Annotated in this window: 48 protein-coding genes; 29 read left to right on the forward strand and 19 right to left on the reverse strand. The window is 67.9% G+C overall.

All coding sequences use genetic code 11. The annotated features are described in order from the left end of the window. Positions 1-811: gamma-glutamyltransferase (locus tag VGC77_RS17575; protein ID WP_331172857.1), on the reverse strand; the 811-nt coding region annotated here is incomplete at its 3' end. A 166-nt stretch (positions 812-977) separates the two neighbouring features. Between VGC77_RS17575 and VGC77_RS17580 the strand changes: the two genes are divergently transcribed. The 4 genes from VGC77_RS17580 (at position 978) to VGC77_RS17595 (ending at position 5,387) form a co-directional block, all read left to right on the forward strand. After that, positions 978-1,676, forward strand: a complete 699-nt coding sequence (locus tag VGC77_RS17580) for a tetratricopeptide repeat protein (protein WP_331172858.1) — start codon at positions 978-980, stop codon at positions 1,674-1,676. Positions 1,677-1,802: 126 nt separating this feature from the next. Beyond that, entirely contained in the window at positions 1,803-2,621 is an 819-nt protein-coding gene (locus VGC77_RS17585) for a transglutaminase family protein (RefSeq protein WP_331172859.1), read from the forward strand. 188 nt (positions 2,622-2,809) lie between these two features. Next, positions 2,810-3,409, forward strand: coding sequence for a GNAT family protein (locus VGC77_RS17590; RefSeq protein ID WP_331172860.1), 600 nt, complete (start codon positions 2,810-2,812; stop codon positions 3,407-3,409). A gap of 196 nt (positions 3,410-3,605) precedes the next feature. Next, positions 3,606-5,387, forward strand: a complete 1,782-nt coding sequence (locus tag VGC77_RS17595; protein ID WP_331172861.1) for a DEAD/DEAH box helicase — start codon at positions 3,606-3,608, stop codon at positions 5,385-5,387. 6 nt (positions 5,388-5,393) lie between these two features. Here the strand turns inward: VGC77_RS17595 and VGC77_RS17600 are convergent, their stop codons facing one another. From VGC77_RS17600 to VGC77_RS17610, 3 genes are all read right to left on the reverse strand, one after another. After that, the gene (locus VGC77_RS17600; protein WP_271169080.1) at positions 5,394-5,831 is read right to left on the reverse strand and encodes a hypothetical protein; all 438 of its coding nucleotides are present in this window, start codon (positions 5,829-5,831) and stop codon (positions 5,394-5,396) included. A 47-nt stretch (positions 5,832-5,878) separates the two neighbouring features. Continuing rightward, entirely contained in the window at positions 5,879-7,048 is a 1,170-nt protein-coding gene (gene rlmN / locus VGC77_RS17605) for a 23S rRNA (adenine(2503)-C(2))-methyltransferase RlmN (RefSeq protein WP_331172862.1), read from the reverse strand. Between the two features lie 89 nt (positions 7,049-7,137). Continuing rightward, positions 7,138-7,779, reverse strand: coding sequence for a TetR/AcrR family transcriptional regulator (locus VGC77_RS17610; RefSeq protein WP_331172863.1), 642 nt, complete (start codon positions 7,777-7,779; stop codon positions 7,138-7,140). 367 nt (positions 7,780-8,146) lie between these two features. Here VGC77_RS17610 and VGC77_RS17615 point away from each other — a divergent pair, with 367 nt between their 5' ends. Continuing rightward, positions 8,147-9,439 carry a L,D-transpeptidase gene (locus tag VGC77_RS17615; RefSeq protein ID WP_331172864.1) on the forward strand — a complete coding sequence of 431 codons (1,293 nt, stop codon included), beginning with the start codon at positions 8,147-8,149 and terminating at the stop codon, positions 9,437-9,439. A gap of 158 nt (positions 9,440-9,597) precedes the next feature. On the opposite strand, the gene VGC77_RS17620 is transcribed toward VGC77_RS17615, so the two are convergent. After that, positions 9,598-11,598 (reverse strand): thioredoxin domain-containing protein, encoded by a 2,001-nt coding sequence (locus tag VGC77_RS17620; protein WP_331172865.1) that lies wholly within the window; start codon positions 11,596-11,598, stop codon positions 9,598-9,600. Positions 11,599-11,636: 38 nt separating this feature from the next. Here VGC77_RS17620 and mnmE point away from each other — a divergent pair, with 38 nt between their 5' ends. The 5 genes from mnmE (at position 11,637) to VGC77_RS17645 (ending at position 17,296) form a co-directional block, all read left to right on the forward strand. Then, on the forward strand, positions 11,637-12,962 hold the full coding sequence (mnmE, locus tag VGC77_RS17625) for a tRNA uridine-5-carboxymethylaminomethyl(34) synthesis GTPase MnmE (protein ID WP_331172866.1): 1,326 nt from the start codon (positions 11,637-11,639) through the stop codon (positions 12,960-12,962). A gap of 74 nt (positions 12,963-13,036) precedes the next feature. Next, positions 13,037-14,908, forward strand: a complete 1,872-nt coding sequence (gene mnmG, locus VGC77_RS17630; protein ID WP_331172867.1) for a tRNA uridine-5-carboxymethylaminomethyl(34) synthesis enzyme MnmG — start codon at positions 13,037-13,039, stop codon at positions 14,906-14,908. Then, on the forward strand, positions 14,905-15,543 hold the full coding sequence (gene rsmG / locus VGC77_RS17635; RefSeq protein WP_331172868.1) for a 16S rRNA (guanine(527)-N(7))-methyltransferase RsmG: 639 nt from the start codon (positions 14,905-14,907) through the stop codon (positions 15,541-15,543). The genes mnmG and rsmG overlap by 4 nt, the downstream gene beginning before the upstream one ends. Positions 15,544-15,581: 38 nt before the next feature. Beyond that, positions 15,582-16,403, forward strand: a complete 822-nt coding sequence (locus tag VGC77_RS17640) for a ParA family protein (protein ID WP_331172869.1) — start codon at positions 15,582-15,584, stop codon at positions 16,401-16,403. Positions 16,404-16,426: 23 nt separating this feature from the next. After that, positions 16,427-17,296: a ParB/RepB/Spo0J family partition protein gene (locus VGC77_RS17645; RefSeq protein ID WP_331172870.1), complete on the forward strand. Its 870-nt coding sequence runs from the start codon at positions 16,427-16,429 to the stop codon at positions 17,294-17,296. A 476-nt stretch (positions 17,297-17,772) separates the two neighbouring features. Here the strand turns inward: VGC77_RS17645 and holA are convergent, their stop codons facing one another. Both holA and VGC77_RS17655 read right to left on the reverse strand, forming a co-directional pair. Continuing rightward, positions 17,773-18,804, reverse strand: coding sequence for a DNA polymerase III subunit delta (holA, locus tag VGC77_RS17650; RefSeq protein WP_331172871.1), 1,032 nt, complete (start codon positions 18,802-18,804; stop codon positions 17,773-17,775). 152 nt (positions 18,805-18,956) lie between these two features. Next, the gene (locus tag VGC77_RS17655) at positions 18,957-20,567 is read right to left on the reverse strand and encodes a HisS family protein (RefSeq protein ID WP_331172872.1); all 1,611 of its coding nucleotides are present in this window, start codon (positions 20,565-20,567) and stop codon (positions 18,957-18,959) included. 221 nt (positions 20,568-20,788) lie between these two features. Here VGC77_RS17655 and VGC77_RS17660 point away from each other — a divergent pair, with 221 nt between their 5' ends. The 3 genes from VGC77_RS17660 to VGC77_RS17670 all read left to right on the forward strand — a co-directional run bounded on the left by VGC77_RS17660 (position 20,789) and on the right by VGC77_RS17670 (position 24,674). Beyond that, on the forward strand, positions 20,789-22,132 hold the full coding sequence (locus tag VGC77_RS17660) for an aspartate aminotransferase family protein (protein WP_331172873.1): 1,344 nt from the start codon (positions 20,789-20,791) through the stop codon (positions 22,130-22,132). A 199-nt stretch (positions 22,133-22,331) separates the two neighbouring features. Further along, complete coding sequence (locus tag VGC77_RS17665; protein ID WP_331172874.1) at positions 22,332-23,804, forward strand: EAL domain-containing protein; 1,473 nt, start codon at positions 22,332-22,334, stop codon at positions 23,802-23,804. Positions 23,805-23,819: 15 nt separating this feature from the next. Then, positions 23,820-24,674 (forward strand): TIGR01459 family HAD-type hydrolase, encoded by an 855-nt coding sequence (locus VGC77_RS17670; protein ID WP_331172875.1) that lies wholly within the window; start codon positions 23,820-23,822, stop codon positions 24,672-24,674. Positions 24,675-24,880: 206 nt separating this feature from the next. On the opposite strand, the gene VGC77_RS17675 is transcribed toward VGC77_RS17670, so the two are convergent. Then, the gene (locus VGC77_RS17675) at positions 24,881-25,276 is read right to left on the reverse strand and encodes a response regulator (protein ID WP_011471375.1); all 396 of its coding nucleotides are present in this window, start codon (positions 25,274-25,276) and stop codon (positions 24,881-24,883) included. A 395-nt stretch (positions 25,277-25,671) separates the two neighbouring features. On the opposite strand from VGC77_RS17675, the gene VGC77_RS17680 reads away from it, so the two are divergent. Then, positions 25,672-26,532 (forward strand): 23S rRNA (adenine(2030)-N(6))-methyltransferase RlmJ, encoded by an 861-nt coding sequence (locus tag VGC77_RS17680; protein ID WP_331172876.1) that lies wholly within the window; start codon positions 25,672-25,674, stop codon positions 26,530-26,532. A gap of 268 nt (positions 26,533-26,800) precedes the next feature. Beyond that, entirely contained in the window at positions 26,801-27,013 is a 213-nt protein-coding gene (locus VGC77_RS17685) for a cold-shock protein (RefSeq protein ID WP_331172877.1), read from the forward strand. 307 nt (positions 27,014-27,320) lie between these two features. Here VGC77_RS17685 and VGC77_RS17690 read toward each other — a convergent pair whose 3' ends face one another. After that, positions 27,321-27,944 carry an outer membrane protein gene (locus VGC77_RS17690; protein ID WP_331172878.1) on the reverse strand — a complete coding sequence of 208 codons (624 nt, stop codon included), beginning with the start codon at positions 27,942-27,944 and terminating at the stop codon, positions 27,321-27,323. A 244-nt stretch (positions 27,945-28,188) separates the two neighbouring features. Here VGC77_RS17690 and uvrC point away from each other — a divergent pair, with 244 nt between their 5' ends. The 5 genes from uvrC to prmB all read left to right on the forward strand — a co-directional run bounded on the left by uvrC (position 28,189) and on the right by prmB (position 33,067). Next, positions 28,189-30,306 carry an excinuclease ABC subunit UvrC gene (gene uvrC, locus VGC77_RS17695; RefSeq protein ID WP_331172879.1) on the forward strand — a complete coding sequence of 706 codons (2,118 nt, stop codon included), beginning with the start codon at positions 28,189-28,191 and terminating at the stop codon, positions 30,304-30,306. A gap of 360 nt (positions 30,307-30,666) precedes the next feature. After that, positions 30,667-31,287 (forward strand): CDP-diacylglycerol--glycerol-3-phosphate 3-phosphatidyltransferase, encoded by a 621-nt coding sequence (gene pgsA, locus VGC77_RS17700; protein ID WP_331172880.1) that lies wholly within the window; start codon positions 30,667-30,669, stop codon positions 31,285-31,287. Continuing rightward, entirely contained in the window at positions 31,284-31,535 is a 252-nt protein-coding gene (gene moaD / locus VGC77_RS17705; RefSeq protein WP_331172881.1) for a molybdopterin converting factor subunit 1, read from the forward strand. The genes pgsA and moaD overlap by 4 nt, the downstream gene beginning before the upstream one ends. A gap of 6 nt (positions 31,536-31,541) precedes the next feature. Next, positions 31,542-32,000: a molybdenum cofactor biosynthesis protein MoaE gene (locus tag VGC77_RS17710; protein ID WP_331172882.1), complete on the forward strand. Its 459-nt coding sequence runs from the start codon at positions 31,542-31,544 to the stop codon at positions 31,998-32,000. Continuing rightward, positions 32,000-33,067 (forward strand): 50S ribosomal protein L3 N(5)-glutamine methyltransferase, encoded by a 1,068-nt coding sequence (gene prmB, locus VGC77_RS17715; RefSeq protein ID WP_331172883.1) that lies wholly within the window; start codon positions 32,000-32,002, stop codon positions 33,065-33,067. Before VGC77_RS17710 ends, prmB begins: the two co-directional genes overlap by 1 nt. 207 nt (positions 33,068-33,274) lie before the next feature. Here the strand turns inward: prmB and rsmD are convergent, their stop codons facing one another. Together rsmD and VGC77_RS17725 are read right to left on the reverse strand one after the other, a co-directional pair. After that, entirely contained in the window at positions 33,275-33,856 is a 582-nt protein-coding gene (gene rsmD, locus VGC77_RS17720; protein WP_331172884.1) for a 16S rRNA (guanine(966)-N(2))-methyltransferase RsmD, read from the reverse strand. Between the two features lie 193 nt (positions 33,857-34,049). Then, on the reverse strand, positions 34,050-36,191 hold the full coding sequence (locus tag VGC77_RS17725) for a pseudouridine synthase (RefSeq protein ID WP_331172885.1): 2,142 nt from the start codon (positions 36,189-36,191) through the stop codon (positions 34,050-34,052). A 154-nt stretch (positions 36,192-36,345) separates the two neighbouring features. Here VGC77_RS17725 and VGC77_RS17730 point away from each other — a divergent pair, with 154 nt between their 5' ends. After that, on the forward strand, positions 36,346-36,792 hold the full coding sequence (locus VGC77_RS17730) for a nucleoside deaminase (protein WP_331172886.1): 447 nt from the start codon (positions 36,346-36,348) through the stop codon (positions 36,790-36,792). 200 nt (positions 36,793-36,992) lie between these two features. On the opposite strand, the gene VGC77_RS17735 is transcribed toward VGC77_RS17730, so the two are convergent. After that, complete coding sequence (locus tag VGC77_RS17735; RefSeq protein WP_331172887.1) at positions 36,993-37,466, reverse strand: isoprenylcysteine carboxylmethyltransferase family protein; 474 nt, start codon at positions 37,464-37,466, stop codon at positions 36,993-36,995. 224 nt (positions 37,467-37,690) lie between these two features. Between VGC77_RS17735 and VGC77_RS17740 the strand changes: the two genes are divergently transcribed. Genes VGC77_RS17740 through VGC77_RS17750 form a run of 3 tightly spaced genes read left to right on the forward strand, consistent with a single transcriptional unit; the run spans position 37,691 to position 39,481 of the window. Beyond that, on the forward strand, positions 37,691-38,821 hold the full coding sequence (locus tag VGC77_RS17740) for a CaiB/BaiF CoA-transferase family protein (protein ID WP_331172888.1): 1,131 nt from the start codon (positions 37,691-37,693) through the stop codon (positions 38,819-38,821). Next, positions 38,806-39,075 carry a tautomerase family protein gene (locus tag VGC77_RS17745; protein WP_331172889.1) on the forward strand — a complete coding sequence of 90 codons (270 nt, stop codon included), beginning with the start codon at positions 38,806-38,808 and terminating at the stop codon, positions 39,073-39,075. Before VGC77_RS17740 ends, VGC77_RS17745 begins: the two co-directional genes overlap by 16 nt. 10 nt (positions 39,076-39,085) lie before the next feature. Then, complete coding sequence (locus VGC77_RS17750; protein WP_331172890.1) at positions 39,086-39,481, forward strand: thioesterase family protein; 396 nt, start codon at positions 39,086-39,088, stop codon at positions 39,479-39,481. A 173-nt stretch (positions 39,482-39,654) separates the two neighbouring features. On the opposite strand, the gene VGC77_RS17755 is transcribed toward VGC77_RS17750, so the two are convergent. The 4 genes from VGC77_RS17755 to VGC77_RS17770 all read right to left on the reverse strand — a co-directional run bounded on the left by VGC77_RS17755 (position 39,655) and on the right by VGC77_RS17770 (position 46,817). Further along, entirely contained in the window at positions 39,655-41,718 is a 2,064-nt protein-coding gene (locus VGC77_RS17755) for a hypothetical protein (RefSeq protein ID WP_331172891.1), read from the reverse strand. Positions 41,719-42,004: 286 nt separating this feature from the next. Beyond that, the gene (locus VGC77_RS17760) at positions 42,005-44,878 is read right to left on the reverse strand and encodes a DUF4159 domain-containing protein (RefSeq protein ID WP_331172892.1); all 2,874 of its coding nucleotides are present in this window, start codon (positions 44,876-44,878) and stop codon (positions 42,005-42,007) included. Continuing rightward, the gene (locus tag VGC77_RS17765) at positions 44,875-45,813 is read right to left on the reverse strand and encodes a DUF58 domain-containing protein (protein WP_331172893.1); all 939 of its coding nucleotides are present in this window, start codon (positions 45,811-45,813) and stop codon (positions 44,875-44,877) included. Before VGC77_RS17765 ends, VGC77_RS17760 begins: the two co-directional genes overlap by 4 nt. Further along, complete coding sequence (locus VGC77_RS17770) at positions 45,813-46,817, reverse strand: MoxR family ATPase (protein WP_331172894.1); 1,005 nt, start codon at positions 46,815-46,817, stop codon at positions 45,813-45,815. The genes VGC77_RS17765 and VGC77_RS17770 overlap by 1 nt, the downstream gene beginning before the upstream one ends. Positions 46,818-47,032: 215 nt before the next feature. Here VGC77_RS17770 and VGC77_RS17775 point away from each other — a divergent pair, with 215 nt between their 5' ends. Genes VGC77_RS17775 through VGC77_RS17790 form a run of 4 tightly spaced genes read left to right on the forward strand, consistent with a single transcriptional unit; the run spans position 47,033 to position 49,844 of the window. Further along, on the forward strand, positions 47,033-47,635 hold the full coding sequence (locus VGC77_RS17775; protein WP_331172895.1) for a DUF1285 domain-containing protein: 603 nt from the start codon (positions 47,033-47,035) through the stop codon (positions 47,633-47,635). Between the two features lie 8 nt (positions 47,636-47,643). Next, positions 47,644-48,309, forward strand: coding sequence for a CoA pyrophosphatase (locus VGC77_RS17780; protein ID WP_331172896.1), 666 nt, complete (start codon positions 47,644-47,646; stop codon positions 48,307-48,309). After that, positions 48,306-48,578, forward strand: a complete 273-nt coding sequence (locus tag VGC77_RS17785) for a DUF6111 family protein (RefSeq protein WP_331172897.1) — start codon at positions 48,306-48,308, stop codon at positions 48,576-48,578. The genes VGC77_RS17780 and VGC77_RS17785 overlap by 4 nt, the downstream gene beginning before the upstream one ends. Positions 48,579-48,590: 12 nt before the next feature. Then, positions 48,591-49,844: a CCA tRNA nucleotidyltransferase gene (locus VGC77_RS17790; protein WP_331172898.1), complete on the forward strand. Its 1,254-nt coding sequence runs from the start codon at positions 48,591-48,593 to the stop codon at positions 49,842-49,844. 72 nt (positions 49,845-49,916) lie between these two features. Here VGC77_RS17790 and VGC77_RS17795 read toward each other — a convergent pair whose 3' ends face one another. The 3 genes from VGC77_RS17795 to VGC77_RS17805 all read right to left on the reverse strand — a co-directional run bounded on the left by VGC77_RS17795 (position 49,917) and on the right by VGC77_RS17805 (position 51,539). Further along, entirely contained in the window at positions 49,917-50,177 is a 261-nt protein-coding gene (locus VGC77_RS17795) for a YodC family protein (RefSeq protein ID WP_331172899.1), read from the reverse strand. Positions 50,178-50,439: 262 nt separating this feature from the next. Next, positions 50,440-51,072, reverse strand: coding sequence for a 7-carboxy-7-deazaguanine synthase (gene queE / locus VGC77_RS17800; RefSeq protein WP_331172900.1), 633 nt, complete (start codon positions 51,070-51,072; stop codon positions 50,440-50,442). Next, positions 51,069-51,539, reverse strand: coding sequence for a tRNA (cytidine(34)-2'-O)-methyltransferase (locus VGC77_RS17805; protein WP_331172901.1), 471 nt, complete (start codon positions 51,537-51,539; stop codon positions 51,069-51,071). Before VGC77_RS17805 ends, queE begins: the two co-directional genes overlap by 4 nt. 284 nt (positions 51,540-51,823) lie before the next feature. Between VGC77_RS17805 and petA the strand changes: the two genes are divergently transcribed. Further along, complete coding sequence (gene petA, locus VGC77_RS17810; protein ID WP_331172902.1) at positions 51,824-52,351, forward strand: ubiquinol-cytochrome c reductase iron-sulfur subunit; 528 nt, start codon at positions 51,824-51,826, stop codon at positions 52,349-52,351. The last annotated feature ends 179 nt before the right edge of the window (positions 52,352-52,530 follow it).

Consider the following 52,530-nt stretch of genomic DNA (forward strand, 5'->3'; position numbering starts at 1 on the left):
CTGCGGCCGAGAGCAGGCCTGGATTCCGCGCGCCGCGGACGGCGGCGACGATGTCGTCGGCGATCGGCCCGGCATAGAACGCCGCGGCCCCGCCGTCGCGCAGCGCCTTCAGCGTCTCGGCGTAGGCCGGGTTCTTCAGGCGATCGCCCGCCTTTAGCGGCGCGCCGCCGGGCAGGAAGTAGGCGCCCGCCGCCTGGTCGCGCGAAAGGCGTCCTGCGTCGGCCGCGATCTGGGCGGCGAGCCGCGGCGAGACCTCGAAGCCGTTCTCGCTCAGGTCCAGAGCCGGGCCGAAGAGCTTGGCCCAGGGCAGTTTGCCGAACCGCCAGTGCGCGGCCTCCAGCAGCCGCGGCGTGCCCGGCGTCCCGACCGAACGGCCGCCCAGCACTGCGTCCATGAAGCCGAGCGGCTCGCCATGCTCGTCCTGGAACAGCGCAGGCGTCGCCGCCGCCGGCGCGGTCTCGCGGCCGTCGAATGTCGTCAGCCCCTTTGTCGCGGCGCTCCAGTGCACGAGGAAGGCCCCGCCGCCGAGGCCGGAGGACTGCGGCTCGACAAGCCCGAGCACCAGCTGCGCCGCGATTGCGGCGTCGACCGCGCCGCCGCCCGCCCGCAGCATCTCGGCTGCGGCCTCCGCGGCGTGCGGGTTCGCGGCCGCGACCATCCAGTTCCTGGCGCGGGCGAGAGGCTTCGGCTTGAGGCCGGTCGCGATCTCCGGCGCGAACGCGTCGGAGGACTGGCGCGCCTCCTGCGCGACGGCCCCGAACGCAAACCACGCCACGAACAGCGGTGCGACCAGGCGGATCGATCGTCGCATCGGCCGCTCCGTAAACGTCATGCCTATATTCGCCGGGCGTGACGACAACCTGGTCGCCCGATTAACCCAAAGTTACCCCGGCGTTAACTCGCTTTTAAGGTTAACCGATCATTACGATTAACCAGCGTCGCCCGATTGTTTCTAGCGGGCGCAAGGGCCTCCCCCCATGCCGGTCACCGTCTCCTCGGTCGTCTTCAGGCTCGCCGCCGCGGCGGCGCTCACGGGCCTGCTCGCAGGCTGCAACGCCGATCGCGAGGTCACCGGCTCGATCATGAAGACGAGCGCGACCCGCGAGATCGTGACCCCGGAACAGCGAGAGGCGCGCTGGCGCGAACTCGCAGCGTCCTACGGCGAGGCCTATCAGAAGAACCCGTCCGACGCCGCGGCCGGCTACGGCTACGGCCTGGCGCTTCGGGCGCTCGGGCAGCGGGCGCAGGCGCTTGCCGTGCTCGAAGCCGCCAGCATCAGGAATCCCAAGCAGAAGCAGATCCTTGGCGCCTATGGCCGGGCGCTCGCCGACGTCGGCCGCTACGATGACGCGCTCGCCGTGCTCGAGCGGGCCCACACTCCGGACGCGCCGGACTGGCGCATCCTGAACGCTCAAGGAGCGATCCTCGATCAGCTCGGCCGCAGCGAAGAAGCCCGCGGCTATTACGAAGCGGCCCTCAAGATCGCGCCGGGCGACCCGGCGATCCTGTCCAACCTCGGCCTGTCCTATGCGCTGAACCGCGACCTCGCGAAGGCCGAAGCCACGCTTCGCCTTGCGGCCGCGAGCCCAAGGGCCGACGACAAGGTGCAGGCGAACCTTGCTCTGGTCGAAAGATTGAAGACCGCGCCGCGGGGCAAGGCGAAGATCGCGGGCTGAGGTCCTATTTGCGCGGTTTCCAGGAACCAGCAGCCGCAAAAGCGTATAGGATCAACGGACTTCCGGCCAACATGCGCCGTCGGGGGTGATTTCAGCCCCTGATGCGCATCGCCTGGAAGCGCCAATATGCTGATCCGCTACGGCTATGAGATCGCGCTGCACTGTCAGGCCCCGACGCCGATCGTGTGCCTGCTCTCGGTGCACGACGACCGGATGGCCGACATCCGCGATCCCGAGAAGGTCTTCACCACCCCGATCACACCCACGACGACCTACCGCGACCTGTTCGGCAACCGCTGCCGCCGGCTCGTGGTCCCAGTCGGCGATTTCAAGCTGTGGGGCGACGCCACGATCGAGGACGACGGCCTGCCGGACGTCGCGCTTCCCGACGCCGAGGAATGGCCAGTCGCCGACCTTCCGGACGACACGCTCGTCTACCTCATGGGCAGCCGCTACTGCGAGACCGACCGGCTGAGCCAGGCGGCCTGGGACCTGTTCGGCCATCTGGCGCCCGGCTGGGGCCGCGTCCAGGCGATATGCGACTTCGTCCACGCTCACATCGCCTTCGACTACCAGCAGGCGCGCTCGACCCGCACTGCATTCGACGCCTTCAACGAACGCGTCGGGGTCTGCCGCGACTTCGCGCATCTGGCGGTGGCGCTCTGCCGCTGCCTCAACATCCCCGCCCGCTACGTCAACGGCCACCTGGGCGATATCGGGGTTCCCGTGGTCGACCCGATGGACTTCAGCGCCTGGATCGAAGTTTTCGTCGGAGGCGCATGGCGCACCTTCGATCCCCGCAACAACATTCCCCGGATCGGCAGGATCGTCGTCGCCCGCGGGCGTGACGCCGCCGACGTTCCGCTCATCAACTCTTTCGGCCCCCACACGCTGACGTCGTTCAGGGTGTGGACATACGAGGTCGATCGCGTCCCGGCGGGATGACCCCATCGAGCCTCACGATTGAAACGAGACGTCCATCCCGCGGCTGGCGTCCGGCCAGGTCTTTGGGTAGGCGTTCAAGACCGCGACCGCGAGATGGGACGATACGTGTTGCCGCAGATCAGCATTCAACGCCGCCTCCGCCCCGTGCTCCGGCGCTCCGACTCAATCCCCGGCGGCGGGCTCGTCCGATGACCGGAACGCCGATCGTCCCGGTCACGTTGACCGGCCGCCATGTCGAACTGGCTCCGCTGTCTCAGGAGCATCATCCCGGGCTGTGCGATGCGGTGCGTGACGGCGAGCTCTGGCGGCTCTGGTACACGAGCGCTCCAAAGCCCGAGGACATGGAGCGCGAGATCGCGCGCCGTCTCGCCCTGCAGGCCGACCGCTTGATGCTGCCCTTTACGGTGATCGAACGGCCGAGCGGCCGGATCGTCGGCATGACGACCTACATGAACATCGACGTCGCGGGCCCCCGCGTCGAGATCGGCTCGACGTGGTACGCCCGCAGCGTCCAGCGGACCGGTCTCAACACCGAGGCCAAGCTGCTGCTGCTCGCGCGCGCCTTCGACGACCTCGGCTGCCTGGCCGTCGAGTTCCGCACGCATTTTCTCAACCAGCAGAGCCGGCGCGCGATCGAGCGGCTGGGGGCGCGACTGGACGGAGTGCTGCGAAACCACCAGCGCGCGAAGGACGGCACGATCCGCGACACCTGCGTTTACAGCATCATCCCCTCGGAATGGCCGGCGGTGCGCTCCCATCTGACATGGCTTCTCGAAACGCCGCGCTGACTCGACGGCGGCGCCTCCGGTATTCGAGGGTCAGCCTGGCGCAAGCCTCCATGGCTTCTGCGGGCGAAAGAGCGTATGAGGCACCGCAATTCCTTTTTGGATCGCGGCTGAGCCGGCGCATCGCGCGCCTGCCTATCGCCTTGCGCTCATCGAAAGCAGACCCCCCGTGCTCCTGCCGTCCTCCCCGTCCCCGCTTATGCGCGCTCTGTCCGAGCGCGGCTATGACGACCTGACTCCCGTCCAGAAGCAGGTGCTTGCCCGTGAGGTAGCGGGGCGCGACCTTCTCGTCTCGGCGCAGACCGGGTCCGGCAAGACCGTGGCGTACGGACTGGCGCTGGGCGAAACGCTGCTCGACGCCGCGGGAAGCCTCGGCCAGGCCGCGAAGCCGCTCGCGCTGGTCGTCGCTCCGACGCGGGAGCTCGCGCTTCAGGTCGAGCGCGAACTGGTCTGGCTCTACGCCAAGGCGCAGGGACGCATCGTCGCCTGCGTCGGCGGCATGGACCCCCGCGCCGAGCGGCGCCGTCTCGAACTCGGCGCGCATATCGTCGTCGGCACGCCCGGCCGCCTGCGCGATCATATCGAACGCGGCGCGCTCGACGTCTCCGAGCTGAAGGCCGTCGTTCTCGACGAGGCCGACGAGATGCTCGACCTTGGCTTCCGTGAGGAGCTCGAATTTATCCTCGAGACGACGCCTGTCGGCCGCCGCACCCTCCTGTTCTCCGCGACGCTGCCGGAGGCCATCGTCCAGATCGCGCGGCGCTTCCAGCGCGACGCCGCGCGCGTCGAAGCGGCGGCCCATGCCGGCGGCCACGCCGACATCGAGCATCGCGCCGTTCGCGTTCATCCGCGCGAGATCGGCAACGTCGTCGTAAACCTGCTGCGCCAGGCGGACGCGCCGGCCGCCATCGTGTTCTGCGCCACCCGCGAAGCCGTGCGCCGTCTGCATGCGACGCTTTCCGAGCGCGGCTTCGACGCCGTGCTGATCTCCGGGGAGCTCGGCCAGGCGGAGCGCAACCGCGCGCTTCAGGCGCTGCGCGACGGCCGGGCGCGGGTCTGCGTCGCGACCGACGTCGCCGCGCGCGGCATCGACCTGCCGAACCTCGGCCTCGTGATCCACGCCGATCTACCGCACGATGCGGAGATCCTCCAGCACCGCAGCGGGCGCACCGGGCGCGCCGGACGCAAGGGCGTGAGCGTGTTGCTCGTGCCCGCCTCGCGCCGCCGCAAGGCGGAGACGATGATGGTGGAGGCCGGCGTCGTGCCGGTCTGGAGCGGCCCGCCGACCGCCGACGAGATCCGCGCGCTCGATCAGCAGCGTCTGCTCGGCGATCCGGCGCTCACCGAACCTGCGACGGACGAGGATCTGTCGCTCGCGCGCATCCTGATGGCCATGAGCTCGCAGGAGCAGATCGCCGTGGCGCTCGCCCGCCTGCACCGCGCGCGCCTTCCCGCGGCCGAAGAGGTCGCCGACCCCGGCGACCGCTCGACGTCGTTCCGCGATCGCCCGGAGCCTGGCCACCGCGCCGGGACTTCGACGGCCGAACCGGCCGAGCGTCGCGGACCGTTCGGCGCAAGCGTCTGGTTTCGCCTTGCGGTCGGACGCAAGCAGAACGCCGACCCGAAATGGCTGCTTCCGATGATCTGCCGCCGTGGCGGTATCACGCGCAAGGAGATCGGCGCCATCCGCATCTTCGATGTCGAGAGCAAGGTCGAGATCGCGGCTGACGTCGCCGAGGGTTTCGCAGCTTCCGCGCTCCGGGCCGAGAAGGGCGACGTCGTGATCTCTCGCCTCGACGTCGGCGGCGGCGAGGAGCGCCGCGCCCCGGCCCCGCGCGCCCGGCCGCCTTACGCAAAGCCCGCCTATGCTGCGCCCGCGCAGCCGCGCGAGAAGCGCGAACGACCGCGCCACGATCGCGCCGAGCGTCCCGCCGGCCAGCCGAAGCCGTTCAAGCACGGCGCCAAGGCGCGACGCACCTGAGGATATTCAGGGTTCGATAGGCGGCGCGAGACCCGACGAGCGCCCGGCGATCAGCCAGTGCGTCAGGCCGCCGACGAAACCACAGGCGAGGATCTGGCCGGCGTTGAACATCGGCGCGTCGAACCCGCTTGGCGTCAGAGACCAGGGCAGCACGGCCGTCATGGCGCCGGCGACGGCGTGATAGACCCACGACCGGATCGAGAACATCTCAGCGATCAGGATCGCGACGATGGCCGGCGCGCCCATCAGCGGAGCGAGCAGGAAGCACAGCGTCGCCGTCGTCACCGACATGTCGTAGCCGAGCAGCATCACCTCGTCGGGGAAGCGCGCCACCGCCGCGAGCTCGTCGCTCGACATGAACGCCAGCATCGCAACGCCAGCAAACAACCCGCACACGAAACCGAGCGGGGCGAGCAGGATGCGGGCTACGAGGCGAGGAAGCATGTTTTCAGAACGCCGCCGGCGCCAGTCCGTTCGGCGTCGGGAGGCGCCTATTCCGCGGCGGCAAGCGCCTCGCGCTCCTTCGCGCGCATCCGCTGCGTCTCGGACTTCAGCTGCCCGCAGGCCGCCGAAATGTCACGCCCCCGCGGCGTCCGGACCGGGCTTGCGTAGCCCGCACGGAACACGATCTCGGAGAACCGCTCGATCGTCGCCCAATCGGAGCATTCATGCGGGCTGCCGGGCCAAGGATTGAACGGGATCAGGTTGATCTTGGCGGGCATTCCGCTCAAGAGCCTGACCAGTTCGCGGGCGTCGGCAGGACTGTCGTTGACGCCCTTCAGCATGACGTATTCGAAGGTGATGCGGCGCGCGTTCGAGGCGCCGGGATAGGTCCGGCACGCGTCGAGAAGCTCGGCGATCGGGTACTTCCTGTTGATCGGCACCAGTTCGTTGCGGAGGTCGTCACGGACCGCGTGGAGCGAGATCGCGAGTTGCGCGCCGGTCTCCTCGCCGAGGCGGCGCATCTCGGGCACGACGCCCGATGTCGAAACCGTGATCTTGCGCCGGCCGATTCCGAGGCCTTCGCCGTCGGCGATCACCGCGATCGCATCGCGCACGGCGTCGAGATTGTAGAGCGGTTCGCCCATACCCATGAAGACGATGTTGGTGACGAAACGCCCTCCGTCCCAGTCGCCGAGCCTGTCGCGCGCCACGATCAGTTGCGCGACGATCTCGGCCGCCGTCAGGTTACGCACCAGAACCTGTGTGCCTGTGTGGCAGAACGAGCAGGTGAGGGTGCAGCCGACCTGACTGGAGACGCAGAGGGTGCCGCGGCCTTCCTCGGGGATATAGACAGTCTCGATCTCCGCAGGCCTCGTGCGCGGGCCCTGCGCCGGCATGCGGAGCAGCCATTTGCGGGTGCCGTCGGACGAGATCTGCTCGGAGACGATCTCCGGCCGGCCAAGCGTGAAGGCGTCGGCGAGCAGGATCCGTAAATCCTTGGAGACGCTGGTCATTTCATCAAATGACGTCGCGCCGCGATTGTGGATCCAGTGGTTGAGCTGGCCCGAGCGCATCTTGATCTGACGTTCCGCCACGCCGACGGAGGCAAGCGCCTCGCCCAGCCGCGCGCGCGTCAGGCCGACGAGCGACGGCTTCGCCGCGGCGGGCGCAGGCTGCGGCGGGATGTCGAGGTTTCTGGAGATGTCGAGCAGCGTCATGACGTTCGGATGCGTCGGTCGATCAAGTCCGGGCGGTCGGAAACAGCGGCGTTCCTATCACGGACGGAGAGCGAAGGCGACCACGCGGCTCAAGCGTTTCGGGGACCGTAGGCGGCCATGAAGACATCGACCGCCTTGTTGACCAGGTATTCGATGCGCTCGGCCGGCGGCGCGGGCTCAGCGCCGATCAGCACCGGCATCATCACTGCGCCGTGGGACATGGTGAGGAACTGCTTGGCCGCGACCTCCGGGTCGTCGATGACGAGATCGCCATGCTCGACCTTGAGCTTGAGCCATTCCGTCAGCCGAGCCCAGCCCTGACGCGGGCCGGCCTGGAGGAACAGCTGGCCGATCTCCGGCTGGCGGTCGGCGGCGCCGATCACCATCCGGACCGTCGAGACATGGGATGGCTCAAGCATCGCGTCGACGAAGCTGAGGCCGAGCCGCCGCAGCGCGTCGCGGACATCGTGCTTCTCGGCGTCGAGCTCGAACAGCCGCTCCGCGGTCTGGGCGCACTGGCTCTTCACCAGCGCTGCGAAAAGCTCTTCCTTGCTGTCGAAATAGACGTACAGGGTCCCTTTCGAAACGCCGGCGGCCTTGGCGATCTCGCCCATGCTGGACGCGTCGAAGCCCTGCGCAAGGAAAACCTGGCGAGCGCCGTCGAGGATCTGACGGCGCTTCGCGCTGTCCAAGGCGTCCGCCGCCGGCGCCGTCGCGGTCTCGCTTTCCATCCCGATCCGACGCCGTCCTGTCCGCAGGCCTGTTGACGCCAGCGCGTCCGAGCCTCGCTCAAGAGCGGATTCCGCGCAATCCGAGGGACGGCTAGTCATGGCGCGCTGCGCTCTTTCCTGAGTGAACAATTGACCGAACGGTTCGGTCATATCTAGGCCTTCGCCGCGCAAATGTCGAGAATTGACCGAACGGTTCGGTCATTCGTTATGCAACCTTTAGCGACGCGCCGCAGCGCCGTCCAGTGATCGAGGCTCGCTTGTCGCGCTCGGCACGTCAGGTCGAAGGCATTCGTTTACCTTGTTCGGCCAAGCTGCCGAAGGGCCGCCATTGTGCGGTCGACGTCGCGTTGAGTTCCGGAGTTCCGCCGTGGCGCAGTCCTTGTCTTCAGCAGCCCTCGCGCTGGCGGTCGCGCTCGCGGCGCTCCCGGCCTCCGCCCAGGCCGGCGATCCGATCGGCGCGCTGCTCGGCTCCGAGAATCTGAGAGCGGCGGACGTCACCGGCTCGATCGAAAGCGCGCCGCTCGGACCGCCGAGCCAGCCGGCGCCTCTGGCGCCCCGTCCAGCGGCGCCCCGCAAGCAGCCGCCCGCAGCCAGCGACAGCTATCCTGTCGACCTGCTCATAACGCTCGCGAACGACGCCGTTTTCACGCCCGACCCCTACCCGAAGGGCCAGCGCTCCGATCCCAGGATGATCAAGCTGCAGGTTCTGCTCGACCGCAACAACGCGTCGCCGGGCGTGATCGATGGCCTGTTCGGCGACAACGTCGTCAAGGGCGTGATGGCCGTCGAGGAGATGTTCGGCCACAAGGTCGACGGCCAGATCGACGCCGAACTCTGGGCGGCGCTCGAGAGCAGTTCGGCCGAGCCGGTGCTGACGCCCTACACGATAACCCCCGAGGACGTGGCCGGGCCGTTCATCCCGACAATGCCGCAGGACTACGCCGAGCAGGCCCAGCTCGCCGGACTCTACTATCGCGACGCGGCCGAGATGCTGGCCGAGCGCTTCCATATGGACGAGGCATTCCTCCGCCGGATCAATCCCGATGTGACGTTCGCCGAGGCGGGAGCCGAGATCATGGTGGCGAACCCCGGCAAGCCGCTGAAGGCGCAGGTGACGAGCATCATCGCAGACAAGGGCCGCAAGCAGATCCGCGGCTACGACGCGACCGGCCATCTGGTCGTCGCCTACCCCGCGACGATCGGCAGCGCGGATCTGCCGTCGCCGACAGGAATTCATGCGGTCAAGGCGATCGCGATCAATCCGGACTATTGGTACCGGCCGAAGGTCAACTTCGTGCAGGGAGCCAACACCAGCGCGCTCCGTCTGCCCCCTGGTCCGAACGGCCCGGTGGGCGCGACCTGGGTCGGGCTCGACAAGCCGACCTACGGCATGCACGGCACGCCGGAGCCCTCCAAGATCGACAAGACCAACAGCCACGGCTGCGTGCGCCTGACCAACTGGGACGCTCGCGAGCTCGCGGGCCTCGTGAAGCCCGGCGTGCCGGTCGAGTTCCGCGAGCCGGAAGGGATCGCGCCAGCCGACCCGGCGGACGCCGGCCCCGAGGCGCCGGTGGCGGAGGCGCCCGCGCAGCAGGACATCCTGCAGGAGCCGACCCGGCGCATCCCCCTGATCAGCGAACGCCGCGCCGAAGTGCGGTGATCCTGCCTCGAGCCCGCCGGCCGGATGGGTGGTCGGGTCGTCAAGCCGGAGGTGACGCAGACTGGCCTTACCCTCTCCCCCAGCGGAGAGCAGATCGCAGGCGTCGGGGACCGGCTCGCAAATCGCGCCCGTGCCTCGCGCCTTATTGGCGGTAGGAGCTACGCCCGTCCCATCGCGCGGGCCGTCTCGGCGAGCTTGCCCGGCACCGTCACCGGCGGCGAGCATCGAGACCCGGCGCAGACATAGGCGCCGACCTGTTCGCGCCCGGCCCGCGCAGGGTGCCTTTCGGGGAGCGCGTCGAGCGACGGCGTCCGACGGACCACGCGCTCCGAGGCGGGCAGCGCCAGCGCCTCGGCGTGAAGGGCCTCCGCGAGGTCGCCCTCGCCCACCACCACGATCGAAGCCAGTCGCAGCCGCTCGTCGAGGACGTTGAGAAGCCCCGCATGGCCGACGGGGTTCGCCGCCATCCGTCCCATCAGGGCTGCGATCTCGCCGTCGAGGCGCGTCAGGAAATCCTCGTCCGCGTCGAAGGTCGCGAGCCGGATCGAGGCTGAGAGCAGGAGCGCCGTGCCGCTTGGCAGAGCCTCGTCGAGCAGCGCCTCCGGCCGTGTGACGAGGGGCGGCGCGTCGTCGGCGTCGACAGCGAAGCCGGGCCCGTTCGGATTGCGGTGGTGCGCGAGCGCCGCGTCGATCCACCCCGCCGCAGCGTCTCGGAATGCGGTCTCGCCGGTGACGCCGGCAAGAGCGAGCCCCGCCAACGCCATCGCGCCGTAGTCGGTGGCGAAGCCGGGATAGACCAGCCGCCCGTCCCGCCAGGCATGGCCGAGGCGCTCGCCTTTCGCCATCGTCGAGGCGACGAAATCGAAGGCGGTCCGGGCCATTTCGAGGGCGTCAGAGCGGTTGAGCGCTCCGGCGCTTTCGGAGAGGGCTGCGATCATCAGGCCGTTCCAGTCGGCGAGGATCTTGTCGTCGCGGCCGGGGCGCACCCGCGCCTCGCGGGCGGCGAGCAGCCGGGCGGAGACCGACCGCAGCCGGTCGTCATCGACGACCAGGTCGTCCGGCTCGGTGAGCCGGTTGGGGATCGACACCTCCTCCCAGTTGCCGTGTGGGGTGATGTCGAGCGCAGCCGACGCGAAGGCCGCGTCGTCCTGGCCCAGAACTTTGTCCAGTTCGTCACGCCGCCAGACGTAGAACTTGCCCTCGACCCCCTCGCTGTCGGCGTCGAGGCTCGCGGCGAACGCGCCATTGGTCGTCATCTCGCGTGCGAGCCAGTCGATGATCCCATGCGCCGCGGCGAGCAGGCGCCGGTCGCCGGTCTCGCGGCCCACGCCTGCAAACAGCGTCAGCAGCTGGGCGTTGTCGTAGAGCATCTTTTCGAAGTGCGGGACGAGCCAGCGATCGTCCACCGAGTAGCGCGCGAAGCCGCCGCCGAGATGATCGTGGATGCCGCCGCGCGCCATCCGCCGCAGGGTGAGGACGGCGGGAGCGGCGAGCTCCGCCTCGCCGGTGCGCCTGCCGGCGCGAAGCAGCATGTCGAGCACGCCGGCCTGGGGAAATTTCGGCCCGCCCGGGAAGCCCCCGGACACCGGATCGAACGCCCGCGCGACGCGGCGGGCGACCTCGTCGAGCTCCGCCGGACCGAAGGCCTCCGCCGCCGGTCCCTGCGGCCGCAGGCGCTCCGCGATCGCGGCTGCGTTCGCGACGATGCGGCCCGGCTCGTCGCGGAAGACGCCTGCGATGGTGCGGACGACGTCGGGAAAGCCCGGTCGACCATAGGCCGGAGTTCTGGGGAAATATGTTCCGCCCCAGAACGGCTCGGCGTCGGGGGTGAGGAACATCGTCAAAGGCCAGCCGCCCTGCTGGCCGAGGGCATGAAGCGCGGCCATATAGATCTGGTCGACGTCTGGCCGCTCCTCGCGGTCGACCTTGATCGCGACGACGTGCTCGTTCATGACGGCCGCGACGTCCTCGTCCTCGAAGCTTTCATGCGCCATGACGTGGCACCAGTGACAGGCGGCGTACCCGATCGACAGCAATACCGGGCGGTTGAGCCGCTTCGCCTCGTCGAAGGCCTCCGGCGACCACTCCCACCAGTCGACGGGATTCTGCGCGTGCTGCAGGAGATAGGGGCTGGCCGAAAGGGCGAGGCGATTGGACATGGGTTCGCGAACTGTCCTTTGCGGGTCGGGGGCTCTTTATGAACCAATCTAGCGCGTCCGGCGGCCGTGACACGATCGCCGCGCTCTCGACCGCGCCGGGCCGAGCAGCGATCGCGGTGATCCGCATCTCTGGCCCCCAAGCGGGCGCGACGCTCGATGCTCTGGCGGGCGCGCGGCCGGCGCCGCGGCGCGCCTCGTTCCGGGCGTTGCGCGACCCGCGGACTTCAGAGGTCGTCGACCAGGGCGTCGCCCTCTGGCTGCCGGGTCCTGCGAGCGCGACGGGGGAGGATCTGTGCGAGCTGCAGATACACGGTGGGCGCGCGACTGTCGCGGCGACGCTCGACGCCGTGCTCTCGGTCAAGGGCGTGCGGATGGCGGAGCCCGGCGAGTTCACCCGCCGCGCCTTCCTGTCGGGCCGCATGGACCTCGCCGAGGTGGAGGGCCTCGCCGACCTGCTGGCGGCGGAGACCGAGAGCCAGCGGCGGCAGGCGCTGTTGCAGAGCTCCGGCGCTCTGTCCGCGCGGATCGAAGGCTGGCGGGAGCAACTGATCTCGGCGATGGCGCTGGTCGAGGCCGGCATCGACTTCTCCGACGAGGGCGACGTCACGGAGCACGCGCGAAGCCTTGCGCGCGAGGAACTGGCGACGCTCGCAGCCGACATGAACGCGGCCCTTGCCGACACCAGGGCCGAGCGGTTGCGCGACGGGTTCCGCGTCGCGATCGTCGGGCGGCCGAACGCCGGCAAGTCGTCGCTGCTGAATGCGCTGGCGCGGCGTGAGGCGGCGATCGTCGCCGCCGAGCCCGGAACGACGCGCGACGTCATCGAGGTTCATCTTGATCTCGAAGGGCTGCCTGTCATCCTCGTCGACACGGCGGGGATCCGCCACACCGGCGACGCGGCTGAGCGCGAGGGTGTGCGGCGCGCAGGCCAGCAGGCGGCTGCCGCCGATCTCGTGCTGTGGCTGGAGGATCCCGCGGATAGGGCCGAGCCTGAGATCCGCGGTACGGTCTGGCGGGTGGTGAACAAGATCGACCTCGCGGACCAGCCTTTCGCCGACGCGAATCACAGCATCTCCGCCAGGACCGGCGCGGGCCTGGACGTCCTGATCTCAGCGATCGCCGCCGCGGCGCGGGACGCGCTGTCGTCGAAGGACGTGGGGGCGACGCGCGCGCGGCACCGAGACGCGCTGCGGACCGCCGTCGCGGCGCTCGACCGGTGCCTGTCCGATTGGGACGACCTCGCCGACGAAATCGTCGCCGAACTGCTGCGCCGAGCCGCGGAAGAGCTCGGCCGCATCACGGGCCGCGTCGGCGTCGAGGACGTTCTCGACCGGCTATTCGCCTCATTCTGCATCGGAAAATGAGCGAATAGCCACGCCGCGGACGCTGTTTCACGTGAAACATTGCGCGACCGGCGAAGTGGCCCTAAGCACCCGCTATGAGCAACCTTTCCGCCTTCGATGGAAACTTCGACGTCATCGTCGTCGGCGGGGGCCATGCGGGCTGCGAGGCGGCGGCGGCGGCGGCGCGGATTGGCGCGCGGACGGCGCTGGTCACCCACAGCGCAGCGACCGTCGGGGCGATGTCGTGCAATCCAGCGATCGGCGGGCTCGGCAAGGGCCATCTCGTCCGTGAGATCGACGCGCTCGACGGGCTGATGGGCCGCTGCGCCGACGCGGGCGGCATCCAGTTCCGCGTGCTGAACCGCAGCAAAGGTCCGGCCGTTCGCGGCCCGCGCGCGCAACAGGACCGCGGTCTGTACGCCGCCGCGATCAAGGCCGCGCTGGCCGCTCAGGCGGGGCTGACGATCGTGGAGGGCGAGGTCGACGACCTCTCGGTCGATGGCCGCACGGTCACCGGCGTCGTGCTGGGCGACAGACGCCGCCTCGCCGCCCGCGCCGTCGTGCTGACGACCGGCACCTTCCTGCGCGGACTGATCCATATTGGCGAGCGGACGATCCCCGCCGGCCGCGCCGGCGAGGCGCCGGCGCTCGGCCTGTCAGTCCGGCTCGAGGCGCTTGGCCTTACGCTCGGACGGCTGAAGACCGGCACCCCGCCCAGGCTCGACGGCCGAACCATCGATTTTGCGGAGCTGGAGGAGCAGCCGGGCGACGCCCTCCCCGAGCCTTTCTCGACGCTGACTGACGCCATCACGACTCGACAGGTCTGCTGTCACGTGACCCGCACCACGGCCGAGACGCACGACGTCATCCGACGGAACATCGATCGCTCGCCGATGTATTCTGGCCAGATCGCAAGCCGCGGCCCGCGTTACTGCCCGTCGATCGAGGATAAGGTCGTCCGCTTCGGCGACCGCGACGGCCACCAGATCTTTCTGGAGCCGGAGGGCCTCGACGACCCGACGATCTATCCGAACGGAATCTCGACCTCGCTTCCGGAGGAGGTGCAACGCGCGCTCGTCCGGACAATGCCGGGACTGGATCGCGCCGAAATCCTGCGGCCGGGCTACGCCATCGAATACGATCATGTCGACCCACGGGAGCTCGATCCGACGCTGGAGCTCAAGAAGCTCCGCGGCTTGTTCCTCGCCGGCCAGATCAACGGCACCACCGGCTACGAGGAGGCGGGCGCGCAGGGGCTGCTCGCCGGCCTCAACGCCGCACGGCGGGCGGGCGGCGACGATGCCGTCGTCATTGATCGGGCGGAGGCCTATCTCGGCGTGATGGTCGACGACCTCGTCACGCGCGGCGTCACGGAGCCCTACCGCATGTTCACCTCGCGCGCCGAATACCGGTTGTCGCTGAGGGCCGACAACGCCGATCTCCGACTGACCGAGCGCGGCGACGCGCTGGGCTGCGTCGGCCCGGAGCGCGCCGCCGCGTTCCGGCGCAAAGCCGGCAGCCTGCGGGCCGCCGAGGCGCTCGCTCGTTCGCTTTCAGTCACGCCGACCGAGGCCGAGCGCGCCGGGATCGCCGTAAATCGCGATGGGCGGCGGCGCAGCGCCTTCGACCTTCTCGCCCTTCCCTCGGTCGGGCGCGACGAGGTCGTCCGCCTGTGGCCCGAACTCGCTACGATCGAGCACGCGACCTTCGCGCAGATGGAGATCGAGGCGTCCTATGCGGTCTATCTCGACCGCCAGGAGGCCGACATCCGCCGTCACCGGGCGGAGGAAGACGCAACGCTGCCCCGCGACATCGACTATCGCGCGATCGCAGGTCTTTCGGCCGAACTGTCGGAGAAGCTGTCGCGGGTTTCTCCGCGGACGCTCGGACAGGCAGGCCGGATCGAGGGCATGACGCCCGCCGCGCTCGCCCTGCTTTCGTCGCGCGTGCGCCGGGCTTCGGCGTGACGTCGGACCGCACGGCCGACCGCGCCGCCGCGCGGAAAGTGATCAATGTTTCACGTGAAACATTGGCTCGGCTCGACCAACTCGTCTTCATGCTCGATCGCTGGCAGGCGACGATGAATCTTGTCGCGCCCGCCAGCCTGCCCTTCGTCTGGACCCGCCACGTCGCAGATAGCTTTCAGCTTCTGGCTCTCGCCCCGACAAAACCAGAAGTCTGGGTCGATCTCGGCTCCGGGGCGGGCTTCCCGGGCCTGGTGGTCGCGGCGGCGCTGCCCGGGACGTCCGTGCATCTCGTGGAGAGCAACGTCAAGAAAGCGGCGTTCCTTCGCGAGGCGTCTCGCGCGATGGGCGTTGGCGCCGTCATCCACGCCACTCGCGCCGACGCGGTGGTCGGAAAGGCGATCGAAGCCGCCGACGTCGTCAGCGCCCGCGCGCTGTCCTCGCTGTCGGAACTGCTTGGCCACGCCAGTCCGCTGTTGAAAACCGGCGCCGTCGGCCTGTTCCCAAAGGGTCGCGAGGTCGAGGCCGAATTGACCGCAGCGCAGGAATGCTGGAGATTCAACGCCTCGCTTCATCCGAGTCTGACGGACGCTGAGGCCCGCATCGTGCGGATCGACGGGTTCGACGGCCCACGGTAGGCATGATTTCGCGCGAGGACGCGACGGAGTCGACCGCTATGCTCTCCTCAGCCTTCCCCCCCGGCGCGCCCCGCGTGCTGACGCTCGCCAACCAGAAGGGCGGCGTGGGCAAGACGACCACCGCGATCAACCTCGGAACGGCGCTGGCCGCCATCGGCGAAACCGTGCTGATCGTCGATCTCGATCCGCAGGGGAACGCCTCCACCGGGCTCGGCATCGACCGCAAGGCGCGCAAACTCTCGACCTATGACGTCCTGGTGGGCGACGCCACGCTTCGCGAGGCGGTGCACGAAACCGCCGTGCCGCGCCTCTATGTGGCGCCGTCGACGATGGACCTGCTCGGGGTCGAGTTGGAGATCGCTTCCGAGAAGGATCGCGTGTTCCGGCTGCGCGAGGCGGTCGCTGCGCTCCATCACGCCGGGGGCGAGCCGCGCTTCACCTATGTGCTGGTCGACTGCCCGCCTTCGCTCAACCTGCTCACGATCAACGCGATGGCCGCGGCCCACGCCATCGTGGTGCCGCTGCAGTGCGAGTTCTTCGCTTTGGAAGGCCTCAGCCAGCTGCTCCGCACCGTGGAGCAGGTGCGCACGACGCTCAATCCGAAGCTCGCCATCCACGGCGTCGTGCTGACGATGTTCGACCCGCGCAACAACCTTTCCAGCCAGGTGGTCGCCGACGTCCGCCAGTTCATGGGAGACAAGGTCTATGAGACCATGATTCCCCGAAACGTGCGGGTCTCCGAGGCGCCCTCCTACGGCAAGCCGGTGCTGCTCTATGACTTCAAATGCCAAGGCTCCCAAGCCTATCTGAAGCTCGCCTCGGAGGTCATCCAGCGCGAACGCCTGTTGAGGGCGGCATGAGCGCGACCCGGAAGGAACAGACCATGGATGAGCCGCAGCGCTCGCGACTGGGCCGCGGGCTGGCCGCGCTGATCGGGGACGTCGGCGAGGAATCGTCGGTGATGGAGCGCGCGAGGCCGCAGCGCCGCGCGGCGATCGCCAACCTCCGGCCGAGCAAGACGAACCCGCGCCGCTCGTTCCGCGAGGACGACCTGGAGGAGCTCACCTCCTCGGTGCGCGAGAAGGGCGTGATCCAGCCGATCCTCGTTCGCCGTGTTCCAGGCGAGGGGGAGGCTTACGAGATTATCGCCGGCGAGCGCCGCTGGCGGGCGGCGCAGCGGGCAGGCGTGCACGACGCTCCGATCGTGGTGCTCGACGTCACCGAGCGTGAGGCGCTGGAGATCGCGATCGTCGAGAACGTGCAGCGCGCCGATCTCAACGCCATCGACGAAGCCGCGGGCTACGAGCAACTCGTCGCGCAGTTCTCCTACACGCAGGAGGATCTCTCGCGCGTCATCGGCAAGAGCCGCAGTCATATCGCCAACACGCTGCGCCTGCTGAAGCTTCCGGACGCGGTGAAGAACCACGTCGCGGCGGGGGCGCTCACAGCCGGCCATGCCCGTGCTTTGCTTTCGTTGCCCGACCCCGCCTCCGTCGCCGACAAGGTGGTGGCGCGCGGCCTCTCCGTGCGCGACGTCGAGGCGATGGCGCGCGCGCCCGAAGTGAAGAGTCTCGGCCGACCGCGAAAAGCCCCGGTCGAGAAGGACGCCGACATCCGCGCGCTGGAGACGGAGCTTGGAGAGGCGCTCGGCCTTGAGGTGACGCTGACCCCGCGCGGGACCGGCGGCGATCTCTCGATCCGCTTCGCCTCGCTTGACCAGCTTGAACTGGTGCTGCGCCGACTCAGGGGCTGAGATCAGGCGCGTCATCGGGGCCGCCGTCATTCCGGCTGGAGCGAAGCGGAATGCCGGAATCCGGACGCGTCACCTGAGTTCAGTCCGGCGCGCCGCCCCTGCGTCCGGGTCCCGGCACTTCGGCCGGAACGACGGCTGAGGGCGTGATCGGGCGTCGCGCAAGGCCGTCAAAGGCCTTTCCACATGGTCCGAACCTCCGGAAATGGCGCGAGCCGCGCCGCGGGCTTCAGGAGGCCGCAGGCGCGATTTCCTCTCCGGACGTCCGATCGTCCACACGACCTCGGAAAACGCCGCCGGTGACTCTCTGAACGACTCGCGATTTCACTGGGACCTACAACTTACACGCGAACCTCCCAGCCGTCGGGGTCCGACTTAACCGGACCACCCTTCTCGGACGTTGAGCGCTCCGCTCAAGCATGGGTCCTCCGGTCGAGCCGGAGGACGATGGCGGTGGTTAATTTTGAGCAGCGGCGCGCCTATCGCCCCGCCCGCGCGGCCTCGCTTGCGATCGCGAGCAGCGCACGCTCCGACGCCGCTTCGCCGATCGCGGCGGACTTGCGCGACAGAGCGACGGCGTCGGCGAGGCGCGTCACCGCCTCGATCAGGCGCTGCGATGTCCAGCGCGAGAGCGCGCGCTCGAAAGATTCCTTGCGGCGGAAGTGGATCGCGCCGCCGGCGCTTTCGACCACGGAACGGGCCGACCGTCCGCCGTCGACGTCGCCGCGCATCTTGTGAAGCGCAAGCGCGTGGCGCAGCGCCGCCATCAGCACCACGGAGGTCGGCGTCCCCCCCGTGCGGAGCGAGCGGAGCGCGGCCGCCGTGTCGGCGGCGCGACCGGAAAAGGCGGCGTCGACCGCCTCGTCCATGCCGACCTCGCCCGCATCGGCGATCACCGCGACGATGTCGTCCGGCTCGATCCGGCCCGCGCCCATCGCATAGAGGCAGAGCTTCTTCACCTCCTCGCGCGCAGCCATGCGATCGGCGGAGAGATGGGCCGAGAGCAGCGATCGCGCGTCGGGTGAGATCGTGAGGTTCGCCGCGCGCATCTCCTCGTCGATCAGGCGTTCGCGGCCCGCCGCCTCGTCGGCGTAGCAGGGAAGCGCCGCGGCGTGGGCGTGCTTTTCGCACAGCGCCCGCAACGGGGCGTTCTTCTTGAGGTCGCCGGCCTCGATCACGGTGAGCGATTCCGGCGGCGGTCCCGAGAGCAGCGCCTCGACGGCCGAGACGATCGCCCGGCCACCGACGCGCACCCGGATCGCCCGCTTGCCGCCGAACAGCGCGATGGTTCGGGCCTCGTCCGCCAACCGGCCGGGGTCGCCGGCGAGCTCGTCGCCGTCGAGGCGAATGAGCGCGAAGGGATCGTCGGAATTCTCGACCGCCCGCGCCGCCAGCTTCGCCGCGCGCTCGGCGACGAGGCCGGCGTCCGGCCCATAGAGCAGCACGGCGTAGGCGTCGGCTTGCGGCCGCGAGAGGAAGGCGTCGACGGCTGAAGCTTTGATCGCAACCATGGGGCGGACGGTGCGGGGGCTGGGGGGGCGGCGTCAAGCGGGCGGGGGAGGATCGATGCCGAGGTTGGCAACATGCTCATCGACGTCGTTCCGGCCGAAGGGCCGGAACCCAGACACGCAACGTTCAGCCCAATCCGGCGGAGTCGGCGCGTCTACTCGTGCCGCGACAGGATCGCCCGGACTTCCTCGACCAGACGCTCCTCCGCAACCGTCACCTGCGCCGGGCGGCTTTCCGTCCATTCCGCACGATCGGTGATGGCTGCGGCCGCTGCTGAGCCGGCTATCAGATCCTTCAGCGTAACCTCGCTTTTGTCGCGCTCGTCCGAGCCCTGGATAACGACGCAGGGGCTTTTCCGCCGGTCGGCATATTTCATCTGCGCCTTCATGCCCGACGCGCCGAGATAGACCTCGGCCGAAATTCCGGCTGCGCGCAGCGTCGCGGCCTGCGCCATCGAGCGGCCGATCTGGTCGCGGTCGAGCACCAGCACGACCACGGGACCGAGCGGGCGCGGCGCCTCCGGACCCTGAAGCGCGCGGAGCGCCGCGAGCAGACGGGAGACGCCGATCGAGAAGCCGGTCGCAGGCGTGTTCTCCGCCATGAAGCGGCCGACCAGCCCGTCATAGCGCCCGCCCCCGCCCACCGAACCGAACTGGATCGGCTGACCCTTGTCGTCGCTGACCGTGAAGGTGAGCTCGGCCTCATAGACCGGGCCGGTGTAGTATTCGAGGCCGCGGACGACGGAGGGATCGACCGAAATTTGGTGCTGCGAATATCCGGAACTAGCACATAGGCGGGATATCTCAGCCAATTCGTCGAGCCCCGCATGATAGAGCGCATTGTCTGCCAAGGTCCGCCTCATTCGCTCAACCCGCGACTCGTTATCGTAGTAATCGAACGGCGCGCCAGGATCATCTACAGGCGGAGACCCATGCCCTGTATCAATATTGACTGTAACTCGCGGGCGCTCTCGAACGCGGTCTCGCGCCTCGAACTCTACGGTGATTTTGTCGCCGCCTTGTACGTAGGTGAGCACGACTCCGATCTGTTCGTCGGACAGATTGGCTCCATCAGTGAGATCGCCGCTCTCATCAAGTCTGCCCGGGCCGAGTAGTCTTGCAACCTCGCCCAGGCCAAACTTATCCAGCTTGTCGATCGCCCTTAGCACCGTCAGCCTGCGGCCGGCGTTCTCCTCGCCGCCGAGCCCGATCGACTCCATCACCCCGTCGAGCACCTTGCGGTTGTTGACCTTCACCACATAGGACCCGCGCGGGATGCCCAAGGCTTCCATCGCGTCCGCCGCCATCATGCACATTTCGGCGTCGGCGGCCGGCGAAGCTGAGCCGACCGTGTCGGCGTCGAACTGCATGAACTGGCGGAACCGGCCCGGGCCGGGCTTCTCGTTGCGGTAGACATAGCCGTTGCGGTAGCTGCGGTAGGGCTTCGGAAGCTGGTCGAAATTCTCCGCCACGTAACGCGCCAGCGGTGCGGTGAGGTCGTAGCGCAGCGAGATCCATTGCTCGTCGTCGTCCTGGAACGAGAACACGCCCTCGTTGGGTCGGTCCTGGTCGGGCAGGAACTTGCCGAGCGCGTCGGTGAATTCGAACGCCGGGGTCTCCACCGGCTCGAAGCCGTAGCGCTCATAGACCGCGCGGATGGTCTCGACCATGGCGCGGGTCGCCGCCAGCTCGGCCGGGCCGCGATCGGCCAGGCCGCGCGGCAGCCGGGCGCGCAGTTTCTGGGGTTTTTTGGGTTTTTCAGCCATTTTCGCCTTCACTCTGAGGTCGGGTTGGTAGCAGCCGACCCCGCGCACAGCAAGCTGGGGTTGTCGGATCCGGCGCAAATCCGCCGCCTTCGCAGCGGATATATGCCCCGCTGAAATAGATGGGCTGGCGGCGTTTCCGTGGGCCTGCGAAGCTGATAGCCTGTGCGTCGATCGCCGGCCGGCTTGGCCCGATGCGCCCCGCGCTCCCCATGAGGATCCCTATGCTCGACAAAAGCTCTGCGCCCGCCGTCAACGTGCCGAACGATCTGGCGGCATTCTGGATGCCGTTCACCGCCAATCGCGCGTTCAAGCAGGCGCCGAAAATGATCGTCGGCGCCAAGGACATGCATTATTTCACCAGCGACGGGCGCAAGGTGATCGACGGCGCCTCCGGGATGTGGTGCAGCAACGCCGGCCACGGCCGCAAGGAAATCTCGGCGGCGATCGCCAAGCAGGCCGAGGAGTTGGATTTCTCGCCGCCGTTCCAGTTCGGCCAGCCGAAGGCGTTCGAACTCGCCAGCCGGATCGCGCAGTTGGCGCCCGCGGGGCTTGAGCAGGTGTTCTTCTGCAACTCCGGCTCCGAGGCCGACGACACCGCGCTGAAGATCGCCTTGGCCTATCACCAGATCCGCGGCGAGGGCTCGCGCACCCGATTCATCGGCCGCGAACGCGGCTATCACGGCGTCGGCTTCGGCGGCACCGCGGTCGGCGGCATCGGCGCCAATCGCAAGATGTTCGGCAATCTGATCGCCGGCGTCGACCATTTGCCGGCCACCTATGACCGCGCCAAGCAAGCCTTCAGCATCGGCGAGCCGGACTACGGCGTGCATTTCGCCGAGGCGCTGGAAGATCTGGTGGCGCTGCACGGCGCCAACACCATCGCCGCGGTGATCGTCGAGCCGATGTCGGGCTCCACCGGCGTGCTGCCGGCGCCGAAGGGCTATCTCAAGCGGCTGCGCGAGATCACCCAGAAGCACGGCATCCTCTTGATCTTCGACGAGGTGATCACCGGCTACGGCCGGCTCGGCTACGCCTTCGCCGCGGAACGCTACGGGGTGACGCCGGATCTGCTGGCCTTCGCCAAGGGCGTCACCAACGGCGCGGTGCCGATGGGCGGGGTGCTGGTGCGCGACGCCATCCATGACGCCTTCATGACCGGCCCGGAATATGCCTGCGAACTGTACCACGGCTACACCTATTCGGCGCATCCTCTGGCCTGCGCCGCCGGCCTTGCCACGCTGGATATCTATCGCGACGAAAAGTTGTTCGAGCGCGCGCTGAAGCTCGAGCCGATCTGGGCCGAGGCGGTGATGTCGCTGAAGAACGAGCCCAATGTGGTGGATATCCGCACCGTGGGGCTGACCGCCGGCATTGATCTCGCGCCGCGCGCGGAGGCCGCCGGCACCCGCGGCTATGATGCGCTGAATCGCGGCTTCCACGACCACGATCTGATGATGCGGATCGCCGGCGATACGCTGGCGCTGACCCCGCCTTTGATCGTCAGCGAGGACCAGATCGGCGAAATCGCCGGCAAGGTCGCCAAGGTGATTCGCGCGGTGGCCTGAAGCTCCTGTGATCGGCGGACGAAAGCAGTGGACTCGCCCGCCGAATCACCAATGATGGCGCAACAGTTGCGTCTGCTGCGCATTCCGTAGCTGGGGCCGGTTTCGACCGGGATGCGCGGCTTTATCATTTGGGGCATGATCTGATGGCCAGCGGTAATCCACCTGGCCGGGCCTTGCCTCGGAGAAACGTCCGCGTTCGATGATCCGTATTTCCACGATATTCATCGCCATCTGCATGGTGCTGGTCTCGGCCTCGCTCGGCATGGTGCTGTATTCGATGGCTCGGTTCAGCTTCGGCGAATCGGCGATCGTGGCGGTGACCACGCTGACCTTCCTGGCGCTGTACAATGCGGTGGCGATGCGGCTGCGCGACCGCAGCGACGTTTCCGGCCAGGTCGCGGATCTGTCGCGCGGCATCGGCGATCTGGCGCGCCAGGTCGCCGAATTCAGCCGCAGGCTGTCCGCGCTGGAAGGCCGGGCGCCCGGCACGCTGCCGGCCAAGGAGGCCGACCGGATCCAGACCGTGCTCGGCGAAATCAGCGAACTCGGCGCCATGGTCAAGCAACTGGCCAACACCGTCGCCGGCCATGAGGACCTGCTGGCCGCCGCGCCGCCGCCTGCGGTGGCAAAGCCAGAGCCGCCGGCCACGCCGCGCGGCGAGGCGCCGCCGATCGTGGTGCCGCCGCGCGACGCCGAGCCGGTCAGCGCGCAGATCGCCCGCACCGTGATCGCCGAGCCGGTCGGCGAGCCCGCCGCGGTGCAAGCGCCGCCGCCGCGCGGCGAGCCGCAGCTCGAAGCCTTGGTGAAGAACGCCATCGAGGCCAACCGCGTCGACATCTATCTGCAGCCGATCGTCTCGCTGCCGCAGCGCAAGGTGCGGTTTTACGAGGCGGTGACGCGGCTGCGCGACGACAATGACCGGGTGCTGACCGCCGACGAGTTCATCCCCGCCGCGGAAGCCGCGCAGCTGATGGGCAAGATCGACCACGCGCTACTGCTGCGCTGCATGCAGGTGCTGCGCCGGCTGATGGTGCGCAACAAGGAGGTCGGGGTGTTCTGCAACATCGCCGCCTCGACGCTCGGCAATGTCGACACCTTCGGGCAATGCCTGGAATTTCTCGAGGCCAACCGCGGGCTGGCCGGCTCCTTCGTCATCGAGTTCAAGCAGGACGCGTTCCGCGCGCTCGGGCCGATGGAGATCGAACACGTCGCGGCGCTGGCGCAGCGCGGCTATCGCTTCTCGATCGACCACGTCACCGATTTGCGGTTCGATCCGCGCGACCTCGCCGACCGCGGCGTGCGCTTCATCAAGGTGCCGGCGGCGCTGATGCTGCAGAGCGAGACCCCGGAGGCCAACATCCACCCGGCGGATCTGTCGGATCTGCTCGGCCGCTTCGGCATCGATCTGATCGCCGAGCGCATCGAGGGCGAGCGCGCGGTGGTCGATCTACTGGATTTCGACGTGCGGTTCGGGCAGGGCTTCCTGTTCGCGGCGCCGCGGCCGCTGCGGCCGGACGCCGCCACCAACGGCCACGCGGCAACCGCGCCGGACCACGAGCAACGGGGACCCAATGACACCAGCAAGGCCTCCCGCACCGAGATCGGCCGGATCGATCCGAAGCGCGTCACCGGCAATGCCGCGCTGGTGCGCCGCGCCGCCGGCCCGAACTGAACGCAGCCTGCCGCGATGACGACATTGCGTTTTGTCGAGCATCTGCGCGAGCTGGTCGGCGACGTCGACGTCGTGCTGAGCGACATCTGGGGCGTGGTGCACAACGGGCTGGAGGCGTTTCCCGAGGCCTGCGCGGCGCTGCAGGCGGCGCGCGGCGAGGGCCGCACCGTGATCCTGATCACCAACGCGCCGCGGCCGGCGGATTCGGTGCAGCGGCAGTTGCGCAAGCTCGGCGTTGCCGACGACACTTACGATGCGATCGTCTCGTCCGGCGACCTGACCCGCAGCTTCGTCGCCGAACGCAACGGCCAAGCGGTGTTCTGGCTCGGCCCGCAGCGCGACAATTCGATCTATCGCGGGCTCGACGCGGTGTTCGCCCCGCTCGATCAGGCCGACTACATCGTCTGCACCGGGCCGTTCGACGACGAGACCGAATCGGCCGAGGATTATCGCGGCATGATGCAGCAGGCGCGGCTGCGCAATCTGCCGTTGATCTGCGCCAACCCCGACATCGTGGTGGAGCGCGGCGACCGGCTGGTGTATTGCGCCGGCGCGATCGCCGAACTGTATCGCGAGCTCGGCGGCGAGGTGATCTTCTACGGCAAGCCGCACCGGCCGATCTATGAGCGCTCGCTGGCGATCGCGCAGGCGCTGCGCGGCGCGGCGGTGCCGCTCGACCGGGTGCTGGCGATCGGGGATTCGGTGCGCACCGATCTCGCCGGGGCGCAAGGCTTCGGCATCGACTGCCTGTTCGTCACCCGCGGCATTCACTCCGAGGACTTCGAAGGCATCGACGGGCTGGACGCGGTGCAGGTGCGCGAATTGTTCGGCCACCCGCCGCGCGCCCTGACCCGCGAATTGCGCTGGTAAGCGCACTGCCAGGTCATGCAGCCCCTCATCCTGAGGAGCCGCGCGCTGGCGCGCGGCGTCTCGAAGGATGGCGGTGTTGGTTGATTTGTCGGAGGCGGCAGGGCTTGCGGCGCATCCTTCGAGACGCCCGGCTTCGCTGCGCTGAGCTCGGGCTCCTCAGGATGACGGCGGCTTGCGGTTACGCCTGATGGAGCTGTGTCGAAGCGTTACGCCGGCACGTGATCCGGGAACACGGCTTCGATCTTGGTCTTCAGCGTCGCAGCGTTGAACGGCTTGACGATGTAGTTGTTGACGCCGGCCTTCTTGGCGGCGATCACGTTTTCGGTCTTGGATTCCGCGGTGATCATGATGAACGGGGTCATCGCCAGATTGGGATCGGCGCGGACCTCCTTGAGCAGGTCGTAGCCGGTCATCGGCTCCATGTTCCAGTCGGAGATCACCAGGCCGTATTTCTTGGTGCGCATCTTCGCCAGCGCCGCCGAGCCGTCGCTGGCGTCGTCGATGTCCTGGAAGCCAAGCTGCTTGAGCAGATTGCGAATGATGCGGATCATGGTGTTGTAGTCATCCACCACCAGAACCGTCATCGACAGATCGACCGCCATCTTGAACTCCCACCGCGCACGACAGAGGTGCGTCGAAAATCAATGAACATCTGCCGGTCAGGCCGACACACCTGAAGGCAAGACCTGAGAACGACTTGCCTTCCTTCAGAAGCCAAGAACTAGCACCGGTGGTTAAACAGCCCGTTAACCCCCCACCGTCGCCGGCGCGGCGACCTGCGGAAGCCGTGCCCGGCATCGCCCGGCAAGCTGGTGCCGCGGCGCGACTGCCACCGCCACGCCGCCGCAACGAGCTTAAGCTTTGGTTAAAACGGCCGTCGTGCGCCGCCGCCGCGGCGGGCTTTTGGCGCGCCAAACCGCGCCGATCGCCGCTTGCGGCGCGTTCCGGCCGTAAAACCGGCTTCCCCCGGTCGCGCAAACCGCGCTACTGCTTCGCGATGAATTACCGCCACGCCTTCCACGCCGGAAGTTTCGCCGACGTCATCAAGCACCTCGTGCTGGTGCGCATCCTGACTTATCTGCAGGAAAAGCCCGCCCCGTTCCGGGTGATCGACAGCCATGCCGGCGCCGGGGTCTATGACCTCGCCGGCGACGAGGCGAGCCGCAGCGGCGAATGGCTGACCGGGATCGCCCGGATCATGCAGGCGCGGTTTTCCGAGAAGGCCGCACCGCTGGTGGCGCCATACCTCGATATCGTCCGCGCCTTCAATCCGCAGCGCGAACTAACCACCTATCCCGGCTCGCCGCTGATCGCCCGGGCGCTGCTGCGGCCGCAGGACCGGCTGGTGGCCTGCGAGCTCGAGCCCGGCGCGCGCAAGCAGCTGATCAAGTCGCTGCACCGCGATACCCAGGCCCGGGTGGTCGATCTCGACGGCTGGGTCGGCCTGCCGGCCTTCGTGCCGCCGAAGGAGCGCCGCGGGCTGGTGCTGATCGATCCGCCCTATGAGCGCAAGGACGAGTTCGAGCAGGTCGCGGCGGGGTTTTCCGCCGCCTTCGCGAAATGGCCGAGCGGCTGCTATCTGATCTGGTACCCGGTGAAAAGCCGGCGGGCGACCGATGCCCTGGCGCGCCACACAGCCCAGGTCGCGAGCCGGGCGCCGACCCCGGGCAGCTGCCTGCGGCTGGAGTTCAGCGTCGCCCCGCAGGGCCCCGACGCCGGGCTGGTGTCGACCGGGCTGTTGATCGTCAACCCGCCCTGGACGCTGGCGGGTGAGCTGAAAATCATCCTGCCCGAGCTGGAAAAGCCGCTCGGCCAGGGCGGCGCCGGCCGGTTCAGGCTGGAAGTGGCCAAGCCCTGAGCCGATCGCCCGGTCAGATGCGAAAGTCGCAACTGACGGTAGGCAATCCGCAATGAACCGTATTATGCTTACGACTATTGGACTGGCTTGACGTTCCGCTTCCGCAAATGGAGGCGGCGGAGTGATACGGCCGCAGGGCGCTCTCGAACCGGCAGGCGACACGTCTGCCCCGCGCGCATGGCCAGGCTTTCCGGAAAGCGCAATGCCCGGTCGAACCGACGCGAAAGCGCGCGGCGGGGAAAGCAATGCGGGGGAAGGGAGTTTCCCGATGGCGATGACGGGAACGGTCAAGTTCTTCAACGGTGAGCGCGGCTACGGATTCATCAAGCCGGATGACGGCGGCCGCGACGTATTCGTGCACATCACCGCGGTGGAGCGCGCCGGGCTGAAGGATCTGATCGAAGGGCAGCGGATCACTTTCGAAGTCGAGCCGGACAAGAAGGGCAAGGGCCCCAAGGCGGTCAATCTGGTGCTGTCCTGAGCGGCTGCGTCCGGACCAGCAAGCGCCGCGGCGGTGGTGCGGAAGTTGATAGAAGTTCTGCGCCGGTCGCGTCATCCTGAGGAGCTCGGCGAAGAGAGTAGCGCGGAGCCGGGCGTCTCGAAGGATGACTGATCGAAGGACTCGTGGCCCATCCTTCGAGGGCGCTTCGACGACGCATGCGTCGTCAAAGCGCCGCCTCAGGATGACGGCGGGGGTGTCGTTTCTTCGCACGCGCGGCAAAAAAATCCCGGCCGCGACGGGCCGGGAGTTCGCTATAGGATGTTTTCTTGTAACGAAGGGTTGTTGGTCAGAAGTGGTAGTTGACGCCCAGCCGGACGATGCCGAACTGATAGCTGTTGGGCAGCCGGGTGATGCTGAAATTGCTCTCGCCGAGATCGACATAGAGATATTCGATCTTGGCGCTCCAGTTCTGCGCCAGGCCGAATTCGGCGCCTGCGCCGACGGTCCAGCCGGCATTGGTGTGGGTCTCCGACAGGCCGAAAGTTTCGCCCTTCAATTCGCCGAAGGCGAGACCGCCGGTGCCGTAGAACAGCACGTTGTTGAAGGCATAGCCGACCCGGCCGCGCACCGTGCCGAACCACGGGTTGGAGAATTTCCACGGCGCGAAGGTGTCGTCGGCGCCGCTGGCCTGCAGATCGCCTTCGAGGCCGAACACGAATTCCCCGGACTGCCAATTGTAGCCGGCCTGCACGCCGCCGGCGACGCCGGACGGTTCGGTCGGGCTGTTGTGCACGCTGCCCCAGGCATAGCCCAAATTGCCGCCGAGATAGGGACCGGCCCAGCTATAGGCGTTCAGCGGCTGGTTGACCGTGTAGGGCGCGCGCGAGCCGCCATAGGGCAGATCCGCCGCCTGCGCCGAGGCCAAGCCGGCGGCCAGCGCGGCGGCCGTGGCAATTGAAATCTTGCTCATCTCGACACTCCTTACGCTGCGTCGGGCTTGCGACCACCGACGGGCAAAAGAGGAACCGGATGGTTACGAAACTCCCTCTTTTACCGCTAAGATTTATCGAGAGTTTTAGGTTAAGCGGTTGTTAAAGCCCCCGGCGCCCTCGGTATCGACCAGTATTGATGTTTAAGAAGTCCTTACTTTTGCGATCAACCCGCGGCCGGCCGCGCGCTGGCAGCGGCGGCCGCGAAGGCTTAAATCTAGCGCGATGATTCCGCACCCCACCGACATCCCCGAGGCGGCGGCCGACGCCGCGCCGGAACCCGACGCCGCGCCGGAGCCCGAGGGCGCGATCGGCCCGGCGGCCGAGCTGCCGCCGACGTCGGATGAGCCGGCCGAGCCCGCGCCGGACATCGACGCCGCCACCGACAGCCTGGCCGCCGAGGACGACGACGAGCCGCTGCTGCCCCAGGTTCCCGAGGAGCCCGGCGACGAGGTCGCCGCCGGCCCGCTCGCGGTCGGCCGCTCGGCGATCGCCCACGCGGTGCGGCTCGCCCCGACCTCGCCCGGGGTCTACCGGATGCTGAACGCCGCCTCCGACGTGCTCTATGTCGGCAAGGCCAAGAACGTCAAAAAGCGGCTCGCCTCCTATGCCCGGCCGACCGGCCATGTGATGCGGATCTCCCGGATGATCGCCGCGACCGTCAGCGTCGAGATCATCTCCACCGCCACCGAGACCGAGGCGCTGCTGCTCGAAGCCAATCTGATCAAGCAGCTGCGGCCGCGCTTCAACGTGCTGCTGCGCGACGACAAGTCGTTTCCCTACATCCTGATCACCGGCGACCATTGGGCGCCGCAGATCATCAAGCATCGCGGCGCGCAGTCGCGGCCGGGGCGCTATTTCGGCCCGTTCGCCTCGGTCGGCTCCGTCAACCGCACCATCACCGCGCTGCAACGCGCGTTCTTGATGCGCTCCTGCACCGACGCGTTCTTCGAGAGCCGGACGAGGCCGTGCCTGCTGTACCAGATCAAGCGCTGCGCCGGTCCTTGCACCGGCGAGATCGATTTTCCCGGCTACACCGCATTGGTGCGCGAGGCGACCGACTTCCTCTCCGGCCGCAGCCGGGCGGTGAAGCAGGAACTTGCCGGCGAGATGGACAAGGCCTCGGCCGAACTGGAATTCGAAACCGCGGCGCTGTATCGCGATCGGCTCGCGGCGCTGTCGGCGATCCAGTCGCAGCAGGGCATCAATCCGCGCACCGTCGAGGAGGCCGATGTGTTCGCCATCCATCAGGAGGGCGGATACTTCTGCGTCGAAGTGTTCTTCTTCCGCACCGGGCAGAACTGGGGCAACCGAGCGTATTTCCCGCGCGCCGAGAAGACGTTCACCGTCGAGGAGGTGCTGGCCGCGTTCCTGGCGCAGTTCTACGACGACAAGGCGCCGCCGAAGCAAATCCTGCTGTCGCATAAAATCGAGGAATGCGAATTGCTGGCGGAGGCGTTGTGCATCAAGTCCGGCCACAAGGTGGAAATCCTCACCCCGCAGCGCGGCGAGAAGAAGGAGCTGGTCGGCCACGCGCTGACCAACGCCCGCGAGGCGCTCGGCCGCAAGCTCGCCGACACCGCGACGCAGACCCGGCTGCTGCAGGGCCTGGTCAGCACGCTGAAGCTGCCGCATCCCCCGAAGCGCATCGAGGTCTATGACAACAGCCACATCCAGGGCAGCAACGCGGTCGGCGCGATGATCGTCGCCGGCCCCGACGGCTTCATCAAGAACCAGTATCGCAAGTTCAACATCCGCTCAGAAGGCATCACGCCGGGCGACGATTACGGCATGATGCGCGAGGTCCTGGAGCGCCGCTTCAAGCGGCTGCTGGCGCCGCCGGCCGAGGGCGAGGCGGCGAAGCCGAAGCCCGACGACGAGGTGCCGCAATGGCCGGATCTCGTCATCATCGATGGCGGCCGCGGCCAGCTCAACGCGGTGCAGGAAATCTTTCAGGCGCTCGGGCTGTCGAACGTCACCTTGATGGCGGTGGCCAAGGGTCCGGATCGCGATGCCGGGCGGGAAACCCTGTTCATGCCGGGCTTTGAGCCGATCAAGCTCGAGCCGCGCGATCCGGTGCTGTATTTCATCCAGCGGCTGCGCGACGAGGCGCACCGCTTCGTGATCGGGTCGCACCGCAAATTGCGCAAGAAGGACATTCGCGAGGCCGGGTTGCAGGAGATTCCCGGCATTGGCCCGTCACGCAAACGTGCTTTGCTGCATCACTTCGGCACCCTGAAAGAAATCGAGCGTGCCTCGCTGGGCGACCTCGGCAAGGTGCCGGGCATCAGCGCCGAAAGCGCCAAGCGGATTTTCGACTATTTCCACCCCCAGCCGGGCTAGGGATTGGACCCGGATCGGACTAAAACCGGCGCGCGTCGGAGACCTTTCGGGGCGGCAGTGGTTGACCTTCAAGCTGGTGTGGTGGTTCAGAAGTTCTCGTCATTCTTGCAGCACGGCCTTCAAGAGAACTTCTGAACCAAAACCACACTGGAATCCAAAATTTGCTAGTGTCCTGTCGAATCCGACGATCGACAAAGTGCGTGCATCGCGTGAAGCGAACTTCGGATTCGGGATACTGTAGCGTTTTCGAGCGAAGTGGATCCGGTTCGCGTGAAGAAAACGCGTCAAAATAAGAATCTAGAGCTCCGGTTCTGATTCTTTCAGAACCGGAATAGCTCTAGGGCAGTATTGGTAAGGCGGATGAACAGCGACGTTTCCACCAGAACCACCGCGAAGCACACCTTCTCGCTTCCGAACCTGTTGACCTACGCCCGGATCGCCGCGATCCCGGTGGTAGTGGGGTGCGTTTTCGCGCAGTCGATCATGGACGGGCCGCTGTGGCTGCGCTGGGTGGCGCTGGCGGTGTTCGTGATGGCGGGCGTCACCGATTTTCTCGACGGCTACTACGCGCGGATCTGGGACCAGCATTCGGCGTTCGGCCGCATGCTCGATCCGATCGCCGACAAGCTGTTGGTGGCGTCCTGCCTGTTGATGCTGGCCGCCGACGGCATCATCCACGGCTGGACGCTGTGGGCGGCGATCGTGATCCTGTGCCGCGAGATCCTGGTCTCCGGCCTGCGGGAATATCTCGCCGCGTTGCGGGTCAGCGTTCCAGTGACGCGGCTGGCGAAATGGAAAACCACCATCCAGCTGATCGCGATCGGCTTCCTGTTGGCCGGCGAGGCCGGCGATCAGGTGCTGCCGCTCAATACCCAGATCGGGCTGTCGCTGCTGTGGGTCTCGGCGCTGATCACGATGTACACCGGCTATGACTATTTCCGCGCCGGGATTCATCATCTCATCGAAGAGGATGCGGCATGAAGCTGAAATATTTCGCCTGGGTGCGCGAGCGCATCGGCCTCGCCGAAGAAACCCTCGAGCCGCCGGTCAGCGTGCGGACCGTCTCCGAATTGATCGGCTGGCTCGCCGGCCGCGGCGAGACTTATGCTCACGCCTTCGAGAAGCCCGGCGTGATCCGCGCCGCGATCGACCAGACCCACGTCAAGCCGGAGACGCCGATCGCCGGCGCCCATGAAGTGGCGCTGTTTCCACCGATGACCGGCGGTTAGCCGCGAATGAGCGCCACTGTCACCATCCGGATACAGCACGCCGATTTCGATCTGGCGCAGGAGATCGTGGCGTTGACCGCGGGCCGCACCGATATCGGCGCGGTGGTGTCGTTCAGCGGCCTTTGCCGCGGCGACGGCGGCCTCGCGGCGTTGACGCTGGAGCATTATCCCGGCATGGCGGAGGCCGAGATCGAGCGCCACGCCCAGGAGGCCTGCGCGCGCTGGCCCTTGACCGGCGTCACCGTGATCCACCGCATCGGCCGGCTGACGCCGGGCGACAACATCATGATGGTGCTGACCGCCTCGGCGCACCGCCAGGCCGCGTTCCAGGCCGCCGAATTTCTGATGGACTATCTGAAGGCCCACGCACCGTTCTGGAAGCGTGAGGAAACCGCGGACGGCTCCGACTGGGTCGCCGCACAACAGCACGATGACGCGGCCGCAGCCCGCTGGGACAAATCTTGATGGCGAAGACCACGACGGCGAAGACAGCAAGCAAGGCCGCCAAGGCCAAGACCTCCAAGGCCAAGACTCCCAGGGCCAAGACTCCCAGTCAGACGGCAGCCAAAGCCAAGCCGCCGCGCAAGGCCCAGCCGGCCGCGAAGCGCGCCGCGCCGCAGTCGGCGTTTCCCAAGGTTGCGCCCGGTCAACTGCAGACGCTGTTCGATTACGTGCGCTATGCGGTCAGCCGTTTTGCCGAAGCCAATCTCGCCTTCGCGCACGGCACCACCGACCCGGTGGCGGAAGCCGCGTTCCTGGTCTGCGACACGCTGTATCTGCACCCCGAACGGTTTGAGGAGTTCGCCACTGCGCGGGTCACCGCCGCAGAGGGCCAGCAAATTCTCGACGTGATTCATCAGCGGGTGCTGCGGCGGATTCCCGCGGCCTATCTGGTCAACAAGGCCTACATGCTCGGCCTGCCGTTCTATGTCGACGAGCGGGTGATCGTGCCGCGCTCCTACATCGGCGAAATCCTCGGCTCGCATTTCGAGGGCGACGACGGTTCGCTGATCGGCGATCCCGAGTCGGTGGAGAGCGTGCTCGACCTGTGCACCGGCTCCGGCTGCCTCGCGGTGCTGGCGAGCCAGCGTTTTCCCAATGCCCGGATCGACGCGGTGGACCTCTCGCCGGACGCGCTGGAAGTCGCCGCGGAGAATATCGACATCTATGAACTTCAGGATCGCGTCACGCTGTATCAGGGCGACCTGTTCAAGCCGCTCGGCGACACCCGCTACGATCTGATCATCTCCAACCCGCCTTACGTCGACGCGCAAGGCATGGCCGAACTGCCGGACGAATGCCTGTTCGAGCCGGAGCTCGCATTCTACGGCGGCGAAGACGGGCTCGACATCGTGCGGCGGATTCTTGCCGAGGCGAAACAGCATCTCACTGCGCAGGGCGGGCTGTTGTGCGAAATCGGCCGCGGCCGCGACAACATCGACGCCGCATTCCCCGACCTGCCGCTGTTGTGGCTCGACACCGAGGAATCCGAGGCCGAAGTGTTCTGGATCGCGGCGGCGGATCTGACTTAAGTTCTCCGACTTTTTGCGCAGCGAACTCGGCGCAGCCGTCGTATCGATGCTTGGTCGAGCGGTGCCGGCTCAGCGATGCTCGGCGGAGCACAATGTCGATCGCGGCGGCAGCCTGTCTGCTCCCTCCCCGCAAGGGGGAGGGGAGCGCGTTGCCGTCGCGGCGGCGCTTCGGCCAACACGGCATTACGAGGTGAATTGCAGGGATAATTAGCTGATCGGTTCGACCGCTTTCGCCCCGAACTGCAGCAGCGTGAATTCGGTGTCGTCATAGGCGCGGCGTTCGAGTTCTTCGTAGCCGTCGGGAGCGGTGAAGCCGGCGTCCTTGGCCTCCTCGACCACCACCAGCGCGTCGGGGATCAGCCAGCCGCCGTCGCGCAGCGACACCAGCGCCTTTTCGGCGAGCTTCATCCGGTAGGGCGGATCGCAGAACACCAGCGCGAAGGGGTCGACCGGATGCGCCGGGCCGAGATTGCCGGCGTCGCGGCGATACACCTTGCTGACCCCGCCCAAGCCCAGCGCCTCGACATTGGCGCGCAGTAGCGCTCTAGCCTCGGCGCCGTTGTCGACGAACAGCGCGAATTTGCCGCCGCGCGAGATCGCCTCGATGCCGAGCGCGCCGGTGCCGGCGAACAGGTCGAGCACGCGGGCGTCCATCATCGGATTGCCGTAGGCGTGCATCAGGATGTTGAACAGCGACTCGCGCAGGCGATCCTGCGTCGGCCGGATGTCGCGCGTCGCCGGCGATGCGATGTTGCGGCCCTTCAGCCGTCCGCCCACCACGCGCATCACGAATGAGCCTTGTCGAAAACGCGGGCAGAGCCGTCATCCTGAGGTGCGAGCCACCGACGGCGCGCTTGCGCTGTCGGTGAGCGAGCCTCGAAGGATGACAGTGATAGGTGCCAGCGGCCCATCCTTCGAGGCCGTCGCAAGCGCGACGGCGCCTCAGGATGACGCTGTGACTCGCAGACCCGCACGCCCACTCTCACTCGTCGCGCGGCTTGAGGTCGCGCTTGCCCTTGTAGCCGCGGGTGGGGCGGCGCGGCGGGCCGTAGCCATTGGCCTCGGCTTCGTTGCGGGCGCGGGCCTCGTCGCTGCCGGTGCGCTGCACCAGCACGCGGCGGCCCTTGCGGTCCTCCACCGTGCCGCGTTTGAACACCGGCTTCTTCACCACCACGGGATCGAGATCGACGTCGCCCTTGCTGGGGATCTGCCTTGCGAAATCGGCGCCCGACGCAGCTGCGATCTTCTCGCCGAGCTGTTCGCGCAGCACCCGGGTTTTCACTTCCTCGACCTGGCCTTCTTCCAGCTCGCCGAGCTGGAACGGGCCGTAAGAGACGCGGATCAGCCGGTTCACCTCGAGCCCGAGATGCGCCAAGACGTTGCGGACTTCGCGGTTCTTGCCTTCGCGGATCGCGAACACCAGCCAGACATTGGCGCCCTGGTCGCGCTCCAGCGTGGCGTCGATCGAGCCGTATTTCACGCCGTCGACCTCGACGCCCTTCTTCAGTTCGTCGAGCTGACCCTGCGTCACCTCGCCATGGGCGCGCACCCGATAACGCCGCAGCCAGCCGGTGTCGGGCAATTCCAGCGTGCGGGCGAGCCCGCCATCATTGGTCAAGAGCAGCAGGCCCTCGGTGTTGAAGTCGAGCCGGCCGATCGAGATCAGCCGCGGCAGCCCGTCCGGCAGATGGTCGAACACGGTCGGCCGGCCTTCCGGATCGGCGTGGGTGGTCATCAGCCCACGCGGCTTGTGATACATGAACAGGCGCGTGCGCTCCGGCAGCGGCAACGGCTTGCCGTCGACAGTGATGACATCGCGCGTCGTCACATCCAGCGCCGGCGAATTGATGACGCGGCCGTTGACCGCGACGCGGCCCTGCGTGACCCATTCCTCGGCGTCGCGGCGCGAGCACAGACCTGCGCGCGACACCACCTTGGCGATCCGTTCGCCGGCTTTCTTCGGCGCCGGCGGGCGCGGCGGACGGCGTTCTTCCGGCTTGCGCTCGCGAAACGCACCGCGGCCGCCGAATGCCGGGCGCTTGGCGAATACCTTGCTGTCATCTTCATTGTCGCGCCGCGGCCGCTCGCCGGCGCCGGGTTCGGAGCGCGGATGCTCCTGCCAGGCGCTGCGCGCCTCGCGTGGCCGGTCGAAGGTCGGCCGATCCTCGCGCGGCCGCGAGAACCGCGGACGTTCCTCGCCGGAGCGTTCCTCGCGCGGGCGATCGAACCGCGGCTTGTCGAAATCGCGCGCGGGACGGACATTGCGTCCGACGTGATCCGGCGAAGACGCATCGCGCTTCTGCCACGGCTTGGCGTCGCCGCGATCTTGCCCACGGTCATGGCCGCGATCGGGCCGGCTGCCGAATTCCTTGCGCGGGCCGCGATCCGGCGCGCCGCGGCCGAATTTCTTCTCGCCGCCGAATTTGCGCTCGCCTTGCGGGCGGTCGCTGCGCGGCCGGTCGCCGTCCTTGCGGAAGCCTTCGCCGCGCGGGGTGTAGGGACGCTTCTCCCCGGTGCCCTCGCGGGGCGCGTAGGGACGCTTGTCGCCGAATTTTTTCTCGCCGAATTTTTTGTCGGAGAACCGCGCCGGCCGCGCGTCGCCGCGATCCTGCCGCGGGCCGCGATCGTCGCGCTTGAATGCCGGCCGCTCGCCGCGCGGCGCATCGCCCCGCGGCGTATAGGGGCGTTTCTCATAGCCGCCCTCGCGCGGCGGCCGCGGGCTGTAGGGCCGCTTTTCGCCGCCGGCTTCGCCGCGCGGCGCATAAGCGCGCTTCTCGCCGAATTCCTTGCGCGGACCGGGCCGGTCGCCGCCGCTGCGGGCGGGGCGATCGTCCTTGTTGAACCGCGGACGCGGCGCATCGCCATAGTCGCGGCGCGGCGGCGGGCCTTCGCGCTTGCCCGCATAGGGCTTGCCGGGGCCGGCATAGGGCTTGCTGCCGAAGCTCTTTTTCTCGCCGCCGAACGCGCCGTCGGTGGCGCCGGCGCGCTTGGCGAATTTCTTTTCCGGGCCGCGCGCGGCGCCGGAGCGGCCCTTGCCGGCCGCCTTGCCGCCGCCTTTGCCGCCGGAGGGGCGGTCGCGCCGGCCGCGCGCGGGGCCGTTGTTTTTGTCGTTATCGCGGGGCATGAAGGTCTCGTTTCGATATCCGGGATGGCGGGACGTCAACGGGATCGCACGACGACAACGCGCACTCTTTGTTCAAGGCGCATTCTCACGCAAAACCGGCATCCACTTTTGCTGAATGCTTGTTCCTAGCAGAGTTTTTCGGGCGAGACGAGGCATGACCGCAGCATCTTTCATGGATTTGGCGCTCAAAGCCGCCGAAACCGCCCAAAACGCCGGCGAAGTGCCGATCGGTTGCGTCATCGTGCTGAACAACGCGGTGATCGCCAGCGCCGGCAACCGCACCCTGACCGACCGCGACCCGACCGCGCATGCCGAAATCCTGGCGATCCGGCAGGCCGCAGCCTCGCTTGGCAGCGAACGGCTGGTCGATTGCGATCTCTACGTCTCGCTGGAGCCCTGCACGATGTGCGCCGGGGCGATTTCTTTCGCGCGGATCCGGCGGCTGTATTACGGCGCCGCCGATCCGAAAGGCGGCGCGGTGGAGTCCGGGGTGCGGTTCTTCGCGCAGCCGACCTGCCATCACGTGCCGGAGGTGTATTCGGCGGTGGGCGAAACCCGCTCGGCGCAGCTGCTGCGGCAGTTCTTTCAGGCGCGGCGTTAATTCAATTGGGTTGAGGCAACCAACACAGAACGCGGTTGTCATTCCGGGCTCACTCGCAGCTAAAGCTGCTCGCGCCCCGGAATGACGGCCTGGGATTCTATAGCGTTTTCGAGCGAAGTGGCTCCCGGTTCGCGTGAAGAAAACGCGTCAGAATAAGAATATAGAGCTCCGGTTCTGATTCTATCAGAACCGGAATAGCTCTAGAACAGCCATCGCGGGGTCTGCTGCGAATAGTCGATCCAGTCGGCGCCGAACTTGGCCGCCAGATGGTGCTCCTCGCGCCTGATCGCCAGCCGGTCGACCAGCAGCGCCGACACCAGGGCGCTCAGGATGAACCAGTAATTGCCGACCGCGACGCCGATCCCGATCAACAGGATGGTGTTGGCGAGGTAGATCGGGTTGCGGCTGTAGCGGAACGGGCCCCAGGTCACCAGCAGATCGGCGGCGCGGTTCGGCAGGATGTTGGTGTCGGCGCGCCGCATGGTGACGATCGCCCAGACGTCGAGCGCGATGCCGATCAGCACCACCGCGCCGCCGAGCCACGCCGTCCAGTCCTCATGCAGCGCCGGCAGCGGCAGCGCGCCGCCGAGCAGGATCGACGCCACCGCGGCGCCGGCCAACAGCATCGGCGGCCACGGCAACACGTTGGGGCGAGCGGCGTGTTTCGAACTCATCACTTATCGATAAGGCCGGGTCGGGCGGAACTCAATCATCCCAAAGGTGATTTGCCGGCGGCGTTTCATCGCACGGAATTCTTGCGGCGGATGGCGCGCCGAATCATGGGCGCTCCGCGTCAGGCCGGCCTTGCCCGCGCGGATCACGGGCGGCACAATCTCCGCGCAGCAACAACGGCCAAAGCCGTGGCCCCGCCGGGAAACAACCCCATGGAAACGCCGTCGTGACTGAAACCCTGACCCCGCCGGCGGCCGATGCGCCGCGCGAGCGCCCGGCCGCCTCGGGACCGCTCGTCGGCATTCGTATCGTCGAATTCGCCGGCCTCGGCCCGGGGCCGTTCGCCGCGATGATGCTGGCCGACATGGGCGCCGACGTGGTGACGCTGAGCCGCGGCGAGCAGCAGCAGGGGCTGCGCGGCGGCGTGATGATGCGCGGCCGGCGCAGCATCACCGCCGACCTCAAGGACAAGTCCTGCCTCGCCGAGGTGCTGAAGCTGTGCGACGGCGCCGACGCGCTGATCGAGGGCTATCGGCCGGGGGTGATGGAGCGGCTCGGGCTCGGGCCCGACGTCGTCACCACCCGCAACAAGCGGCTGGTCTATGCGCGGATGACCGGCTGGGGCCAGAACGGCCCGCTCAGCAAAGCCGCCGGCCACGACATCAACTACATCGCGCTGACCGGCGCGCTGGCCGCGATCGGCGAGCGCGACAAGCCGGTGCCGCCGCTCAACCTGGTCGGCGATTATGGCGGCGGTGCGCTGTATCTGGTGGTCGGGCTGCTCGCCGCCTTGCTCGAGGCGAAGAAGTCCGGCCAGGGCCAGGTGGTCGATGTCGCGATGTGCGACGGCGCCGTCTCGCTGATGTCGCAGTTTTGCGAACTCGCCGCCGCCGGGCGCTGGCAGGACGGCCGCGAGAGCAATCTCTTGGACGGCGGCGCGCATTTCTACGGCACCTATCAATGCCGGGACGGCGAATTCATCGCGCTGGGGTCGATCGAGCCGCAATTCTATGCCGAGCTGCGCCGGCTCGCCGGGCTCGACGATCCGGCGTTCGATCGGCAGATGAGCCAGCAAGACTGGCCGGCACTGAAACAGAAAATGGCCGAGGTGTTTCGCAGCAAAACCCGCGCCGAATGGTGCGCGATCCTGGAAGGCAGCGACGCCTGCTTCGCGCCGGTGCTGTCGTTGTCGGAAGCGCCACAGCATCCGCATATGGCGGAGCGGGCGGCGTTCGTGACCCATGACGGCGTGCTGCAGCCGGCGCCGGCGCCGCGGTTTTCCCGCACCCCGTCGGCGATCCGCGCCGCGGTCAGCGGCGATCTCGCAGCCATAGCGCGGCAATGGCAGGCGCGCTAAGTCATAGCGGCGCGCCGCAACGCGGCACATCGACAACGGAGACAGCTTCAATGCCCGAGATCACCATCAACATGGCCGCCGGCCGCAGCGACGAGCAGAAGGCCGGGATGATGCGCGACATCACCAAGGCGCTGGTGACGCATCTCGGCGTCGACGCCGAGGCCGTGGTGATCCAGATCAACGAGGCGCCGCTGGCGCACAAGATGAAGGGCGGCAAGACCTTCGTCGAGCGCAAGGCCGAGGCCGGCAAGTAGCGGAGGTTCCATGGACGCGCGGGATTTCATCCGGGTCGGGCTGCGCGCCGAACGGCTGCTGACGGTGACGCCGGAACTCACGGTGCGGCATTTCGTGCCGTACATGCCGGCGGTCTATGGCACGCCGCTGATGATCCTGGAGATGGAGATCGCCTGCGGCGATGCCATCGCCGGGCTGTTGCCGGTGGGCCATGTCACGGTCGGCACCGAGGTCGACATCCGCCACCTCGCCGCGACCCCGGTCGGCCATGTGGTGCGCACCACCGCATTGGTGATCGCGGTGCAGCGCAGGGCGGTCCGCTTCGAGGTCGAGGCCTATGACGGCGAGCGCAAGATCGGCGACGGCCGCCACGCCCGCGGCCTGATCAACGTCGCGGAATTCAGCAAGCGGTTCGGGGTGGTGTAAAGCGGGCATCAGCCTGCTGCCGTCGCCTTCTATAGCGTTTTCGAGCGAAGTGGATCCCGGTTCGCGTGAAGAAAACGCGTCAAAATAAGAATCTAGAGCTCCGGTTCTGATTCTATCAGAACCGGAATAGCTCGAGGCCCGGCGCTTCGCGCCGCGCGCCTCAGGGTGACGGCTCACTTCCCTTCGCGCAGCCAGGTCGCCGCGAAGCCGCCGAGCAGCAGCAATAGCCCGATCAGGCCGGTGAAGATCGGCAGCACGCCGACACCGGTGACCACGCTGGCGTCGCGCATCCGCACCCCCATCCAGCCGTCGCCGCGGAACACGCTGGAGGAATGCACCGGAACGATCCGCGGCATGTCCAGGCTGTCGCCGTCGGCGACGCGGCGGGAATCGCCGCCGGTGGCTTGCGACAAGGGCTTCAGCACCTCGGTGGTCGAGGTGACTTCAGAGAATTCCTTCGGGTTGAGCGGGCCGACATTGATCAGCGCCTTCAGCGTGCCGTCGCTGGCCTGCCAAAGCCCCAACTCGTCGGCCGGCGTGACGCCGCGCCAGGCGCCCGGATCGCCGGCGCTCAGCGTCAATTCGCGGGTCTTGCCGGACGGCGAGGTCACGGTCACCGGGGTCACGGTGTCGGCCATGGTCTGCCGCGTCACCTGCAGGTCCTTGCCCTGCAGCGACAGCCGCAGCGCCTCTTCGTCGAGATCCGGCTGCTTCATCAGCCAATGCGACATCCGCCTGAGCAGGTCGAGATGCGGTCCGCCGCCCTCATAGCCGCGCGCCCACAGCCAGATATGGTCGCTGAGCAACAGCGCGACGCGGCCCTCGCCGTAGCGCGACAACAATAGCAGCGGCTTGCCGTCGGCGCCGGTCATCACCGGCGCAGAGGTGGCGTTGCGGGTGTCCACGGTGCGGAAGAACCGGCTCCAATGCGGCGGCTCGGAGGCGGAGCCTTCCAGCCCGCGGGTCACCGGATGGCGTTTGCCGGCATCCGACAGATGCGCGTAGAACGGCTTTTCGGTGACGCCGACCGGCTCGGCCGGCAGCACCGAGTCGAGCGGCGTGCGCCAGATCGAAGTGGTCGAGGCGTAGTCGGGACCGGCCGACACCAGCACCGCGCCGCCGTTCCGCACATAGCGCGCGATATTGTCGAAGTAAGCAATCGGCAGCACGCCCTGGCGGGCGTAGCGATCGAAGATGATCAGTTGAAACTCGTTGATCTTCTGCTGGAACAGTTCGCGGGTCGGAAACGCGATCAGCGACAATTCGTTGATCGGGGTGCCGTCCTGCTTTTCCGGCGGCCGCAGAATGGTGAAATGCACCAGGTCGACGCTGGCGTCGGACTTCAACAGGTTGCGCCAGGTGCGCTCGCCGGCATGCGGCTCGCCGGAGACGAGCAGCACGCGCAGCTTGTCGCGCACGCCGTCGATCGCCACCACCGCGCGGTTGTTGACCAGCGTCAGCTCGTTCTCGATCGGCGAAGCCTCGATTTCGACGATGTTGGGGCCGGCGTGCTTGATCTCGATATCGACGCTGACGCTCTGGCCGCTCAAGACGGTGCGTTCGCTCAGCGTCTCGCCGTCGCGGCGGACGGCAACGCGGGCGCGCTCATTGCTGATGCCCTGGTCATCGAGCCGGTAGGTGATGGTCTGGGATTGCCCGACGATGCCGAACCGCGGCGCCGCGGTGATGGCGATGCGGCGGTCGCGCTCGTCCTTGCGGCCGGTGATCAGCGCGTGCACTGGCGCGGCGAAGCCGAGCGCTGCGGCATTGGCCGGCACGTCGTGCACCCGGCCGTCGGTGATCAGGAAGGCGCCGGCGACGCGGTCGGTCGGCACGTCGGACAAAGCGGTCGACAGCGCGCCGAACAATTTGGTGCCGTCGGTCTCGCCGTCGGCTTGGCCGGCTTCCACCACGCGGACCTCGAGGCCGGGAATCTGCTTCAGGCGATTGACCAGCGCTTCTTGGGCCTGCGCGGTCTGCTGGGTGCGGGTGCCGAAATTCTGGCTCGGGCTCTTGTCGATCACCACCGCGGCGACCGAGGACAAAGGTTCGCGCTCCTCGCGGGTGAACGACGGATTGGCCAGCGCTAAGACGATCAGCGCCAGCGCCGCGATCCGGATCACCGCGCCGCGGCTGCGGCCGAGCAACAGCAGTGCGGCGATCAGCAGCGCCGCGCCGAGCGCGATCCACAGCACCAGGGTCGGGACGAGGGGGGCGAAGGCGATGCCGTATTGCATCAGGTGGTAGCTCCGTCGTCATTGCACGAGCCGGCGGAATGGTATGTTTGCTGCTGAACGCAGGTTACGAAGTTGATTGAGGCGGCGCTGCGATTCCTCCCTCGCCCCGCTTGCGGGGAGAGGGTGGCTCGAATGCGCGACAGCGCGTTCGAGCCGGGTGAGGGGGCGGCGCGGCTGAACTCCGGCGCCCCCTCACCCGACCCGGCTTCGCTGGCGCTACGCCGGGTCGACCTCTCCCCGCGCGCGGGGAGAGGTGAAATCAGTGCCCGCTGGATCGCTTCTGTCATCACTGTCCCAGCCGTTCGATCAGCGCCGGCGCATGGACCTGGTCGGCCTTGTAGTTGCCGGTCAGCGTGTACATCACGATGTTGACGCCGGCGCGGAAGGCGAATTCGCGTTGCCGCGGCTCGCCGGGCGACAACGGCAGCATCGGCTGGCCGTCCGAGCGCATCGCCCAGGCGCCGGCGAGATCGTTCGAGGTGATGATGATCGGCGACACGCCGTCGCCGCCGCGGGCCGGCCTTGATGCGGCGTCGTCGTCCTCGTCGCGCGGCAAGGTTTCCACCCAGGTCTGCCCGGAATTGAAGCGGCCGGGGAAGTCGCGCAACAAATAGAACGTCTTGGTCAGCACGTGCTCGCGCGGCACCGGCTCCAGTTCGGGAATATCCAGCGACGATAGGATGGTGCGCAGCGTCAGCATGCCGGGGGTCTGGGATTCGCCGTTCGGGCCAGGCGGGGCTTCCAGCGCGTCGCGGGTGTCGAACAGCACAGTGCCGCCCTGTTTCATATAGGCATCGATGCGGTTGATGGCGTCCTGCGGTGGCTTCGGGCTGCCTGCGATCACCGGCCAGTAGATCAGCGGGAAGAACGCCAGTTCGTCGCGCGAAGGATCGATGCCGACCGGCTCGCCGGCCTCCAGCGCGGTGCGCTGCGCCAGGAACAGCGTCAGCCCGGCCATCCCGGCCTTGACGATGGAATCCACGTCGGCATTGCCGGTGACCACATAGGCGAGCCGGGTCTGGCTCACCGCCTTGATGGCGAAGTCGTCATTGCCGGGCGCGACGTCGGCGGGTTTCGGCGCCGGCTTGGCGCCCTGCGCGGTAGGACGCGTGTTGGTCTGCGCCTGGCTCGGCACCGGCGAAAGCGTCAGCGCGGCCAAGGCCGCGGCGAGCAGCAGCGCGGCGGAGGCGGCGCGGCGGCGGCGGAAGATCGCCGCAAGGCTGCCGCCGAGCAATGCGACGATCACCGCGTCGATCAGGAACAGCGCCAGCGCCGCCGACAACAGCACGCCGCGCAGATCGCTCGGCTCGGCGGTGCCGTAGCCGGCGCGGCGCGCGCGCAGCCCGGAAGTATCGAGCGCGGCGATGCGGTCGGCGGCGGCCAGCGCGTTGACCGCGAGCGGGCCGTCGGCGGGGCCGTAGAAGCCGGGCGGGTGATCGAGCGTGGCGCGGTCGCGGAAATCCGCCGGCATCGGCTTGGCGGTCGACGGCGGCGGCCCGAACGCGCCGAAACCGTCGAGCGTGCGCAGCGGTGCCGCGCTGGCGACGTTCAGTTCGGTGGCGACCCCGGCCCCCGGCGCGGCCGTATAGCCGGACAGATCGACGATCCGCCGCAGCATTTCGACGAAGCTGCCGGACATCGGCAGATCCGACCAGCGCATGTCGGCGCTGACGTGAAACAGCGCGACGAGGCCCTTGCCGCGATGGTCGCCGGTGACCAGCGGCGTGCCGTCGACCAAAGAGGCCCAGCTCTTGGTGGCGAGCACCGCGTCGGGCTCCGCCAAGACTTGACGATTGACGGTGACGTCGGCCGGCACTGCGAGGCCCGCGAACGGGCCGCCCGCGGCGAACGCGGCCAGATGCTGCGGCTTCTCCCAGGTCAGGCTGCCGCCGAGGCTGCGGCCGCCGCGGCGCAGCTTCACCGGCACCAGATCGTCGTCGGCCTGCGCCAGATGCGGCCCGGCGAACCGCACCAACACGCCGCCGGCCTCGATCCAGGTGTTGATGCGGTCGCGGATCTCCGGCGCCAGCGCGCCGACATCGGCCAACACGATCATCGGCAGCTTCTGGTCGAGGAACTGGGCGATCGCCTGCTGCGGCGCGCCGCGCTCGCCGGTCCGGACGTCGGCGAACGGCGCCAGTGCGCGGGTGAGATAAAAGGTCGAGGCCAATAGCGGCTGCGCGGTGTCGCTGCTGGCGCCCGACACGATGCCGATAGCGCGGCGGCGCCAGCGCTTGTCCAAGAGTTGCACGGCGCCGGCGGAGCGTTCGCCGGCGATCTCCAGCCGGGCGATGTCGTTGCGCAATTCCACCGGCAGCTCAAAACCGGCTTCGGTGTCGCTGTCCTGTGCGGCGAACGCAAAGCGCGCCTCGCCGATCGGCGCGCCCTTGCCATCGAGCGCGCGCACCGTGCCGGCCTCGCTGCCGCCGGCGCCCGCGCGCAGCACCTTGACGGTCATTTTCGCCGCGGCGTTTTCCGCCGCCGCCAGCGCATGCGGCGACGCCGCGCCCTCGAAGATGGTCAGCGTGCGGTCGCCGATCGCCTTGGCGAGGCCTGCGGTGAAGTCAGGCCCGCGTCCGGTGTCGACGCCGTCGGTCAGCCAGGCGATCTCGGCCTCGCCGGTGCTCTTGAGAAAGCGCTCCAGCGTCGGCAGCGTGTCGACCCGCTCGACCGCGTAAGGCTTTGGCGCGATCTGGCGCAATGCGACCCGCGCGGTGCCGGCCGGCATCAGCGTCGGATCGCGGTTGGGTTCGGACAGGGCCACCAACGCCACGCCGCGGCGCGCGCTTTCGGCACTCGCGATCAATTCGTCGGCGGCCTTCAGCCTTGCGTCCCAGCTTGCCGCCGCACTCCAGCCGTCGTCGAGCACGATCACCAGCGGCACGCTGGAGCCGGTGGCGCCGCCGGGAGGATTCCAGATCGGCCCGGCGGCCGCGAAGATCACCAGTGCAGCCGCCAAGAGCCGCAGCGCGGTCAGCCACCACGGCGTGCGCGACGGCGTCTCTTCTTTCGGGGCGATCTCGAACAGCAGGCGGGTCGGCGGGAAGCTGACGCGGCGCGGCCGCGGCGGCATCACCCGCAACAACCACCACAGCGCCGGTAGCGCGACCAGGCCCAGCAGCAGCAGCGGTTCGGCGAAAGACAGCGGCAGACCCATCATGCGCCGCGTCCCACTTTGACGCCGGGGTGGCTATTCTTGGTCACGGTCATGCCGGCGTGCAGGAACAGCAGCAGTTCTGCGGCCGAGCGGCTGGTGGTGTGGGTGGAGAACAGCCAGTCGAGCTTGCCGGTCTCGGCGCGGATCTGGTCGCGATGCGCGGCGACCCGCGCGACGTAGTCCTGCGCCCATTTTTCGGCGCGGCCGGCGGTGATCATCTCGCCGCCTTCGGGGTCGACGAATTCGACGCGGCCGGAATAGGGAAAGCTCTCCTCGGCGGGATCCACCACCTGCACCAGCGTGCCGTGCGCGCCGGAGGCCGACAGCCCGGCCAGCATGGTTTTGATATCTGCGATCGGCGACCAGAAATCCGACAGCACGACGATTTCGGCCAGCGCCGCCGGCACGAAGGACGGCGGTAGGCTGGCGCGGGTGCCGGTGTCGTGCAGCATCGCCTGCGCCATCTTGTCGATCAAATTGCTGTTCGAGGTCGGGTTCATCAGTCCGGGCACGCCGACGCGTTCGCCGCCGGCGACCAGCAATTCGGCCAGCGCGAAGCAGACGATCAGCGCGCGCTCGAGCTTCGAGTCCCGCGCGGCCTTGGAGGCGAACGCCATCGACGTCGAGCGGTCCGGCCACAGCCAGACGGTGTGCGCGGCCTCCCATTCCTGTTCGCGGACGTACAGATGATCGTCGCGCGCCGAGCGGCGCCAATCGACGTTCTGCGACGGCTCGCCAGAGACGAAGCGGCGATACTGCCAAAAGCTCTCGCCGGCGCCGGCGCGTCGGCGGCCATGCACGCCATGGATCACATTGGCGGCGATCCGTCGCGCCTCCAGCATCAGCCGCGGCAGCGACGCGGCGAGACTGCGGCTTTCGCCGTCGGCACGGCGCAGCGCCAGGACTTCCGGTGGGGCGCGCTCGGCGGCCTCTGCCATCAACCGATCCGCGACTTGAGCTGACGGATCACTTCGGGAATCGTGGAGCCTTCGGCGCGCGCCGCAAAGGTCAGCGCCATGCGATGCTTCAGTACCGGCTCGGCGAGGTCGAGCACGTCGTCGATCGACGGCGCAAGCCGGCCGTCGAGCAGCGCGCGGGCGCGCACCGCCAGCATCAGGGATTGGCTGGCGCGCGGGCCAGGGCCCCAGGCGATCAATTTGCCGGTGGCGCCGCCGTCCGGCCCCGGCCGCGCCGATCTGACAAGCGTGAGGATCGCTTCCACCACGGAATCGCCGACCGGCAGCCGCCGCACCAGCCGCTGCGCGGTGATCAGCGTCTCGGCGCTCATCGCGGCTTTCGCTAGCGTCTCGTCGGCGCCGGTGGTTTCGAACAGGATGCGGCGCTCGGCGTCGCGATCCGGATAGTCGACGTCGATTTCCATCAGGAAGCGGTCGAGCTGGGCTTCCGGCAGCGGATAGGTGCCTTCCTGCTCGAGCGGGTTCTGCGTCGCCAGCACGTGGAACGGCTTCGGCAGATCATGCCGCGCGCCGGCCACAGTGATGTGCTGCTCCTGCATCGCCTGCAGCAACGCCGACTGGGTGCGCGGGCTGGCGCGGTTGATCTCGTCGGCCATCAACAGTTGCGCGAACACCGGGCCTGCGATGAAGCGGAACGAGCGCTTGCCGGTGACGCTCTCGTCCAGCACTTCGGCGCCGAGAATATCCGACGGCATCAAATCGGGAGTGAACTGGATGCGCTTGGCATCGAGCCCCAGCGTGGTGCCGAGGGTTTCGACCAGCTTGGTCTTGGCCAGACCGGGCACGCCGATCAGCAAGGCGTGGCCGCCTGACAGGATGGTGACCAAAGTGTTTTCCACCACCTTGTCCTGGCCGAAGATCACCGTGGCGATGGCGTCGCGGGCAACGCGGATTTCCCCCGCCACCTGCTCGGCCGAGCGCACGATCACGTCTTCCAGCTTTTCGACAGTCTCTGCGCCGGCCATCCGGTCCTCCTTGCGTGCGACGCTGTCCTGCGCCGGTCCACCCTGGTCTCCGCCTTGCGAGGGACGAAGGCCATGTATTCGTTGAGTTAAACTTTCGCTGCATTATGCGGCTTCAAAGCCGCGAACCGCATCACGATATGGAGAGTCAGACAACCCTAGTGATGTTTCGATCTTTGCACCAATCGTGCCAAACATCGACAGCAGGTCAGGTAACCATGGCGAAGCAAGGGCAGGGTCCGATTCAGAATCTCGACGGCTTGGCTAAGGCGGCGGCCCATGTCAGCAAGCCCGGCCGGGGCCTGCCGCCGGTGCATCTGTGGAACCCGCCGTTCTGCGGCGATCTGGACATGCGAATCGCCAGCGACGGCACCTGGTTCTATCTCGGCACGCCGATCGGCCGGCCGGCGCTGGTGCGGCTGTTCTCGACCATCCTGAAACGCGAGGACGGCAAGCACTTTCTCGTGACGCCGGTGGAAAAGGTCGGCATCACCGTCGACGACGCGCCGTTTCTCGCCGTGGAGATGGTCAAGGACGCCGGCGCCGACGGACCGCTGCTACGGTTTCGCACCAATGTCGACGACTGGGTGCCGTGCGATCGCGAGCATCGGCTGCGGTTCGAACTCGCCGCCGATGGCGGGCTGATGCCGTATCTGCACGTCCGCGACGATCTGTGGGCCAAGGTGACGCGGGCGCTGTATTACGATCTGGTTGACATTGGCGAGGAGCGGGTGGTCGATGGCCGGGCCATGTTCGGTATTGCTTCCGGCGGCGCGTATTTTGCGATGGCCGACGCGGAGCAGGTGAGGGGAGCGCTTTGAACGAGCCTATGCTGGAGACCGACCCCGACCCGGTCGGGATCGATTCGGTGGAATTTTTCGGCCGCGCCCGGCAACGGTTGGGTTTCGACGTTCCGCCCGCTCTCACCGACCCCAGCATCGTGCCTCCGAGCGGCGATGCCGGCACCGACCGGATGTGGCAGATCATCGCCAAGGAGCGGCCGCTGCGTCCCGCCGCGGTGCTGATCCCGGTGGTCGACCACGCCGAGCCGACCGTGCTGCTGACGATGCGCGCCGCGCATCTCGCCGATCACGCCGGCCAGATCGCGTTTCCCGGCGGCAAGATCGATCCCACCGACGCCTCGCCGCGCGAGGCCGCGCTGCGCGAGGCCGAGGAAGAGGTCGGCCTGGACCGCAGCTTTGTCGATCCGATCGGCTATCTCGATCTCTACGCCACCGGCTACGGCTTTCGCATCCTGCCGCTGGTGGCGCGGGTGCGGTCCGGCTTCGACCTGCGGATCAACAAGGCGGAGGTCGACGACGCCTTCGAGGTGCCGCTGGCGTTCCTGATGAATCCGGCCAACCATCAGTTGCACAGCCGGGACTTCCGCGGCGCCGAGCGCACCTACTATGCGATGCCGTTCGCCGAACGCAACATCTGGGGCGCCACCGCGGGAATCCTGCGCGTGCTGTACGAACGGGTTTATCTGCCATGATTCGTCCAGTGCTCACCGAAATCGGGGTCTTCCTGATCCCGTTCGCGATCTACGCGATCTATCTGGTGGGCAGCCGCTCCGGCGTGTTCAGCCAATCCTCATGGCCGGTGCATGTATTGGGCAAGCTGGTGCTGGGCGCGCTGCTCCTGACTATCGTCAGCCTGCTGCTGCTGGCGCATTATTCCGGCGCGCCGCCGAATTCGACCTACGTCCCCGCACATGTTGAAAACGGCCGGCTGGTGCCGGGCTATGAGAAATACGAGAAGTAACGGAGGCGGGGCGTGAGTTCGGTGCGAAGGCTTGACGATGCGCCGTGGAATGGCGGCCCCGCGGCGAGGGTGCTGGCGCTGCTCAACAGCGACGGCGCCGAAGCGCGGGTGATCGGCGGCGCGGTGCGCAACCTGCTGCTTGGGTTGCCGACCGGCGATATCGACATCGCCACCAACGCGCTGCCCGACGAGGTGATGCGCCGCGCCGAGGCGGCCGGCATCAAGAGCGTGCCGACCGGCATCGAGCACGGCACGGTGACGCTGGTGGCCGATGGCGAGCCGTTCGAGGTCACCACGCTGCGCGAGGACGTCGAGACCTTCGGCCGCAAGGCCAAGGTGGCGTTCGGCGACGACTGGGCGGCCGACGCCCAGCGCCGCGACTTCACCATGAATGCGCTGTCGGTGTCGGTCGACGGCACGCTGCACGATTACGTCGGCGGGCTCAAGGATGTCGAGGCGAGGCTTGTGCGCTTCATCGGTGATCCCGACCAGCGCATCGCCGAGGACTATCTGCGGATCCTGCGGTTCTTCCGGATCCACGCCGCCTATGGCGAGGGGGAGCCTGATCGCGACGGCACGCTCGCCTGCATCCGCGGACGCGAGGGGCTCGCGAGCCTGTCGGCGGAACGGATGCGGATGGAGATGCTGAAGCTGATGGTGGCGCCCGGCGCCTCGGCCGCAGTCGCGGCGATGGGCGACGGCGGGCTGTTGCTGCGGGTGTTCGGCGGCGTCGCCTTCCACGGTCCGTTCGCGGCGATGATCGCCGCCGAGCGCAGGCTGGATCTCGCGCCCGACGCGATCCGCAGGCTCGGCGCGCTGGCGGTCGCGGTGACCGAGGATGCCCGACGGCTGACGCTGCGGCTGCGGCTGTCGAATGTCGAATGCAAGCGGCTGGATTCGATGGGGCATCGCTGGTGGCGGCTGCGCGGCATGGATGAGACCGTCGCCAAGCGCCGGCTGTATCGGCTAGGCCAAGCGCGCTATCACGATCGCATGATGCTGGCCTGGGCGCGGGCGGGGCAGGGCGCCGATCCGGCGCCGTGGCTCGATCTGGTCACGCTGCCGCAGCGCTGGCAGGCGCCGGCGTTTCCGTTGAAGGCGGCGGATTTCATCGCCCGCGGCATCGCGCAGGGGCCGACGCTCGGCCACATCATCGCGCTCGCCGAAGACGCCTGGCTGGCGTCGGATTTCGCGCTGGACGAGGCGGCGCTGAACGGCATCGCCGATCAGACGGTGGCGCGGTTCGCCCGCGACCACCGGCTATAACGTTTCATCGCTGCGCCGATCCGCCGGATCGTTCGAGCCGATGCGCCGGTGCGGGCCGGCGCCGTCGCCGCGCTACGCCACCTTGCTGCGCTCCAGCTCGTCGTCCTCGTCGGTCTCGTCATCATTCTCGTCGGACGGTTCGTCGTCGTCGCCGTCGTCTTCGATCGCCAGCATCTCCGCGCGTTGCAGCACCGCCAGCGGCAAGGTCTCGCGGAACAGATCGCCTTCTTCGCCCATCCACACGCATGCTACCGCGTCGTCCTTGACCTCGGCCACCGTCAAGGGATGGCCGCCCGACTTCAGCATCACGACGTCGCCCGGTGATAGTGCCATGAGCCTGCTCCTCGCATTGGGGTGTTGCCGCGCGCTCAGCCTAGCGATTCGTCGTGACGGGCTGAACACGGCGGCGTTACGTGCTGCGCACGTCGCCCTCAACGCCGTGTCCCCCTCAAACCGATCGTCATTCCGGGGCGCGAGGCCGAAAGGCCGAGCGAACCCGGAATCCCGCCGCGGTTGCGAGCACCGGCCCGTCGCGAGATTCCGGGTTCGCGCGAGCTGTCGCTCGCGCGCCCCGGAATGACATGGTTCAGTGCAACTACCTGATGCCGAGCGTCTTGTGGGTCTGTAGGCTGAGCCGCCATTGCGGATGCTTGAGGCAATAATCGACCGCCCGTGCGGTGTTGGCTTCGGCGTCGGCGCCGTCCATCGGCTGCAGCGAGAAGCGTTCGAAGCCGAGGCCTTCGAATTGCTCGGGCAGGGCGCCGGGTTGCGGATAGACCAGCTTCAATTCGTGGCCACGCCGCAGCACCAGTTCGGCGCCGGCTTTCGGGCTGACGCACAGCCAGTCGACGCCGTCCGGCGGCGTCAGCGTGCCGTTGGTTTCGACGCCGATGCTGAAGCCGCGGCCATGCAGCGCCACGACCAGATCGGCGTCGAGCTGCAGCAAGGGTTCGCCGCCGGTTAATACCACGTAGCGGAATATGTCGTCGCCGCCCCATTGCCCGGCGATGGCCTCGGCGAGCTCGGCTGCATCGGCGTAGCGGCCGCCCAGCGTGCCGTCGGTTCCGACGAAGTCGGTATCGCAGAACTGGCAGGTCGCGGCTCCGCGGTCCTGGTCTCGTCCGCTCCACAAATTGCAGCCGGCAAAACGGCAAAACACCGCGGCACGGCCGGCATGGGCGCCTTCGCCCTGCAGCGTCAGAAAGATCTCCTTGACGGCGTAACTCACGGCTGCGGTGCCTCGATGCTCGACCCGGTCTGCCGCAGCGCTTCGCCCAGCACCATCGCCGCCGCCACCGCGACGTTGAGCGAACGCAGCCCGCGCTGCACCGGAATAATCAGCCGCGCATCGGCGGCGGCGGCGACGTCGTCGGGGACCCCGGCGGATTCCCGCCCGAGCAGCAGCACGTCGGTCGCAGCATAACGGTAATCCAGATAGGGCGTTAGTCCTTTGGTCGTAAGCAGCACCAGCCGGCATCCGGTGGCCGCGCGCCATTGCTCGAATTTCGACCAGCAATCGTGCCGCATGATTGTCACCTGATCGAGATAGTCCATGCCGGCGCGGCGGAAGTGACGATCGGAAACCGGAAAGCCGGCAGGCTCTATAATATGAGCTTCGACGTTGAGGCAGGCGCAGAGCCGAAGGATAGTTCCGGTGTTCTGCGGTATGTCGGGTTGGAATAGTGCAATCCGCATTCCGCGCTGCGCCTCATCGTCAGACACGAAAGCTGAGACCAATCATTGGGCTGCGTAGTTTTCGTGCAAGCTATTTGGACTAGGTCGATAGCGGGCTTGCGCTCCCCCGGCAAGGGTGCCAATAGAACGATTCTGGACCGCCTGTGCCAAAGGCCGGCGCGGTTCAAGAGGTCGTTTTGCCGCTCCCCTCGGGTTGCGGATGTCCTGGCCGCCCCCGGCCGCGCTGATCACGCTTGCCGCCGGGGCGGTTTGACCCGGTTTGAGACGAGAAAGGGCTTTTTATCGTGACCACAGAGGCTTCGTCGGACCCGACACGCCGTGATTTTCTTTACATCGCCACCGGCGCTGTCGCCGCAGTGGGGGCCGCGGCCACGGTGTGGCCGCTGGTCGCGCAGATGAACCCGGATGCCTCGACGATTGCCGCCGGCGCGCCGATCCAGGTCGATCTGGCGCCGATCGCCGTCGGTCAGGACATCAAGGTGTTCTGGCGCGGCAAGCCGATCTACATCATGAACCGCACGCCGAAGCAGGTCGAAGAGGCCCGCGCCGTCGACCTGTCGAGCCTGCCGGATCCGATCTCCGATCAGGACCGCACCAAAGAGGGCCACGAGCAGTGGCTGGTGGTGGTCGGCATCTGCACCCATCTCGGCTGCATCCCGATCGCCCATGAAGGCAAGTATGACGGCTTCTTCTGTCCTTGCCACGGTTCGCAATACGACTCCTCCGGTCGCATTCGTCAGGGGCCGGCACCGGCCAACCTGCCCGTTCCGCCCTATCAGTTCGTCTCCGACAGCAAGATTCAAATCGGCTGACGCTGCCCTTCCCTCAGCCTCGCTGCAATAATCCCAGGATCGCACCAATGAGTGGACCTTCGACCTATCAGCCACAACCCGGCATCATGAAGTGGCTGGAAGACCGCCTGCCGATCGTGGGCCTCGTTCATTCCTCGTTCGTGGCCTATCCGACGCCGCGCAACCTGAACTATTGGTGG

The organism is Rhodopseudomonas sp., assembly GCF_036404135.1.
Classification (GTDB): Bacteria; Pseudomonadota; Alphaproteobacteria; order Rhizobiales; family Xanthobacteraceae; genus Rhodopseudomonas_A.

What these genes read in the sequence shown, in the direction of transcription:
- mnmE (WP_331172866.1), top strand. Translation starts at nt 11,637, where the DNA reads ATGAACCAATCTAGCGCGTCCGGCGGCCGTGACACGATCGCCGCGCTC.
- VGC77_RS17770 (WP_331172894.1), bottom strand. Translation starts at nt 46,817, where the DNA reads ATGGCCGGCGCAGAGACTGTCGAAAAGCTGGAAGACGTGATCGTGCGC.
- VGC77_RS17760 (WP_331172892.1), bottom strand. Translation starts at nt 44,878, where the DNA reads ATGATGGGTCTGCCGCTGTCTTTCGCCGAACCGCTGCTGCTGCTGGGC.
- VGC77_RS17725 (WP_331172885.1), bottom strand. Translation starts at nt 36,191, where the DNA reads ATGCCCCGCGATAACGACAAAAACAACGGCCCCGCGCGCGGCCGGCGC.
- VGC77_RS17670 (WP_331172875.1), top strand. Translation starts at nt 23,820, where the DNA reads ATGACGACATTGCGTTTTGTCGAGCATCTGCGCGAGCTGGTCGGCGAC.
- VGC77_RS17590 (WP_331172860.1), top strand. Translation starts at nt 2,810, where the DNA reads ATGACCGGAACGCCGATCGTCCCGGTCACGTTGACCGGCCGCCATGTC.
- VGC77_RS17600 (WP_271169080.1), bottom strand. Translation starts at nt 5,831, where the DNA reads ATGCTTCCTCGCCTCGTAGCCCGCATCCTGCTCGCCCCGCTCGGTTTC.
- VGC77_RS17660 (WP_331172873.1), top strand. Translation starts at nt 20,789, where the DNA reads ATGCTCGACAAAAGCTCTGCGCCCGCCGTCAACGTGCCGAACGATCTG.
- VGC77_RS17730 (WP_331172886.1), top strand. Translation starts at nt 36,346, where the DNA reads ATGACCGCAGCATCTTTCATGGATTTGGCGCTCAAAGCCGCCGAAACC.
- VGC77_RS17675 (WP_011471375.1), bottom strand. Translation starts at nt 25,276, where the DNA reads ATGGCGGTCGATCTGTCGATGACGGTTCTGGTGGTGGATGACTACAAC.
- VGC77_RS17585 (WP_331172859.1), top strand. Translation starts at nt 1,803, where the DNA reads ATGCTGATCCGCTACGGCTATGAGATCGCGCTGCACTGTCAGGCCCCG.
- rlmN (WP_331172862.1), bottom strand. Translation starts at nt 7,048, where the DNA reads ATGACGCTGCTCGACATCTCCAGAAACCTCGACATCCCGCCGCAGCCT.
- VGC77_RS17780 (WP_331172896.1), top strand. Translation starts at nt 47,644, where the DNA reads ATGCTGGAGACCGACCCCGACCCGGTCGGGATCGATTCGGTGGAATTT.
- VGC77_RS17690 (WP_331172878.1), bottom strand. Translation starts at nt 27,944, where the DNA reads ATGAGCAAGATTTCAATTGCCACGGCCGCCGCGCTGGCCGCCGGCTTG.
- VGC77_RS17775 (WP_331172895.1), top strand. Translation starts at nt 47,033, where the DNA reads ATGGCGAAGCAAGGGCAGGGTCCGATTCAGAATCTCGACGGCTTGGCT.
- VGC77_RS17610 (WP_331172863.1), bottom strand. Translation starts at nt 7,779, where the DNA reads ATGGAAAGCGAGACCGCGACGGCGCCGGCGGCGGACGCCTTGGACAGC.
- moaD (WP_331172881.1), top strand. Translation starts at nt 31,284, where the DNA reads ATGAAGCTGAAATATTTCGCCTGGGTGCGCGAGCGCATCGGCCTCGCC.
- VGC77_RS17710 (WP_331172882.1), top strand. Translation starts at nt 31,542, where the DNA reads ATGAGCGCCACTGTCACCATCCGGATACAGCACGCCGATTTCGATCTG.
- VGC77_RS17640 (WP_331172869.1), top strand. Translation starts at nt 15,582, where the DNA reads ATGCTCTCCTCAGCCTTCCCCCCCGGCGCGCCCCGCGTGCTGACGCTC.
- VGC77_RS17785 (WP_331172897.1), top strand. Translation starts at nt 48,306, where the DNA reads ATGATTCGTCCAGTGCTCACCGAAATCGGGGTCTTCCTGATCCCGTTC.
- uvrC (WP_331172879.1), top strand. Translation starts at nt 28,189, where the DNA reads ATGATTCCGCACCCCACCGACATCCCCGAGGCGGCGGCCGACGCCGCG.
- holA (WP_331172871.1), bottom strand. Translation starts at nt 18,804, where the DNA reads ATGGTTGCGATCAAAGCTTCAGCCGTCGACGCCTTCCTCTCGCGGCCG.
- VGC77_RS17755 (WP_331172891.1), bottom strand. Translation starts at nt 41,718, where the DNA reads ATGCAATACGGCATCGCCTTCGCCCCCCTCGTCCCGACCCTGGTGCTG.
- VGC77_RS17645 (WP_331172870.1), top strand. Translation starts at nt 16,427, where the DNA reads ATGGATGAGCCGCAGCGCTCGCGACTGGGCCGCGGGCTGGCCGCGCTG.
- VGC77_RS17580 (WP_331172858.1), top strand. Translation starts at nt 978, where the DNA reads ATGCCGGTCACCGTCTCCTCGGTCGTCTTCAGGCTCGCCGCCGCGGCG.
- VGC77_RS17765 (WP_331172893.1), bottom strand. Translation starts at nt 45,813, where the DNA reads ATGGCAGAGGCCGCCGAGCGCGCCCCACCGGAAGTCCTGGCGCTGCGC.
- VGC77_RS17595 (WP_331172861.1), top strand. Translation starts at nt 3,606, where the DNA reads ATGCGCGCTCTGTCCGAGCGCGGCTATGACGACCTGACTCCCGTCCAG.
- VGC77_RS17805 (WP_331172901.1), bottom strand. Translation starts at nt 51,539, where the DNA reads ATGCGGATTGCACTATTCCAACCCGACATACCGCAGAACACCGGAACT.
- prmB (WP_331172883.1), top strand. Translation starts at nt 32,000, where the DNA reads ATGGCGAAGACCACGACGGCGAAGACAGCAAGCAAGGCCGCCAAGGCC.
- VGC77_RS17745 (WP_331172889.1), top strand. Translation starts at nt 38,806, where the DNA reads ATGGCAGGCGCGCTAAGTCATAGCGGCGCGCCGCAACGCGGCACATCG.
- mnmG (WP_331172867.1), top strand. Translation starts at nt 13,037, where the DNA reads ATGAGCAACCTTTCCGCCTTCGATGGAAACTTCGACGTCATCGTCGTC.
- VGC77_RS17680 (WP_331172876.1), top strand. Translation starts at nt 25,672, where the DNA reads ATGAATTACCGCCACGCCTTCCACGCCGGAAGTTTCGCCGACGTCATC.
- VGC77_RS17620 (WP_331172865.1), bottom strand. Translation starts at nt 11,598, where the DNA reads ATGTCCAATCGCCTCGCCCTTTCGGCCAGCCCCTATCTCCTGCAGCAC.
- VGC77_RS17655 (WP_331172872.1), bottom strand. Translation starts at nt 20,567, where the DNA reads ATGGCTGAAAAACCCAAAAAACCCCAGAAACTGCGCGCCCGGCTGCCG.
- VGC77_RS17735 (WP_331172887.1), bottom strand. Translation starts at nt 37,466, where the DNA reads ATGAGTTCGAAACACGCCGCTCGCCCCAACGTGTTGCCGTGGCCGCCG.
- VGC77_RS17795 (WP_331172899.1), bottom strand. Translation starts at nt 50,177, where the DNA reads ATGGCACTATCACCGGGCGACGTCGTGATGCTGAAGTCGGGCGGCCAT.
- pgsA (WP_331172880.1), top strand. Translation starts at nt 30,667, where the DNA reads ATGAACAGCGACGTTTCCACCAGAACCACCGCGAAGCACACCTTCTCG.
- VGC77_RS17685 (WP_331172877.1), top strand. Translation starts at nt 26,801, where the DNA reads ATGGCGATGACGGGAACGGTCAAGTTCTTCAACGGTGAGCGCGGCTAC.
- VGC77_RS17750 (WP_331172890.1), top strand. Translation starts at nt 39,086, where the DNA reads ATGGACGCGCGGGATTTCATCCGGGTCGGGCTGCGCGCCGAACGGCTG.
- VGC77_RS17665 (WP_331172874.1), top strand. Translation starts at nt 22,332, where the DNA reads ATGATCCGTATTTCCACGATATTCATCGCCATCTGCATGGTGCTGGTC.